We start from the raw sequence: 57,671 nt of genomic DNA on the forward strand, positions 1-57,671 counted from the left end.
TTCAATCTGAGCCATGATCAAACTCTTCAATTAAAAGTTTTTTCTGTTCTCATCCAATAAAGAATGAAGAACCTGCTCAATGAATTCTGAATTTATTTAATATCTTTCGATATTGAATTGACTGTGCCGAATAATTATTAAAAATAACTATTCTGTTGGTCACTCAGTTTCTCTTTCGAGAAATCACATTGAGACTCTAAATTTTTTGCCTTGCTTAGTAAACTAAGTTCGGCTGTTAGAACTCAATCTGTACGAGTGCCCACACAGATGATTGCTTTATATTGTTAAAGAACGTTGCGATTAAAGTTAAACTTTATCTCGCTAGGGCTGCGCATATTACGCTTTCCACTTTTTTTTGTCAACACTTAAATTTTAGTTTCTTTAAAAGAATTTCAAAGTTAAGTTTTACTCGACCTATCTAACCGTTTGTTCAGCGCTTTTCATTGCTGCCTACCGGGTCAGTGGATGCGCATTATAGGGATTATTTAGAGGCGGTCAATGCTTTATTTCAGTTTTATTAAATCAACTTCACTTTTGTACAAAAAACACACAGGCAAGTGCTTGCGGGGCTTTTTTGGTATATTAATCAAGCAAACATGAGATAAAAAAGGCTACCGAGGTAGCCTTTTAAATAATACTATTTTTTAGTTGGTCTTTTCCAGCCATCGAGATTGCGTTGTTTACCTCGAGCAACGGCCAATTGTTCATCAGCGACAGTATTAGTAATCACGGAGCCAGCTCCAATGGTTGCCGTCGAACCAATATTTACTGGTGCCACAAGTGATGAATTAGAACCAATGAACGCATTATCGCCAATTATAGTTTTTGCTTTATTCACACCATCGTAGTTACAGGTAATAGTACCAGCACCAATATTAACTTTTTCGCCAATTTCAGCATCACCTAAATAAGAAAGGTGATTTGCTTTAGAACCTTTTCCTAGGCGCGTTTTTTTCATCTCAACAAAGTTACCAATGTGAGAGTCCTCTTCCATGATTGCACCTGGGCGTAAACGTGCAAATGGACCAAGTGTGCATTTAGCTGCAACACTTGCCTCTTCAATTAAGGTATTAGCTTTAATAATGACATTATCGCCAATGGTACAATTTTTAAGTACGCAGTTAGGACCAATTTCAACATTATTACCGATTGTCACTTTACCTTCAAAGATAACGTTTACATCAATTAGTACATCTTCACCGGTGGTGACTTCACCACGAACATCAATGCGGGCAGGATCGGCAAGTGTTGCACCATTTAGCATTAGCTCTTCGGCTTGCCATGCTTGATAAGCACGCTCAAGGCCAGCTAGTTGCACACGATTGTTCGCGCCTTCAACTTCCATTGGATGATCAGGCTGTGCTGAACTTATTTCAACACCTTCGCTGTGCGCCATAGCGACAATGTCGGTTAAGTAATATTCACCTTGAGCGTTATTGTTTGAAAGATTGCCTAACCAACTTTTTAGTAATCCACCATTAACAGCCATAATACCGGTATTAACTTCTGTAATAAGCAACTGTTCAGGTGTTGAATCTTTTTGTTCAACAATACCTACTAGCTTGCCATTAACTCGAAGCATACGACCGTAGCCATTTGGGTTAACCAAATCCACTGTTAATACAGCTAAGCCATTTTTAGGAGTAGCGGCAAGTAAACGTTCAAGCGTTGATTGTTTTGTTAACGGCACATCACCATATAAAACTAAAACAGTATCGTTATCATTAATATGTTGGTTTGCTTGGGCAACAGCATGACCGGTGCCAAGTTGCTCTTCTTGCAGTACCCAGTTTACGTCGTTATCGGCAAGTTGTTGTTGTAATAATTCGCCGCCATGACCATAAACTAAATTCGTTGAAGTCGCTCCTAATGCATTGGCGTTATCAATGACATGTTGCACCATTGGTTTACCAGCCACTTTATGAAGAACCTTAGGTAGAGCTGAACGCATACGAGTACCTTTACCCGCAGCAAGAATTACTGTAGTCAGAGACATTAAAACAATATCCTTCTTTCTTTGTTTTATTGGAATGAGTAACCATGTGTAAATTCAAAAAGATTACGTAAGTCACATCATGTGCACATACTCAATGGCAATCTAGCAGTAGCCACTGAATCTAAGCTGAAATTACAAATCGCTTTATTATTGTCATATTGTAACGGGGATTGATGAAGGATATAAGTAAAAACATAGGTTATTAACTGTTAATGCAAGTTAAATTAATTTACATCGCCTGTTTCATGTGATGACAACGCAGTCATATATTTAGTTTTTCATTGTATTAAAAATAATAACAGGCACAAAAAAGCCCACATAAAGTGGGCTTTTAAAAAACCAGATTGGCTTACTTTTTACGTAATTGCTGAATAACACGTAGCTGAGCGATTGCTTCAGCTAGCTGTACAGCTGCTTGGCTATAATCTAGCTCCGCAGATGTACCACCTTGTGCCATTTGTTTCTCAGCGTCACGTTTAGCTTGCTCTGCAGCTTGTTCGTCTAGGTCTTCACCACGAACGGCTGTATCTGCAAGTACAGATACAATGTTCGGTTGAACTTCTAGCGTACCACCTGCAATGTAGATGAATTCTTCTTCACCAAATTGCTTAACTAAACGTACCATACCAGGTTTTAGGGCAGTGAGTAGTGGAGCGTGGCCGGCGTTAACACCTAGCTCACCTTCACTACCACTTACTTGAATAGATTCAACAAGACCAGAGAATATTTTACCCTCTGCGCTTACTACATCAAGATGTACAGTCATAGCTGCCATACTACCCTCCTAGTTACATGCTTTTGGCTTTTTCTTGAGCTTCTTCAATAGAGCCAACCATGTAGAACGCTTGCTCTGGCATGTGGTCGAATTCACCACTTAAAATACCTTTAAAGCCAGCAATTGTATCTTTTAGTGATACGTATTTACCAGATGCACCTGTAAACACCTCTGCCACGAAGAATGGCTGAGATAGGAAGCGCTGGATTTTACGTGCACGAGATACTAGTTGCTTATCTTCATCAGAAAGCTCGTCCATACCTAGGATTGCAATGATGTCTTTAAGTTCTTTATAACGCTGAAGAACTGTTTGAACGCCACGTGCTGTATCGTAGTGCTCTTGACCAATTACTAATGGATCAAGTTGACGTGAAGATGAATCAAGTGGATCTACCGCAGGGTAAATACCAAGTGATGCGATATCACGCGAAAGTACTACAGTTGCATCTAAGTGAGCAAAGGTAGTTGCTGGAGATGGATCCGTTAAATCATCCGCAGGTACGTATACCGCTTGAATTGAAGTAATTGAACCAGTCTTAGTAGAAGCGATACGCTCTTGCAGTACACCCATTTCTTCAGCAAGTGTAGGCTGGTAACCTACCGCTGATGGCATACGACCAAGTAGTGCAGATACTTCTGTACCAGCAAGTGTATAACGGTAGATGTTATCTACGAAGAAAAGTACATCGCGACCTTCGTCACGGAACTTTTCAGCCATAGTAAGACCTGTTAACGCTACGCGTAAACGGTTACCTGGAGGCTCGTTCATCTGACCGTATACAAGCGATACTTTATCAAGTACGTTTGAATCGTTCATCTCATGGTAGAAATCGTTACCCTCACGTGTACGCTCACCAACACCTGCGAATACTGAGTAGCCGCTGTGCTCGATTGCGATGTTACGGATAAGTTCCATCATGTTTACGGTTTTACCAACACCGGCACCACCGAATAAACCAACTTTACCACCTTTAGCGAACGGACATACAAGGTCGATTACCTTGATACCAGTTTCTAAAAGCTCAACTGAACTTGATTGCTCTTCGTATGAAGGCGCTGCACGGTGAATAGACATACGGTCTTCTTCGCCGATTGGACCAGCTTCATCGATTGGCTCACCAAGTACGTTCATGATACGACCAAGTGTTGCTTTACCAACTGGAACTTGAATCGCTTCACCTGTGTTTGATACAGCAGCACCACGACGTAAACCGTCTGTAGTACCTAGTGCGATAGTACGTACCACACCGCCACCTAGCTGTTGTTGGACTTCTAGAGTCAAACCAGCTAAATCGCCATCTGATACTTTTAGCGCGTCATATACGGCTGGCACGTTGTCTTGTGAAAATTCAATATCCACAACGGCACCGATAATTTGGACGACCTTACCTAAACTCATGTCTATTCCTCTCTTTAATCTTTGCCTGAAGCATTAAACTGCAGCTGAACCAGAACAAATCTCACTAATTTCTTGTGTGATTGCTGCTTGGCGAGCTTTGTTATAAATAAGCTGTAAATCATCCATAAGGTCACCAGCGTTATCAGTTGCAGCTTTCATTGCAACCATACGGGCAGCCTGTTCAGAAGCAGCGTTTTCAACCACACCTTGGTATACTTGAGATTCAATAAAGCGTACTAACAGCGCTTCTAAAATCGCGTCTGGGTTTGGCTCATACAAGTAATCCCACGAGTGGGCAGATACTTCTTTTTCAGCTTTTGGCAAAGGGAGTAACTGATCTATAATTGGCTCTTGCTTCATGGTATTAACGAAGTTGTTATATACCAAGAATAAACGGTCAATCTTCCCTTCAGAAAATGCATCTAGCATGATCTTTACAGGACCAATAATATCCTGAATAGAAGGTTTATCTCCTAAGCCCGCTTTTTTAGCGAGTAGTTGACCACCAAAACGTTGGAAGAAACCAGCAGCTTTACTGCCTAAAGTTGCAAACTCTGCGTCTACACCTTTTTCTTTCCACGCTTTAACATCTAGTGCAACTTGCTTAAACTCATTTGAGTTAAGACCGCCACACAGACCACGGTCTGTAGAGATAACAATATAACCAACTCGTTTTACTTCACGCTCTTCTAAAAAAGGGTGAGTAAAATCAAGATTTGCTTGAGCAACACGACCAATCACTTTACGTAATTTTTCAGCGTATGGACGGCTTGAAGCCACACGTTCTTGCGCCTTTTTCATTTTAGACGCAGCAACCATTTCCATTGCGCTAGTGATCTTTTGAGTATTTTTAATACTACCGATCTTGCTTTTAATCTCTTTTCCGCTGGCCATGACTCTCTCTCCGAATCAAGGTGTGCTTTAGTTACCTAAAGCGCACCATTAATAACTAAATTACCAAGTTTGCGTAGACTTGAACTTCGTTAGAAGGTCTTTAAGCTGCGCTTCGATCTCGGCGTTGTAGTTACCAGTTTCATTGATTTGAGCCATAAGCTCTGCGTATGTGCTATTTGCATAAGAAAGTAAAGCCGCTTCAAAATCCATGATCTTAACGATCTCGATATCTTGAAGGAAACCTTTCTCAGCTGCAAATAACGACAAAGACATTTCAGCAACAGACATTGGTGCGTACTGTTTCTGCTTCATTAACTCTGTTACACGCTCACCATGCTCAAGTTGAGCACGTGTTGCATCATCAAGGTCAGACGCGAACTGCGAGAACGCAGCTAATTCACGGTACTGAGCTAGGGCTAGACGAATACCGCCACCTAGTTTCTTAACGATTTTAGTTTGTGCAGCACCACCAACACGCGATACCGAGATACCAGCATTTACTGCCGGACGGATACCTGAGTTGAATAAGTCAGTTTCTAAGAAGATCTGACCATCGGTGATAGAGATAACGTTAGTCGGTACGAACGCAGAAACGTCGCCGCCTTGAGTTTCAATGATTGGCAATGCCGTCAATGAACCAGTTTGACCTTTCACTTCACCATTGGTGAACTTTTCAACGTAATCAGCGTTTACACGCGATGCACGCTCAAGAAGACGAGAGTGAAGATAAAATACGTCACCTGGGTATGCTTCACGACCTGGTGGACGCTTAAGTAGCAATGAAATTTGACGGTAAGCAACTGCTTGCTTAGACAAATCATCATATACGATTAATGCGTTTTCACCACGGTCACGGAAGTATTCACCCATAGTACAGCCCGCGAACGGTGCTAAGTACTGAAGTGCCGCTGATTCAGAGGCAGATGCAACAACTACGATAGTATTTGCTAGTGCACCGTGCTCTTCTAATTTACGTACTACGTTAGCAATAGTAGATGCTTTTTGACCAATCGCTACATACACACACTTAACGCCTGTGTCTTTTTGATTGATGATTGCATCGATTGCTAGTGCAGTTTTACCTGTTTGGCGGTCACCGATCACAAGTTCACGTTGACCACGACCAACTGGAATCATCGCATCAATAGATTTATAACCAGTTTGCACTGGCTCATCTACAGATTTACGCTCGATTACACCTGGTGCAATTTTTTCTACAGGTTCAAACCCGTCGTTATCTAAAGCGCCTTTACCATCGATAGGTGCACCTAGTGTGTTTACAACACGACCAAGTAAACCAGCACCAACAGGAACTTCTAGGATACGACCAGTTGTGTATACTTTTACGCCTTCAGTAAGATCCGCGTACGGACCCATTACTACTGCACCAATTGAGTCGCGCTCAAGGTTTAGTGCGATAGCATAACGGTTGCCTGGAAGCTCAATCATCTCACCTTGCATACAGTCAGCTAGACCGTGGATGCGGATGATACCGTCAGTAACAGATACGATAGTACCTTCGTTACGAGCTTCACTTACAACTTCGAACTTCTCAATACGTTGTTTGATCAGATCTGAAATTTCAGTGGAATTAAGTTGCATGCTCTTTTTCCCAATTACGATTGTAGTGTTGTGGCTAAGCGGTTTAATTTACCGCGAACTGAGCCGTCGATTACAGTGTCACCAGCCTTAATGATAAGACCACCAACCACTGCAGCGTCTTCACTACAATTCAGCTTAACTTTGCGTGCGAAACGTTTTTCAAGTGCCGCTACCAATGTCTCTTGCTGCGCTGCAACAAGAGGGGTTGCCGAAATCACATCTACTTCGATTTCTTTTTCGTACTCTGCTTTAAAATTAGCAAATAACTTAGCAACCGCTGGTAAAGCGACTAAACGTCCATTTTCAGCCATCACCTTCACTAGGTTCTGACCTTGTTCGTTGAGCTGCTCTGCACAAATTTTAATAAATAACTCAGCTTGTGCAGTAGCATTAGGCAACCCAGCTAAAATAGCAGATGCTTGTTCATCACTGGCAACGTGGCCAGCAAAAAACAGCATCTCATTCCAACTGTCAATAGTGCCTTTTTCAACGGCAAGTTCAAAAGCCGCTTTAGCGTATGGGCGAGCGATAGTAGTCAATTCAGACATGCTCATACCCTCCTAGTTACAGCTCAGCGACAAGTTTTTCAACGATGTCACTATGTGTGGCTTGATTGATTTCGCGCTCTAAAATTCGTTCTGCGCCAACCACTGCAAGAGTAGCTACTTGCTTACGTAGCTCTTCTGTTACACGGTTACGCTCAGATTCAATTTCAGAATGCCCTTGAGCAATAATTTTTTCACGCTCTTGCTGACCACGAACTGTTTCTTCGTCAACAATTAGCACTGCACGCTTTTTAGCTTGTTCAATGATATCTGCCGCTTGAACTTTTGCATCTTTAAGCTGTTCTGCAGCTTTCTTTTGCGCTAGTTCTAAGTCTTTTTCGGCTCTATCAGAGGCAGCTAAACCATCTTCGATTTTTTTCTGGCGAGCTTCAATTGCACCGTTTAGTGGTGGCCATACGTATTTCATACAAAATAATACGAACACCGTAAATGCAATTAATTCACCGATAAGAGTGGCGTTTAAGTTCACAACCGCTCCTCCTTAAATAGTAAGCTGTTCAAAAAATAAAATTAAAGTACGAACAACAATACCATCGCGATACCAACACCAATCATAGCTACAGCATCGATTAGACCAGCTAGGATGAACATCTTAACTTGTAGTGAAGGTGCAAGCTCAGGTTGACGCGCACATGCTTCAAGGAATTTACCACCCATGTTACCGAAGCCGATAGCTGTACCGATAGCACCAAAACCAATTAGTAGAGCAACAGCGATAAACTTAATTGCTTCAGGCATTGATAATACTTGTTCCATTTTTTTCTCCAAAGTTTCAATTGTAAATTAAAGTTAAAAGTAAAATTGTAAATATAAAAATTAATGATTATCCGAGCTTGCCATGCTTAGGTATACAACTGTCAGCATCATAAATACGAATGCTTGTAGTACGATTACCAAGATATGGAATACAGCCCAAATAAAGTGCAGTGGTAACTGCATTAAACCTACCGCGCCGATCAAGATGAAAATCAACTCACCAGCGTATAAATTACCGAACAAACGTAGCGCTAACGAGAAAGGCTTAGCAACTAACGCGATTAATTCTAGTAATAAGTTACAAGGGATTAGAAACACCATTGCTAGCTTATTATTAGAACTAAATGGGTGAAGCGTCAGCTCTTTAACAAAGCCAAGCACACCTTTAATTTTGATTGAGTAACCGATCATCAAAATAAACACACCCAACGCAAGCGCAGCGGTTAAGTTGATATCAGTAGTAGGTACAATTTTCATGTACACGTCGTGTGAATCCATACCGAAGGCAGTTTCACCAACTAAACCAGCAAATGCAGGTAAGAAATCAACCGGTATTAAATCCATTAAGTTCATCAAGAACACCCAAACAAAAATTGTTAGGGCTAGAGGTGCTATTAGTTTGCTTTTACCATGGAAGGTATCGCGTACATTATCACCAACGAACTCAACGATCATTTCAATAAAGCACTGAAATTTACCAGGTACACCCAGTGTTGATTTTTTAGCGGCACTACGGAAGATCCATAAAAATAAAAGACCTAAACCGATAGACCATGCGAGGGTATCCACATGCCATGTCCAGAATCCACTGTCCGCACATGCTTTATTGAAGGCAAGACCGGTATCGGTCGAGCACATCTTCGCATTGGTCAAGTGGTGCTGAATATGGCTAGATAGAGTAACTTCTTCTGCAGCCATGTTATATCCCAAAAGTTAATGTTTAAAAAAAACGGGTGCAAACAATCCAGTAAATAACGCCAGTACATAACTACTAAAGAAAGGTAACAAAATTACCGGGAAATGCTTTAGCACTAGCGCAAACAATATGATTGTAAGCATAAATTTTAATCCGTTACCGCGCTTTAACGAGGTATACGCTTGATTTGCTCGGCTTGCACCCATATAACGAAATGCATAAACGGCAAATACACAGTGAGGAAGTACGGCTACAACGCCTCCAGCTAATGCTGAGAGACCGGCACTTACTCCCCAACCTAAAAAAACAATTATGGCAGCTACTAAGGCTACACTACCTTGCAAACAGATTAATTTAAATGCAGCCAATTGATAAGGTGCTGCTAACTTATTATTCACGTTTAGTTAACCTTACTGGCATTCTATTTGTCATGGCATGAAAACTGGCGAAATTATACTTAATCCTGCCAGTTTTGCAACTTGAGTCGGTGCTTTGTGGTGCAAAATCGCTATAAATGTCTCGTTTTAGACATGATATTAATTAATGCTGGGAATAGTCTTGGTTTATACGGTTTAAAATCCCGTCCAATTCATCTAAGTTAGTGTAGGAAATAACCAAATTTCCTTTACCTTTTTTGTTGTAATTAATTTCGACTTTCGCGCCTAAATTATCAGCCAATTGTTGCTCTAACTGCTTGACATCAGGATCTTTTTCTGCAGTCTCTTTTTTTGGTACAGGCTCTAGAATCGACCGTACTAACTTTTCAGTTTCTCGTACGGTTAATGCCTTTGCGACAGCAAGACGTGCAGCATCTGATTGCGCCTCGCCTTCAAGAGCTAATAAACAACGTGCATGGCCCATTTCAATATCGCCATGTTCTAACAAAATTTTAACATCGTCATTTAAATTATTCAGACGCAATAAATTTGTTACAGTAGTGCGTGATTTACCCACCGCATCCGCGACTTGTTGATGTGTTAATTCAAATTCAGTTAATAAACGATTTAACGCAACCGCTTCTTCCATCGCATTTAAATCTTCACGTTGTATATTTTCAATCAACGCAATCGCAACAGCAGCTTCATCAGCAACATTTTTTATGATACATGGAACAGTATCAAGCTTAGCTAGTTGAGCTGCTCGCCAACGACGTTCACCTGCGATAATTTCATAACTTTTTTCACCTATAGGGCGAACAACAATTGGTTGAATAATGCCTTGTGAACGAATAGAACTGGCAAGTTCTTCAAGGGCTTCTTCAGACATGTCTTTACGTGGCTGATATTTACCCGATTGAAGAAATTCAATCGGTAACTTTTGTAGTTCACTTGTATTATCTAATTGCGTTTCTTCTACCTGCAAAATATGTGTGCTATCCGCTTGCACTTGCATTGCACTAGGTGCTGGTTTTGATGAGCTTAATAATGCATCAAGCCCTCGGCCTAAACCGCGTTTTTTTGCAGACATGTTATTTTTACCTCAAATTTAGGCGACGATTGGGGATGTTTTTTCTTTTCTGCGCAACATTTCACCAGCAAGTGCTAAATACGCTTTTGCGCCACTTGATGTCCGGTCATAGTACATTGCTGGCGCACCAAAACTAGGTGCCTCAGCTAGACGAACATTTCGGGGGATCACAGTGCGGTACACTTTATCACCAAAATGTTGCTTTAGTTGTTCTGATACATCATTAGCCAAACGATTACGCGGATCGTACATAGTACGTAAAATCCCTTCAATTTGTAATTTAGGGTTAACCAGTTTAGCGAGTTGGGTAATTGTGTCCATCAATGCAGTTAAGCCTTCAAGCGCATAATACTCACATTGCATAGGCACTAAAATTGAGTCTGCGGCCGCCATTGCATTAACAGTCAACATATTCAGTGATGGTGGACAATCAATAAAAATAAATTCATATTGATCTGATATTTTTTCAAGCGCATTACGAAGTCGAACTTCGCGAGCAAAAAGCTCCATTAATTTAACTTCGGCGGCGGTAACATCACCATTGGCGGCAATTAAATGATATTCACCTGATGTTTCTTTAGTAACCACTTCTTCAATCGGTTTATCTTCGATTAAAAGATCATAAATTGTTGCTACATCGCTGTATTTATCTACACCGCTGCCCATTGTCGCATTGCCTTGCGGATCCAGATCAATAAGCAGCACTTTACGTTTTGTTGCTGCCATTGATGCTGCGAGATTTACCGCTGTGGTGGTTTTACCCACACCACCTTTTTGGTTTGCTATTGCAATGACTTTTGCCACAGTGTTTCTGATCCCTAGTCTTTAGATAGAATAATTAAATGCCTTTGAGCATCTAACTTTGGTACTTCCAAGGCTATTTTTTCTTCGAACTTAATACCTTTAGGTAAAGATTCTAGCTCGTCACTTGGAAATACGCCTTTTAAGGCTATAAATTTACCTGAATGATCAATTAAGTGCGAACACCAGTCAACCATATCTTGTAAAGATGCAAAAGCTCGGCTTAATACACCATCTAATTTAACACTTGGTTGATAATCTTCAACTCTAGACTGCACAGGGGTCACATTATCAAGTCCAAGCTCATGCTTTACCTGCATTAAAAAACGCACTCGCTTGCCTAAACTATCCAATAAAGTAAATTGAGTATTAGGTAATGCAATAGCCAATACGATACCCGGAAGGCCAGGACCCGTACCCACATCAATATAATGATGACCGGGTAGGTGAGGTGCAACAACTAAACTATCCATAATATGCTTAATCATCATATCCTCAGGTAAACGCACTGAGGTTAAATTATAAGCTTTGTTCCATTTATTGAGTAACTCAACATACTGAACCAATTGTTGCTGTTGTTTTTCGGTTAGCGCAATATCAGTTTGCGCTAACAAAGTAGTTAATTGTTGCTGTAACACAGTATTCCTTAATAGCTACGCAATTTTACGTAGTAGGCCTTGCTTCTTCAGATAAACTAATAATAGCGAAATCGCTGCTGGCGTGATACCTGAAATACGCGATGCTTGACCGATTGTATCTGGACGCGCCTCGGTTAATTTAGCAACCACTTCATTTGATAAACCCGAAACTGTCGAGTAATCATAATCTTTAGGCAAAATAGTTAACTCATGACGAAGTTGCTTATTGATCTCATCTTGTTGACGAGCAATATACCCTGCGTACTTAGTATGGATCTCAACTTGCTCTAATGCAGTTGCGTGATCAAATTCAGATCCCAACCCTTCGATCGCCATTAGATCGTTATAGCGGATCTCAGGTCGGCGTAACAATTCTTCTAAACTTGCTTCTCGAGTTAATGGTGTTTTTAGTAACCCATTAACTTGATCAATAGCTACGTGATCTTTATGGATCCACGTTTCTTTGATCCGTTGAGATTCTTTTGCAATGATATCCATTTTTTCATTAAATGCTTGCCAACGATCATCGTTAACTAAACCAAGTTCACGACCTTTTGCAGTTAAGCGAATATCCGCATTATCTTCACGTAATAATAAACGGTATTCAGCACGACTCGTAAACATACGGTACGGCTCTTTAGTACCTAACGTGGTTAAATCGTCGATTAATACACCTACATAGGCTTCATCACGGCGCGGTGTCCAAGGTTCTTTTCCTTGTACTTGTAATGCAGCATTCATACCTGCAATTAAGCCTTGAGCGCCAGCTTCTTCATAACCTGTTGTACCATTGATTTGTCCAGCAAAGAACAAACCATCAATAAATTTAGTTTCTAATGATTTCTTTAAATCACGTGGATCAAAGTAATCATATTCTATAGCGTAGCCAGGACGACAAATATGGGCATTTTCAAAACCAGTGATTGATTGCACAATTTCTAACTGCACATCAAAAGGTAGACTTGTTGAAATACCATTAGGGTAAAGCTCATAAGAGGTTAGGCCTTCAGGTTCTACAAATATTTGGTGCTTGTCTTTGTCAGCAAAACGTACAATTTTATCTTCAATAGAAGGGCAATAACGTGGGCCTATCCCTTCAATAACACCAGAGTACATTGGAGAGCGGTGTAGGTTATTACGGATCACTTCATGGGTTTTTTCATTTGTATATGTAATATAACACGCTATTTGTTGTGGATGATCTGACTCATTACCCATAAATGAAAATACAGGCGTAGCAGTATCTCCCGGCTGCGCTTCCATTTTACTAAAATCAACAGTCCGGGCATCAATACGTGGAGGTGTACCTGTTTTTAAACGATCAACACGAAATGGTAATTCACGTAAACGATTTGCTAATGCAATAGAAGGTGGATCACCAGCACGGCCACCTTTAAAGTTTTCTAAGCCAATATGGATTTGGCCACCCAAAAAAGTACCAACGGTTAATACAACTGAAGGTGCACTGAAGCGTAAACCCATTTGGGTAACAACACCGATTACTTGATTATTTTCAACCACAAGATCATCACATGATTGTTGGAAGATTTTTAAGTTATCTTGTTTTTGTAAAATGTCTTGAATTGCTGCTTTGTAAAGTGCGCGATCTGCTTGTGCACGAGTTGCACGAACTGCTGGGCCTTTTGAAGAATTTAGAGTACGAAACTGGATCCCGCCTTTATCGATGGCTTGTGCCATTGCACCACCTAGCGCGTCTATTTCTTTTACTAAGTGGCCTTTGCCAATACCGCCAATTGCTGGGTTGCATGACATTTGACCAAGGGTATCCATGTTGTGAGTCAGCAGTAGGGTATTCATACCCATTCGAGCAGCAGCTAATGCGGCTTCAGTACCTGCATGGCCACCACCAACAACGATAACATCAAAACTTTCGTGAAAAATCATTTAGGGATCCTACTTAAATCAACCAGCAAACTTCCAAGGGGAGCGTATTCTACCTATAAATTTACAGAAGATAAATGATTAAACTGTGCTCAAGATCTAAGTAAGTGATCTCTAATAATATAAAGGATCTTTTAAAGAGATCTTTTATTACTATTACTACTACTGATCGCTATTTCTGTTGATAAGGTCTAGTTTATAATTAAAAACATAAAGTTAGATCGGATCTAAAGGTGTTTATATGATCGGATCAAGCTCCGTATAAGCTCTGATCAAAAAGGCACTTTATGCACAGGGGGTGATCGAATAGATCTTATCCCATGGATAACATACCTTTAAAACGCAGTTAGATCATAGCTTATCCACAATCCGATCTAAATTCTCAGTAAATTGTGGGTAACTTTATATTTATGATCATTATTAAGATCGGCTATTTAGCAATACCGCATTTATCGATCCAGCTTGGTAACCAAGTCAAAGCAGTATCTTCTGGTAATTCTTCATCAAGGATATTGAGCTCTAGGCGTTCTGCAACACAGTTAGCACCTTTACTGAGTAAAAGCTGCTCTAAATTACGTCCCGCAAGGTTGTAAGTGTCATAACTTGTATCGCCTAAACCAATAACACTAAACTTTAAGCCTTTTAAATCAGCTGCTTGATTTACATTATCAATGAAAGCTAGCAGGTTTTCAGGGTAGTCACCTGCGCCATAAGTTGAAGTGCAAAGTAACCAGATCGTGTTTTCTTTATTTATACTAGAAAAGTTAGGTTGATCATGAACTTCAGTATCGATCCCTTGGCTTATTAATTGCTCTGCAAGTTGTTCGCCCACGTACTCTGCAGATCCCATCTGACTGCCAATAATGATATTAACTGAATCCATAACTTTTGATGATCGCCTACTTATTAAGATACCGTTTATGATAACTGAGTTTACTCATCAGTAAAGTACAGAATGGATCTTTGTATAAGTATTTTTGCTACTTTTTTATTCCAATATCATTTTATTAACTTAAGTTTTTGTTTTTAATGAATATAATAACTTATTCCAAATTGTAATCATCTGATCAAGTTGTTGATAAATAGTGGGAAAGCTATGGTTGAATGCATAGGTTAATTCATCGTTTGTAGCTAAGTTATTGATCATAAAATTTTATACAGTGTGTTCTGCGATTATAAAAATGATTTAACACCGGAGATCTGATTGTGGATAGATCTTCTGTTGATAACGATCGTTTAGGGTTAATAAATATTTATAATTTTTCGATCTTTATCGGTTAGGTAGATTTATTTTTATAAAAAGCAGTAAAAAAGGGTTGGAAATTAGATGATCCTGCAAATTTTTTCCAAGGGATCGTTATATTTCTAGCGATTAATTTGGAGAAATGTCCAAAAAAATCGTAATTGTGGATAACTTATAAATTTAAAATCTAAATTTTGAATAATTGAGAAGTGATATTGATGACAGTTTTTGAATATTTGCCTATTACTACAGTAAATCTTCACGGGTAACCGTTAGGTTTATGAGTGAGGGAAGGGGATTTTTAAATCGATTACTGTGGTTAAGTAGGATTTAATAGATAAAAGTAGGCTTAATTAAAGTGCTTTTTTTGACATAAATTTGTGATCAATACCTGTTTTATTGATAAGGAATAGTTATTTTTCCAAGCCAGCCACCAGCATTTATTGATTAATATAAGGAGGTTTTAACAATACTAAAGGGCTTTTGTCATTACGCAATGATCATATGCTGAGCTAAATATATAGATTACAGTGACTGCAATGTTTAATTTATGGCTTGCCTGCATCAATCCATTGGTCTATTAGCACATCACCAAAAGGCTATTACAGAATGCCATGCTCGAGAAATGATTGACTCTAATAAAGGAGGTAGAGCAATTGCCGAGAGCAACTACATGTCAAAGTTTCTGCCTGTTATCACTGCATTTATCTTTCGCTATAAATGGTCATTAACTTAACACGATTGGTATAGTGACGTGATATTGATTTTTTACCGCATTAATAGGAAAGTTAATTGGTTTATAGACGAAGAAAAGTAACATTGTTTGGTATTGTATTATCCGCGAACCTCAGCTGAAATAAGTAATAAAATGGCGTTGGTTAGTATAATAGTGATGCCTAAATCGCTTTTAATTCCAACGACGCTCGCATCTTGAGGTGGCTTGGGTATATGACTGATGGAATCAAAAACTGAACGTAAATAGAGTGAAAATACACTCCATTTACGTTTATTAGGCTTTTACTTACCGATACAAAATGAGCTAAATATCTTTCCAAGTAAGTCGTCAGAGGTAAACTCTCCGGTGATCTCGTTTAAATAATTTTGTGTTAAACGTAGTTCTTCAGCGAGTATTTCTCCGGCTATGTGCATTTCTAATTGATCTTTACCTACGTGCAAATGATGTGCCGCGCTTTCTAAAGCATCTAAATGACGACGGCGTGCCATAAAACCACCTTCTGTTGCGCCTTGAAAGCCTATACATGCCTTTAAGTGAGTACGAACTAACTCTATACCATCAGCATTTTTAGCGCTTAAGCTGATCACTGGATATTGTTGTTCTTCTGCCATACCAACCGTATCGCCAGATAAATCGGCTTTATTTCTGATCACTGTAACGCCCATGCCCTCAGGAAGCTTAGCCATAAATTCAGGCCAAATAGTATGCGGGTCGGTGTCTTTCGTATCAGTGCCATCAAGCATAAACAACACGCGATCGGCTTGTTTTATTTCATCCCATGCGCGCTCAATACCTATTTGCTCAACTTTATCAGGGCTTTCGCGCAGGCCTGCTGTATCAATAATATGCAGCGGCATGCCATCAATATGGATATGTTCACGTAGTACATCACGGGTGGTGCCTGCTATCTCAGTTACGATGGCGGCTTCACGTCCAGCAAGGGCATTGAGCAAGCTAGATTTCCCCGCATTAGGGCGACCAGCAATAACGACACGCATACCTTCTCGCATGATACTGCCCTGCTTGGCTTGATTAGTGACGTTATTTAACTGTTCAATAATGCCGTTTAAATCACCAGAGACTTTACCATCAGATAAAAAATCGATTTCTTCATCTGGAAAGTCAATGGCAGCTTCTACGTACATACGCAAATGAATGACTTTTTCTACCAAAGTGTCGATACGCTTAGAAAACTCACCTTGTAGCGAGTGCAGGGCGCTTTTAGCGGCTTGTTCGCTGGTGGCATTGATTAAGTCGGCGATGGCTTCTGCTTGAGTTAAATCCATTTTATCGTTCATAAATGCACGTTCAGAAAACTCACCAGGCTTGGCTAATCGCACACCTTCTATTTGGCTTATCTCTTTTAGTAGCATATCAAGCACTACAGGGCCGCCGTGGCCTTGTAGTTCAAGTACGTCTTCGCCTGTGAATGAGTTAGGGCCCGCAAAGTAAATTGCAATTCCCTGATCAAGTTGTTCGCCAGCAAGGTTTTTAAAGGGTACATAATCGGCATAACGTACTTTAGGACAACGACCAATGATTTTTTCAGCAACGGTTTTTACTAAACTGCCAGAAACGCGAATAATACCTACGCCACCTCTTCCGGGAGCGGTCGCCTGTGCTGCAATAGTGTCTTGATTGATCATGCTAATAATTTGCCAATTTTATGAATAACGATATGTGCGTATTGTAACCTATGGCTTTATAGCATGCGAATAGCAGGGCAATAAAAAGCCAATTAAAGAATCGGTTAAAACTTCTTGGTGGTAGAAACTTAAACGCTGTGTAAGGTTTATATTTATTTAAATTTAAGACATAGCAACCTCATTGCAAATGATAATCGCATTTATTATCATGTATTAATTATCATTTCATCATTATTATTATTATTTTATGCGTTTATCACCTTTAGTACTGGCTATAATTACAGGTTTTTCAGCTTCATCTATTGCTTCAGAACAAACAACAACAGAACAAGAAAAAATAACAGATATTGAAAAAATCTCTGTTATCGGGCGAGCATTTTCTTTATATCGGCCTATGGATTCAAGTTTTGGCACTCGAACAAACACAGAGATTGAAAAGATCCCACAATCTATTCAAATACTTCCGCAAGAGTTAATAAATGATCAGGCAGCCCGTCAAATTACCGATTTATATAGCAATATAGCCGGTGTAAATGCATTTAGTTACTCAGGCGTGACGTTTCGTGGTTTTCGCCAAGATGAAATTTTATATGATGGTGTAAAAGGTGATCCATTTAATGGTTTTGCTGTTCCTCAGTTATTTAATATTGAACAAATCGCGGTATTAAAAGGCCCTGCAGGGGCCGTTTATGGTAGTGGTAATCCAGGTGGAATCATCAATTATGCAACTAAAAAACCAAAATTTACCGATAAGCATAGTATTGAGTTTGAAGTTGGCAATGATGACTTTTTTAGTGGCGCATTAGAAAGCACAGGCACGCTTAACGATAATTTAGATAATCATGCTTATCGTGTCGGCCTTTATCGTGACTCAGAAAAGCCGTTTCGCAATAATACAAGTAGTGACAATACCATTGTTGATCTTGGTTATACCTGGTTAATTAGTGGTGCTACAGAGTTGACGGCGCAGTACACTTACATAGAACAAGAATTAGGTGGGGCCCGTTTACGTGGTGTACCTGCGGATGATGAAGGTAATTTTCTTGCCGATATAAGTTGGAATCATAATGAAGCAACCGATTTTCAAAATGTAGAAGCTCATGTTTACCAAGCAACACTTAAACATGAAATTAATGATATTTGGCGTACCGATATAACTGCACGTTATTTTGATAATGAAGAAGTGCAAAACTACCATGAGCCTAGGGGCTTAGTAGATACTGACGAAGATGGTGTTGTTGATTGGACTCACCGTGAGTTTCGAGATCAAGTTAGGGAAAATAAGGGTTTTAGCTTAACAGCCAATGCTGTTGTTGAATTTGAACTTGCTGATATGCAGCATCAAATGTTATTTGGCAGTGATTTTTATGAGCATGATTTTAATAGTACCTATCGCACTGCAACGCAACAAAGTCGAGGCGGCCCAGTTACTGGTTTAAGCTTACTTAATTCTGAGTACGGTTTAACCTCAGGGGCTGATTATGCACTCGATACCATTACTCCCAGACTTGGCCGCACAAATAGCTCTCGTTTAGGCTTTTATACCCAAGATCAATTAGATGTAACGGATAACTGGAGTATTACTGCGGGCTTAAGATACGATCGCTTTGAAGATAAGGATGAGCTTAATCAAACTGAGTTTTCAGACAGTGACGTAACTTACCGCATTGGTACTAGCTACAATATTAACGATGTCTTTTTTCCATATGCATTGCATGGAACTGGGTTTGTCCCTCAAAGTGCCAGTAATCAAGATACCGCTAAAGGCGGCCCTTTTTCACCGGAAGAAAGTCGCATTAACGAGCTAGGCCTACGCACTAAATTGCTGAATGATAGCCTTGCCGTAAATATGGCTGTTTACGATATTGTTCGTGAGAATATTCTTCAACCAAGCTTATTAGGTGACGTAGCTAAAGATGGCGTTGACGATTTAGTCGCTATTGGTGAAGTGCAAAGTAAAGGTTTTGAAGTTGAAGTGGTGGGTGATATTACAGAATATTGGGTTGTAACTGCCAATTATGCTTATAATGATACCCGTATTACCGAAGCAAGCGATAGTATTCGTAATCAAATACCTAACAGTGACAAGTTTGCTAACGCACCACAAAATACGACAGGTATCTGGACTCGTTATGAGCTACCGACCTTATATTCTTCTATTTCTGCTGGTTTAAACTATGTAGATGAACAATTAAGTTTAGGCGGGCAAGCGGTTAAATCATACACTGTTTATAATATGGCATGGCAAACCACCATAGATAATTGGCAATGGCAATTATCAGTTAAAAACCTGTTTGATAAAGAATATGCGTCAAGTGGGTTTATTGAACGTACAGGGCATTTTCCTGGTGAGCCACGTCGTATTTATTTGAGCGCTAAATACAACTTTTAATCGTGCTGTGTGAAAGCAAAAAGTTGGTTTAATTTACACTCCTGGGCAGGACTCTTTGTAGGGGTTCTGCTTTTTGTTATTTGTTTTTCAGGAACATTAGCAACGTTAAGTCATGAGATAGAGTACTTAAGTGATAAAAAATTTCGGGCAATTAGCAATTCGGGTGAAACCAATTATATAGCTATTGAGCACACATTAAATAAGACATACCCCAGTGCGCAAATTCTCTATATTCACAGACATAAGCAAGATTATTTAGCTATTGAAGTTGCTTTAAAATATCATGATGAATTTTTATTTGTTTACCTTGATGGTGCGACAGGTGCGTGGTTAGGAGAGGGGAAATGGGCACGTGTATCGCGTTTTTTGCGCAATTGGCACATGAACCTTTCATTAGGCTGGATCGGTAAGTTAATTGTCACCTCTTTAAGTTTGCTATTGTTGGTTTTATTTATATCTAGCTTTTATGTTTACCGTCAGTGGTGGCTTGGGTTCTTTAAAAAGCCAAGTCAGCTATTAAAAACCAAGCGCAGCAGTTGGGCTGATTGGCATAAGTTACTCGGGCTATGGAGTTTGTGGTTTATCGCTGTAATGTCGATAACAGGCACATGGTACTTGATTGAACATGGCTTGCAAACGGCTAGAATTGATCATTATGTAGCCGAACCCAGCGCATTGCGTGATTTGCGAAAAGTGCCTGTTCAAGAGTCAAGTGCCCCATTACACGTAGCTACCTTAACGCACTAAGCGCTGCAAGCTTTTTCAAGTTTGGATATTCGTTATATTCGCTACGGGAAAAAGGCAAATCAAGCTGTAGAAGTTAGAGGGTATAACAATGATATATTACTTAGGCTCCGTGCTAATCGAGTTTATTTACATCCAACAACAGGAGTTGTACTCGGGATTCAAAAAGGAGAAAACCTACCAATCATTGCGCGTATTAAAGATACGGCCGATCCTCTTCACTTTGGTAATTTTGCAGGAATTGGCACAAAATTAATTTGGACTATTTTTGGTTTGGCTATGAGCTTTATTAGTGCCACTGGCATGTATATGAGCTGGCTTAGAGTTAAGCGCAAAGTTACATTGACTAAATGATTAGGCGTTGCCGGTGGTGCTGCTACAGTATTGGTTGTAGCTTCTGTGATTGTGACCAGTGTCAGTTTTAGTGTTCGCACAGTACCTGATTTACTTTTTGCTCCTGCTTTAGCACGCCCTAAATGAATGTTTTCTAGCGCTGTTTGCACCTTTTTTAACTCGCTAGAATAGTTAAAGAGATAAGCAGGCAATAAAAAAGGCGACCTAAGTCGCCTTTATCTAAGTAAACGAGCAATTAGCCCCTTACTTTTATTCCTTGTTTTTCCATACCGCGATAAATATAGAGCATTTGTGCGATAGAGATAAGGTTTGATACTAACCAGTAAAGTACTAGACCTGATGGGAACCAAAGGAAGAACACTGAGAAGATAACCGGCATAAAGGTCATCATCTTTTGTTGCATTGGATCGGTAACCGTCATTGGTTGTAGCTTCTGCGTTATAAACATACTCGCACCAAACAAGATTGGTAATACGTAGTATGGGTCTTTCGCTGATAAGTCAGTTAACCATAAGAAAAACTCAGCATGGCGAAGTTCTGTAGATTCTAAAAATACATAAAACAACGCTAAGAAGATTGGCATTTGTAGCAAAATAGGGAAGCAGCCACCCATTGGGTTTACTTTCTCTTTTTTGTACATTTCCATGGTCGCTTGGCCGAACTTTTGACGGTCGTCACCATATTTTTCTTTTAATGCAGCCATTTTAGGTTGTAGAGCACGCATCTTCGCCATTGACGTGTATTGCGCTTTAGTTAGTGGGTACATTAATGATTTAACAATAATAGTAATGGCGATAATAGCCAGTCCCCAGTTACCTAAACCACCAATGCTGATATCAAATAATCCAAAAAACGAACCTTCACCCGAGTATAAAAATTTAAGTAGTTCGAATAAAGGCTGTGAGATAAAAAATAACCAACCGTAATCGACTGTTAAATCTAAATTTGGGTGAAGCGCTTCTAATTTATCAGACTCTTTCGGGCCCATATAATAAGTAGCACTAATTTTAGCTTGCGTACCAGCTTGAATATTAACAGGTTCTGCTTTAGTACCAATAATGGCTGCGGTGCCATTTTTTATTACGCTGTAAAGGGTATTTTGTTGGTCTTGTGCAGGCACCCAGGCACTTACAAAGTAATGCTGAATAAAGGCAATGTAACCACCAGTCGTATTAATGCTGAGGTTTTTATCTGCCATATCTGAAAAGCTGTATTTTTCATATGGTTCATCGGCACTACCGTAAGCGGCACCAAGGTAGTTTTGATCAACTAAGCTGCCTTTTTCTTGTATTGTACGTTCTACTTGTGTGTAAAGTTGTACTTGAATAGGTGAGTTAGTTACGTTGTTAACAGTGTACTCAAGGGCAACATCATATTGGCCTTTTTTGAATACATAGGTTTTAGTAAACGTCACACCGTTGCTATCAGTAAATGTTAAAGGAACGCGAAGTTCATCACCCTTTAAGGTAAAGCTTTTTTGTTCGGTGCTATAAACAGGGCGACCTTCTGTTGAAGCATCTGGGCCATTTAAACCTGCTAAACCACTTTGCGAGAAGTATTGGTTGCCATCAAACTCACCTAAAAGCATAAATGGTGTTTCTTCACCTTTTACTTCTTCATATTGGAGTAGGTCTGATTCAACAATATCACCACCGCGGGTATCAATTTTTACAGTGAATACGTCAGTTGTAACTTCGATTACAGAGCGTTTTGCACTGGTTGCTGCAGTTGGTAACTCACCATCTGCTGATGATGGAATATAATCATCAGAATTAAGCGAATTAGATTTTAGTGTTTGTGTGTTGGCACTAGGATCGACTTTTGGTGCATTGTAATCACTATTCCATTCTTGGAATAATAAAAATGATACAAGCATCAAGCCGATGAATAAAAACGTGCGTTGCGATTCCATAACAGCTCTTATTTCTCGTGTTGGTGGTTAATATGGGTTATTTTTTCAGGCACGGGATCATCCCCGCCTGAATGTAAAGGATGGCATTTTAATATGCGTTTAATCGCTAACCAACCCCCTTTTATTAATCCATGCAAATTAATTGCTTGAATAGCATAAGTGGAGCAGGTTGGATTAAAGCGACAATGCGGACCTAATAGCGGACTAATCCACTTTTGATAACCCCGAATTAATAACACTAAACAGCGCTTTGGAAAAGCAACAAGTGGTTTGATTAACCTCATGATGTTCATGCCTCTGCGTAATATTTAGTGGGTGGATACCATGAATTTAAACACCCTAAATGGAATTTTAAATGCATGATTAAAAGGTGAGCTAAAGATACCTTAATTAACCCTATAATTCTATTGCTATTGGCTTTGTTTATTGGATTTAGCCGATTTGTTAGGGCGTTTTTTAAAGGGTGGTGGTTTAGGCGCATCAGGTTTACAGCGTTCATTAATTTTACGCCATAACTTACCGAGTTGTTTAGTTAGCTCTTCATTTGACTGTTCATCAATACCACTTTTAACCATCAAAACAATATCGATATTATCAATAGTGTGTTGGTTTAAACGAAAACTTTCGCGAGCAAGACGTTTAATACGGTTTCGTTGGCAAGCTTTTTTAACCCGTTTTTTAGCGACAGTGAGTCCTAAGCGAGGTTTTGCTTGGTCATTGGGTTTTGCTAATAAGGTAAAAAAAGGAGTTGCTGCCCGAGCGGGTTCATTAAAGATGCGAGAGTAATGCGAGGGAGTTAACAGACGTAACTCCCTGCCAAAGTTAAAGTCTTCCACTTATATATTAAGCAGAAAGAACTTTACGGCCTTTAGCGCGGCGACGAGCTAATACTTTACGGCCATTTACAGTTGCCATGCGAGCACGGAAACCGTGTGCACGTTTGCGTTTTAAAACGCTAGGTTGAAAAGTTCTCTTCATAACAATTCCATCCGATCGGTTAAAGGTTAAAACATCCTATGCAGGTCGCGATCCTGGCACAGGTGCCATTGCGAGCGCGAGATATTATAGATGAAGGCCCATAAAGTCAATCATAATTACATTAATAGTATAAAGGTATAATAGATCTAAGCTGGGGATCTATTAGGATCCTTATAATAAAGAAGTTTTCCACAGCCACTGTATAAAAAGTGCATAAAAGCTTGGGGTAACTAAAATAGATCGTAGGTTTTAATCGCGATCTAACGTGTTTTTTGTTATGATCATCCTTTGGTTGGGAAAATAATATTCATTTAAAATCAGTGTTTTAAATGTTTTTTGTGCAGAGATCATCTTTTTAAAAGAAATCAATCTTGTACTTGTGGATAAAGTCCCTTCATAATACTCGGTCTTGGGTGAAATAAATACCTAATTTGTAGTCGTAAATGTTTAATTTTCCATCATTATTGATGACCGGGAATGAAACTGAATCTTTGGGAGTTTAACTGTGTATCTGTCGGTTTGGCAAAGTTGTTTATATGTATTGCAAGATGAACTGCCTTCGCAGCAGTTCAGTATGTGGGTAAGACCACTTCAAGCAGAAAGTACCGAAGATACCCTGACGATTTATGCGCCTAATCGTTTTGTTCTTGATTGGGTGAGAGAAAAATATTTAAACCGGATTAATGAACTACTTGTAGAAATCTGTAAAGACGAAGCACCAGAGTTACGTTTTGATGTAGGCAGTAAACCAATTTTGAATACTCAGGCAGCGACTGCACCTGTAGTTGATAATTCATCGGTTACTTTTTCGCAACCAGCAAGTCGTCAGCAACCTAAAGAAGCTAAAGCTGTTGTAGAGCCTGCGCCTAAATCTGCTTATAAATCGAATATTAAAGAAAACTATACTTTTGACAGCTTTGTAGAAGGTAAATCTAATCAGTTAGCTAAAGCTGCGGCAACGCAAGTAGCCGATAATCCAGGCGCTGCTTTTAACCCTGTATTTATATACGGTGGCACTGGCTTAGGTAAAACGCATTTATTACATGCGGTTGGTAATGGTATTTTGGCAAATAAGCCAGATGCAAAAATTGTTTACATGCACTCAGAACGTTTTGTGCAAGATATGGTTAAAGCACTGCAAAATAACGCTATCGAAGAATTTAAACGTTATTATCGTAGCGTTGATGCTTTAATGATCGATGATATTCAGTTTTTTGCTAATAAAGAGCGTTCACAGGAAGAATTTTTCCATACTTTCAATGCGTTACTTGAAGGTAATCAACAAATTATTTTAACCTCTGATCGTTATCCAAAAGAGATTGAAGGGGTTGAAGATCGCCTTAAATCGCGTTTTGGTTGGGGTTTAACTATCGCAATAGAGCCGCCAGAGCTTGAGACGCGAGTTGCAATTTTGATGAAAAAAGCGCAGCAGAGTAAAATTAATTTACCGCATGAAGTTGCCTTTTTTATCGCAAAAAAATTACGTTCAAATGTACGTGAATTAGAAGGGGCACTTAACCGTGTTATTGCCAATGCAAACTTTACTGGTCGTCCAATTTCTATCGATTTTGTAAAAGAAGCATTACGTGATTTACTCGCCTTGCAGGACAAGCTAGTAACAATAGATAATATTCAACGCACAGTTGCTGAGTATTACCGTATTCGAATTTCCGATCTTCTGTCAAAGCGCCGTAGTCGTTCTATAGCGAGGCCTCGCCAAGTAGCAATGGCATTGTCTAAAGAGTTGACTAATCATAGCTTACCGGAGATTGGCGATGCATTTGGCGGGCGTGATCACACGACTGTGTTACATGCATGTCGTAAAATTAAATCACTACGTGACGAAAGCCACGAAGTGAAAGAAGATTATCAAAACCTAATAAGAACATTGTCATCTTAAGGCTGACTTTATTATGCAAATAACCATATCAAGAGATCAATTCTTAAAACCTTTAGTGCAAGTATCGGGTGCAATCGAGCGCAAACATACTTTGCCGATTCTATCTAACGTTTTGTTAGAGGTTGAAGATGGTCTGCTTTCAATGACAGGTACAGACCTAGAAATTGAGCTCGTCGCAAACGTGTTTGTTGGCGACGATGTTGATGATACAAAATTGACTTTGCCAGCTAAAAAATTACTCGATATTTGTAAAAGCTTGCCTGACGGTTCAGAGCTGACATTAGCAAGTCAAGATCATCAGTTACTACTGACCAGTGGTAAAAGTCGTTTTTCATTAACAACGCTTGCTGCTGAAGACTTCCCTAATTTAGAGCAGTGGGACGGCGAGGTTGAGTTTCAGCTAACCCGACTTGAGCTGCGAAAATTACTTGAAAGCACCCATTTCTCAATGGCAAACCAAGATGTACGTTATTACTTAAATGGCATGTCGTTTGAAGTAGATAATGCAGACATTAAAACAGTCGCAACAGATGGTCACCGTTTAGCAATCGCACAAAAGCAGTTGCCGCAGTCATTAAATACTCAGCGCCAGTTAATTATTCCGCGTAAAGGCGTGCAAGAAATTATGCGATTGATGGTTGCTGATGATGAGTTAGTAACAATTCAGTTTGGTGCTAACCACATTCGTATTATTGACACTGAATTTACTTTTACCAGTAAATTAGTTGATGGACGCTTTCCTGATTACCGTCGTGTTTTACCTCGTGGCGGAGATAAAGTGATTACTGCAAACCGCGAGTGGTTACGCAGTGCGTTTCAACGAGTATCAATATTGTCGAACGAAAAGTTTAGAGGCGTACGTTTAAACTTATCGAATGGGCTATTAAAAATTACAGCCAATAACCCAGAGCAAGAGCAAGCAGAAGAAATTGTTGAAGTTGGGTATCAAGGTGATGATTTAGAAATAGGCTTTAACGTTTCCTATGTACTTGATGTATTGAATACACTTAAAACAGAAGATGTATTATTTACGCTTGCCGATTCGAATAGCAGTGCATTGATCGAAGGTGCGGGTGATGAAGAAGCCATGTACGTTGTTATGCCTATGCGCTTATAGTCACTTATGAGTTTAAGTCATTTGAGCCTCAGTCATTTTCGTAATATTGAGGCTCTCACATTAGAGCCAATTGATGGAATAAATGTAATATATGGTGAAAACGGTAGTGGTAAAACGAGCCTTTTAGAGGCGATATATTTCCTTTCTCATGGCAAATCATTTCGCACGCCTAAACACCGAAGTATCATTACTCACCATCAAGAAAAATTTACCATTCATGGCCGTAAGTCTCTTTACAATTTATCGATACCAATTGGTATTAGTAAAACACTCAGTGGTGAAACAGAATTAAAAATACAGGGTAAATCTAGCCGTCGAGTGTCTGAACTTGCTCAGTTAATGCCTGTGCAGGTAATTACTCCTGAAAGCTATTCACTGTTTTTTGGCGGACCTAAAGAACGGAGAAAGTTTTTAGATTTAGGATTGTTCCACGTGGAACAAGACTTTTTTTATCTCTGGCAATCGTTCAATAAAGTATTGAAACAACGTAATGCACTACTGAAAAGTAAGCCTAAGAATTATTTTGACCAAATCAAGTTTTGGGATAAAGAATTTGTTAGACTGGCAGAACAAATAAATAATTTACGAATTGCGTATATAAGTAGGTTTAAGCAGCAGTTTTTTGGTAAAATGTGTGCAGAATTAACGCTTATACGCGATTTAGAAATAAGCTTTTATGCTGGATGGAAAGAGAGTGAATCTCTAGCCGATGCTCTTGAGCAAAGTTTTGAGCGCGATAGTCGCCAAGGCTTTACAAATAAAGGGCCACATAAAGCTGATTTTAGTTTTAGTGTCGCTGGCAACAGTGTTGAGAATACATTCTCACGCGGTCAACTCAAACTATTGCTTTATGCGTTAAAAGTAACGCAAAATAGTTTGATTGAGTCAGAGACAGAAAAGCAATCAATATTGCTAATAGATGATTTACCTTCGGAGTTAGGGGAAGATACGAAAGAGAAGGTCGGCCAATTACTGTCGCACTGTCGCTCTCAAATATTTATCTCTGCTATTGAATCCGAAAGTATTTCTGCTGTGGTGGAACCCATGCAACGAGAACTACAAATGTTCCACGTGAAACATGGCAACCTAATAACAAGATAAGTGGGATTAACCATGTCTGAGAATTACGATTCGTCGAGTATTAAAGTACTAAAAGGATTAGACGCAGTAAGAAAGCGTCCTGGAATGTATATAGGGGACACCGATGATGGCACAGGCTTACACCACATGGTGTTTGAGGTCGTTGATAACTCTATCGATGAAGCCTTAGCAGGTCATTGTGATGACATCTATGTGACAATTCATTTAGATGGTTCAGTCTCTGTTCGAGATAACGGCCGTGGTATTCCAACGTCTATTCATGAAGAAGAAGGTGTATCAGCTGCTGAAGTAATTATGACAGTACTGCATGCTGGTGGTAAGTTTGATGATAACTCATATAAAGTATCAGGTGGCTTGCACGGTGTTGGTGTTTCAGTAGTTAATGCGCTTTCAGAAAAATTAAAGTTAACAGTTCGCCGTGAAGGCAAATTGCATGAGCAGTTTTATACAATGGGTGTTCCTGACGCGCCATTAGCTGTAATTGGCGATTCAGAAACAACAGGTACTGAACTGCGTTTTTGGCCAAGTGCTGAAACATTTACTAACTTAGATTTTCATTACGATATTCTAGCTAAGCGTTTACGCGAATTATCATTCCTGAATTCAGGTGTGAGTATTATTTTAAATGATGAACGCGAAGAGAATAAAAGTGACCACTTCAAATATGAAGGGGGTATTCAAGCGTTTGTAGAATACTTAAATCGTAACAAAACACCTATCCATAAAGGTGTATTCCACTTTACCCACGAACGTGAAGAAGATGGAATTAGCGTTGAAGTGTCAATGCAGTGGAATGATGCTTACCAAGAAAACATTTACTGTTTTACAAATAACATTCCACAACGTGATGGTGGTACTCATTTAGCCGGTTTCAGATCTGCGCTAACACGTACACTTAACAACTATATGGAAAAAGAAGGCTTTAACAAAAAAGCTAAAACAACCAGTAATGCCACCGGTGATGATGCCCGTGAAGGCTTGACTGCAGTTGTAAGCGTTAAAGTTCCTGATCCTAAGTTCTCATCACAAACGAAAGATAAGCTAGTTTCGAGCGAAGTTAAATCCGCGGTAGAACAAGCAATGGCTGAAAAATTCACTGAATTCTTACTAGAGAATCCAGTGGATGCGAAGATAGTTGTTGGTAAGATCATTGATGCTTCGCGTGCCCGTGAAGCCGCGCGTAAAGCCCGTGAAATGACTCGTCGCAAAGGCGCTATGGATTTAGCTGGTTTACCAGGTAAGTTAGCAGATTGCCAAGAAAAAGATCCAGCACAGTCTGAACTATATATAGTGGAAGGGGACTCTGCTGGCGGATCAGCCAAGCAGGGTCGTAACCGTAAGAATCAAGCGATTCTTCCGCTTAAAGGTAAAATACTAAACGTAGAAAAAGCGCGTTTTGATAAGATGCTTTCTTCACAAGAAGTAGCAACCCTTATCACTGCACTTGGTTGTGGTATTGGCCGTGATGAGTATAACCCTGAAAAGTTACGCTATCATCGTATTATTATCATGACCGATGCTGACGTCGATGGTTCGCACATTCGTACACTACTATTGACCTTTTTCTATCGTCAAATGCCAGAAATCGTAGAACGCGGCTATATTTATATTGCACAACCACCACTTTATAAAGTGAAAAAAGGTAAGCAAGAGCGTTATATTAAAGATGATCCAGCACTTGTCGACTACCTAACTTCATTAGCATTAAATGGTGCTGCATTGTATACCAGCGCAGATGCATCGGCACTTGAAGGTGAAGCTTTAGAATCGATTGTTCATGATTACCAAAATACTGTAAAAGTTATTGAGCGCTTAAAGCGTAAATACCCGAACACCGTGATGGAACGTTTAATTTATCAAACAGAACTAAACGAAGCTGATTTGTCTGACGAAGCCAAAGTCATTGCATGGACTAATACCCTTGTTGCCGATTTAGTTGAGCGTGATGAAGATGCGACAATCTTTGCTGCTGCAACTGAGCACGATACTGAGCGTAACTTGTATTACCCAGTGATCAATATTCGCCAACATGGTGTTGATAAAGCACATGTACTAAGCCATGACTTTATCTCTTCACGTGACTATAAGCGCATCGCAGTGACGGGCACTAACATTGCCAATATCCTAAGTGAAGGTGCTTATATTCAACGTGGTGAGAAGACCCTAGCCGTAGATAACTTTGTAGATGCATTAGAGTGGTTAATCACTGAGTCTAAGCGTGGTTTATACATCCAACGCTATAAAGGACTGGGTGAAATGAATCCAAGTCAGCTATGGGAAACTACTATGGATCCTTCAGCTCGTCGTATGCTGCAAGTAACCATTGAAGATGCCGTTGGTGCAGACCAATTATTCGCTACGTTAATGGGTGACCAAGTTGAACCGCGTCGTGAGTTTATCGAAACGAACGCATTACGCGTAGTTAACCTCGATGTTTAATTCTCTTTGAGAATCAAAAAAGGAGCCCAAGGGCTCCTTTTTTATTGACCGCAATTGCACAAACTGCTTAAAACCTGACTTCGCACAAGGTATACTGAGTGTAATTTTCACGCTACATCACAGCAGATACTAAAAGCCAAATATGCAAAAATATGACGTTAAAACCTTTCAAGGTTTGATCCTGGCTTTACAGGATTACTGGGCACAGCAAGGCTGTGTCATTATTCAGCCACTCGATATGGAAGTAGGCGCAGGGACATTTCACCCGCAAACATTCTTAAAATCTATTGGTCCAGAGCCAATGTCGAGCGCGTATGTACAACCATGTCGCCGTCCTACCGATGGCCGTTATGGTGAAAATCCAAATCGCTTACAGCATTACTATCAATTCCAAGTGGTATTAAAACCATCACCAGAGAATATTCAAGAGCTTTATTTAGGCTCTTTAGCTGCTGTAGGCATTGATACACTTACTGACGAAGTACGCTTTGTAGAAGACAACTGGGAGTCACCTACATTAGGTGCATGGGGTCTTGGTTGGGAGATTTGGTTAAACGGCATGGAAGTAACACAGTTTACTTACTTTCAACAAGTGGGTGGCTTAGAGTGCTCTCCTGTAACGGGTGAAATCACCTACGGACTTGAGCGCCTAGCAATGTACATTCAAGGCGTTGACAGTATTTACGATCTTGTTTGGGCTGATGGTCCAATGGGTCGTGTTACCTATGGCGATGTTTTTCACCAAAACGAAGTTGAGCAATCAAAGTATAATTTTGAACATGCTAACGTTGAAGATCAGTTTGCACAGTTTGATAAATGTGAAGCGCAAAGCCAAAAGCTAATTGAAGCTGGCTTACCATTACCAGCGTATGAGCAGGTAATGAAAGCATCGCATGCATTTAACTTGCTTGATGCACGTCATGCAATTTCAGTGACAGAGCGCCAACGTTATATTTTACGCGTTCGAGCGTTATCTAAAGCATGTGCACAAAGTTATTATGATGCACGCGAAGCGCTTGGTTTCCCGCTGTGTAAGGATAAGTAGCATGTCAGCACAAAATTTATTAGTCGAAATTGGCACTGAAGAGTTGCCACCAAAATCACTGCGTAAACTTGCAGAAGCATTTGCTGTAAACTTAACCGCTGAACTTGCGAGCTTAGAGCTTACTCACCAAGGTGTTAGTTGGTATGCATCGCCTCGTCGTTTAGGTTTACAAGTAACAGCATTAGAAGCTAAGCAACAAGACAAAGAAGTTGAAAAACGCGGCCCTGCAACTAAAGCTGCATTTGATGCAGAAGGTAACCCAACTAAAGCGGCAATGGGTTGGGCGCGTGGTTGTGGTATCGAAGTAAGTGAAGCACAAACACTTGAAACCGATAAAGGCGCATGGTTACTACATATTGCCAAAGTTGCAGGTAAAGACACTACTGCGTTAATGAATGATGTAGTAAATAAAGCATTGGCTAAATTACCTATACCGAAACCAATGCGCTGGGGCTCGAATAAAACTCAATTTATTCGTCCGGTTCATACTGCAACTATTTTGTTTGGTGATCAATTAATCGAAGGCGAAGTGCTTGGTAAAGTAATTAGCAACCAACTACAAGGCCATCGTTTTCATCACCCAGAAAAAATTAGCATTAACCATGCTGATGATGTTTTTGAGGTGCTTAAGTCTGCACATGTTGTTGCTGATTACGAGGAGCGCAAAGCGCAAATACGTAGCCAAATTGAAGCGGCAGCAACAGCAGTTAATGCCGTTGTTGCAATGGATGAAGATTTACTTGAAGAAGTAACTTCACTTGTTGAATGGCCAGTTACCTTGACCGCAACATTTGAAGAAGCATTTTTAGATGTACCAGCCGAAGCGCTGATCTACACCATGAAAGACGATCAAAAATATTTCCCGTTACTAGATCAAGATGGCAAATTACTTAACAAGTTTTTGTTTGTGTCAAACATTGAAAGTAAAAACCCAGCCGTTGTAATTTCTGGTAATGAAAAAGTAGTGCGCCCACGTTTGGCTGATGCGCAGTTCTTTTTTGAAACAGATAAAAAGAAAACACTTGAAAGCCGCCTAGAATCACTTGATAGCGTATTGTTCCAAAAGCAATTGGGCACGCTTAAAGACAAGTCTGAGCGTATTGCACAACTTGCCGGTTATATTGCTGAACAACTTGGTGCAGATAAAGCCCTTGCAGAGCGCGCTGGTTTGTTAAGTAAAACTGACCTAATGACTGAAATGGTCATGGAGTTTACTGACGTTCAAGGTGTTATGGGGATGCACTATGCACGTCATGACGGTGAAGCTGAAGATGTAGCCATGGCACAAAACGAGCAGTACATGCCACGCTTTGCCGGCGATAGCTTACCAACAAACTTGATCAGTTGCGCTGTTGCGATTGCAGATAAGTTTGACACGCTGGTGGGTATATTTGGTATTGGCCAAGCGCCAAAAGGCGATAAAGACCCATTTGCTCTTCGTCGTGCTGCTATTGGTGCACTGCGTATTATGGTTGAGAAAGAGTTGTCATTAGACATTCTTGATCTGGTTGCTAAGTCGCAAAGTTTGTTTGGCGAAAAGCTAACAAACGCAAATGTATCAAACGATGTATTTGAATTTATGCTAGGGCGCTTCCGCGCTTGGTATCAAGACGAAGGCATTGAAGTTGATGTTATTCAAGCTGTGTTAGTACGCCGTCCAACTAAACCAGTTGATTTTGACCGTCGTGTTAAAGCCGTAAGCCACTTCCGTACGTTAGACGCGGCAGAAGCGCTTGCAGCAGCAAATAAACGTGTCAGTAATATTCTTGCTAAGAATAACATTACAGCACAAGGCACTGTTGATGAGAGTTTATTAAGCGACGACGCTGAAAAAGCGCTTGCAGCACAAGTCGCAAAATTTGCCACTGACCTTGCTCCGCTTTATGCTGCGGGCGATTATCAAGAAGCATTAGCACAACTTGCGGGTATCCGTGAAAGTGTTGATAACTTCTTTGATAACGTAATGGTAATGGCAGACGATGAAGCCGTTAAGCAAAATCGTTTAGCATTACTAAGTCAACTTAGCGGTCTATTTTTAGATATTGCTGATATTTCTGTCCTGCAGAAGTAAATTAAGCGTAGATTAAAAAGCCAGCAGCTATGCTGGCTTTTTTGTATAAGAGGTTAACTAATGAAACGAATTATTACGCTTGCGCTCGCAAGCTTATTAACCGCATGCTCAAGCCAAATACAAATGCCTGATATTAGCGATGTACTACCAAGTAAAGAGCTTGACCGTACTATGTACTTACGGGGTGACTTCAATTTATGGGACGCAGAAACGCAATATGCATTTACTCAAGTCGCGCCTGCGCTTTATCAAGCGAACGTGAAATTCTCAACGCCAGGTAAAGTGTACGAATTTAAAATTGCCGATATGGATTGGAGCGCAGGTTATAATTGCGGATTCAGTGAACAAGATCCAACCGGTCAATCTCTGACGTTAGGGCAAAGCGTTTTAGCCGATTGCGATACTACCTATAACTACTTAAGCTTCACCCCAGCAATAAAGGGCAGCTACATCGTCAGCATTGATTATAGTAACTATGATCAACCGAAAGTGACGATAACTAAGAAGTAAGAGCTGTCAGAAGTAGGTTGGGTAGAGTGAAACGAAACCCAACATGGCATAAGCTTATCCACATTATAAGGCTTATATAACTATTAATAGAAATAAGTTTAAGGAAGACCATGAAGTTATACCGCGGGGTTAATATAGGATTAGACAAAATAAATAAAGGAAATATTATACCTAAGAGTAATAAAATTGATGTAGTACTGAGTGCAGGAGAGCTAGCTGGACAGTCTGGAGCCGGTTTTGAGTCTGGATTTAGTGATAATAACTCATGTATTTATCATCAGTATGATTCAGCCATATATGAGTTTTCTTGGGTTTCGACCACTACAAGCTTTGAAATAGCTAAGAAATTCGCAAAATTTAATAATTGTGAAGGGGATGTGTATGTTTTGGATTCCGAGCTATTTGAAAAATACAACATAATAATGAAAAAGCTAGAGAATGAGTTTTATCCAGACGAAAAGGAAGTATCAATAAGAGAAATTAATGGGGGATCAATTCCTAGCGAGGTAATTGTAGAAAAGATTCTTGTATGAACCGTTGGGAGAATTTGTATATTGTTGGGTTTCGCAAGACTCAACCCAACCTACATGTACCTAATATACTTTGTGTTCTATAGTTAAAAAATTAAAATTGTTCATGGATGAATATAGATGCAATATAGGCGGGTTTTAGACTCTGGGGCTTGTTATTTTTTCACATTGACTCTAGAAAACAGAAATAAAGAATACCTAACACAAAATATTGACTCATTGCGTAGTGCTTATTCAAAAGTTATTAAAAGGTATCCAGTAAAAACAATTGCAATTGTTATCATGCCCGATCACCTACATGCACTATGGCAACTTCCTGTAAATGATAGAGACTATGCTTTGCGGTGGCGATTAATTAAAAGCTATTTTTCAAGGTCGCTGCCGATAGATGAGTTTCGCAGCACAAGCCGAATTGCTAAATCTGAGCGTGGCATATGGCAACGTCGTTACTGGGAGCATAAAATTAGAGACGATAATGATCTGCAAAACCATATTAACTACATTCATTATAATCCTGTGAAACATAAATATGTAACCAGAGCTGTTGATTGGCCATACTCTAGCTTTCATAAATATGTAAATTCAGGGGCATTAGCTGTTGATTGGGGAATTGATGCTGTAAATATCAGTATAGACGCAGAATAATTTTTTGTTGGGTTTCGTTTCACTCAACCCAACCTACAACCCTTTCTTTACCAAATACCGATACGGCACGGCATCGACTTCTTTGGCTATTAGGGTGTGATCCATAAACATGCAGAAGCTGGGGATGTCGCGGGTAGTGGAGGGGTCGTCGGCGGTGATTAATAAGGTTTCGCCATTTTCCATTTTGCGTACCGCGCTTCTGATCATCATGACAGGCTCTGGGCAGCGTAGGCCGATGGCGTCTAATTGGTGATCGGGGTTATCAAAACTCATGGTTGATTTACCTTAGCGTATGCGGTCGCATTTAATGGTTAATTTAAGGCTGCTAGTTTAACGACCTGAGCGCGATAAATAAAGCCACTTCAATGATACATATCAAGGCCAACCTGGGAAACGAATCATAAAAAAGCCGCACTGAATTAATCAGTACGGCTTTTAATCACCAAGAGATGGTTTACGTGTTCAAACTAATTAGTCTTGAACACGTTCAAATATAGTCGCGATGCCTTGGCCTAAACCAATACACATGGTCGCTAAACCGTATCTTGCGTTTTTATCTTCCATTAAGTGAATAAGCGATGTGCTAATACGCGAGCCTGAACAACCCAGAGGGTGACCAAGAGCGATAGCACCGCCGTTTAGGTTCACTTTTTCATCAACTACATCAGCAAGACCTAAGTCTTTTAATACCGGTAGTGATTGCGCGGCAAATGCTTCGTTAAGTTCAGCTACGTCGATATCATCAATAGTGATACCAGCTTGTGCAAGTGCTTTTTTACTCGCTGGTACTGGGCCGTAACCCATAATTGATGGATCGCAACCAGCAACCGCCATCGCTTTTACGCGGGCACGAATTGGCAAGCCTAATGCTTTAGCTTTTTCTTCACTCATTACTAACATTGCTGATGCGCCGTCAGAAAGTGCAGAAGATGTTCCTGCTGTTACTGAGCCCGATGCAGGATTAAACACAGGGCGAAGCTGTGATAAGCCTTCTACTGTTGTTTCTGGGCGAATTACTTCGTCATCTTCAACTAAAATCAGTGAGCCATTATCATCATGACCTTCCATTGCGAGGATTTCGCGACGGAAACGACCTTCAACTGTTGCTGCATGAGCACGCTGATGCGAACGATATGCAAATTGGTCTTGCTGCTCACGGCTAATGCCGTGAATTGTTGCTAGGTATTCTGCTGTTAAACCCATTGAACCAGATGCTTGCGCGATTGAAGTTGCAAGACCTGGATGGAAATCATTACCGTGAGTCATTGGTACGTGACCCATGTGCTCAACACCACCAATTAGGTAGGTGTCACCCGCGCCAGTCATAATTGCGCGAGCAGCGTCATGTAATGCCTGCATTGATGAACCACATAAACGATTCACCGTTGTTGCAGGAACTGAATGCGGAATGCCTGCAAGCAATGATGCATTACGTGCAACGTTAAAACCTTGCTCTAAAGTTTGTTGTACGCAACCCCAATAGATATCGTCAATCGATGCTGGATCAACGGCTGGGTTGCGATCAAGTAAACCCTTCATTAGGTGAGCACTTAAATCTTCGGCACGCTTGTGTTTAAATACACCGTTTTTAGAACGGCCCATTGGCGTGCGAATACAATCTACAATTACTGGAGTATTCATGGTCTTATCCTTCCACCTTATAGAAAATACGGCCTTCTTCAGCCCATTTGCGAGTTTGCTCAGATACTTGGTAAATCGCACCTAGGTGAGCGTATTTGTCTGCGGTTGCAACAAAGTTAGCTAGCCCAGTTTGATCTAAGTAACGGAACGCACCGCCTCTAAATGGAGGGAAACCGATGCCGTAAATAAGTGCCATGTCAGCTTCTTGTGGAGAAGCAACAATGTTTTCTTGTAAACAAAGTAGCACTTCGTTGATCATTGGCACCATACAGCGATCGATAATTTCTTGTTTATCAAACTCTTTTGGTGCATCAGTGATTGAACTCAGTAGCTCAACTGATTGTGGATCTTGGGCTTTTTTCAAGCGGCCACGACGATCTGGCGCATATTGGTAGAAACCCGCTTTGTTCTTTTGACCAAAACGTTTTTCGTTAGCGAATACTGAAACTGGATCTTTTTCTGCTCGTGACATGCGCTCAGGGAAACCATCAGCCATAACACCTGTACAATGATATGCAGTATCAATACCTACAACATCAAGTAAGTATGCCGGGCCCATTGGCCAACCAAACACGTTTTCCATTACTTTATCTACTTTGGCAAAGTTAGCGCCTTCGACAACTAATTTACTAAAGCCTGCAAAGTATGGGAATAAAACGCGGTTTACAAAGAAACCTGGGCAGTCATTTACAACAATTGGAGATTTACCTAGTTTTAAGGCGTAATCAACGACGGCATTAATGGTTTTTTCCGAGGTTTTCTCGCCGCGGATAATCTCAACTAATGGCATTTTAGGCACAGGGTTAAAGAAGTGCATACCACAGAAGTTTTCAGGCTTTTCAAGGGCAGTCGCTAACTCATCAATACGAATTGTTGATGTGTTTGAGGTTAGAATCGTACCTGCTGGCATATCTTTTTCAAGACCTGCAAGCACCGCTTGTTTAACTTTAGGGTTTTCAACAACGGCTTCAACTACGATATTAGCGCTTTGTAAATCGCTATCGTTAAGAGTTGGTTTGATTTTACCTAACGTCGCAACCATTTTGTCCATCGTCATATGACCACGTTGAACTTTTTGGCCTAAAAACTTAGATGCTTCGGTCATACCTAAATCAAGCGCATCCTGCTGGATGTCTTTCATTATGATTGGCGTGCCTTTATAAGCCGATTGGTAAGCAATACCACCGCCCATAATACCAGCACCAAGTACAGCTGCTTGTTTAATGGCTACATCACTGGCTTTAGCTTGTTTGCGCGCTTTACCTTTGATGTATTGATCAGCTAAGAATATACCTGTTTGCGCCGCAGCTTCTGGTGTACGAGCTAATTTAGCAAAGTTGGCATTTTCAATTGCCATTGCTTCGGCGCGTTCACAGTTAGCAGCTGCTTTAATAGTACGAACCGCCATGATAGGAGCAGGATAGTGGCCTTTGGTTTTACCCATTACCATACCTTCTGCCATTGCAAAGCTCATGCCTTGCTCAACGCGGTTTAATTTAAGCGGTTGGAGTTTTACATTACGTTTTGCTTGCCAATCTAGCTTGCCAGCAATCGCTAATTCAAGTGTTGATATACTTGACTCTAAAAGTTTGTCAGCACTAACTACCGCGTCAACAGCGCCTACTTTGAGGGCATCAGCTGCACGATTTTCAGAACCGGCAGTGATCCAAAGCATGGCGTTATCGGCGCCAACAATGCGCGGTAAGCGCACTGTGCCACCAAATCCTGGCATTATGCCAAGTTTAACTTCTGGTAGGCCAATTTTTGCGGTTGTACTAGCAACACGATAATCGGTAGCGAGTACCCACTCACAACCACCGCCAAGTGCTAAGCCGTTTATGGCGCTTAGAGTTGGGAATGGTAAATCTTCTACCGCATCAAAAACATCAGTGGCATCTTTAATCCAGGTAACTAATTCAGCTTCTGGCTTAGTGAATGTCGGTAAAAATTCGAAAATATCGGCACCAATAATAAAGTGGTCTTTATCACTGGTAAAAATCATGCCTTTGATGTCGCTGTTGGCGGCTAATTCTTTTAATGCGTAAGCGCAATCTTTCAAGGTTTGCTGAGACAAGGTGTTTACAGAACCTGCAACACAAAATTTGAACTCGGCGATATTATCCTTGATGAAAGCAACTTCAAAGGAATCGCTTTTATATAACATTATTATTCTCCCTAGTTAGTGAACTAAGACTGGTACGATGAGTTTGCATTTCAATCAGTGTGCTTGCTTTAAATTAAAAATGCAACGAAAAATTTACTAAGCGGACTTTCTACTGGTTAAAATATAGCTTGTTTGATGCTAAGGTGTAGGTGAAGTGTTTGTCTTTTATTTACCTTTGAATATTTAAGGTCATCATGAAAAAACAATTGTTAGGTTTTACGGCAGCTGCATTACTCTTTCCTTTTTTTTCTGCCCAAGCCGATTCTGCCCATAAGGCATTTTTAAGCGCTGAAAAAATAGCTAAAAATGGAAGTTATCAAGAGTTTAAGGAAGCAGCAATACAGCTCGATCATCCACTTAAGCCGTACGTTGAAAAAATGTATTGGCAACGAAACCCAAGTATTGAGCGTCAATCTGAGATAGAAAATTATTTATCAATTTACGAACACACACCATTGGAGTGGCCAGTACGTAAAGCATGGTTACAGCATTTACAAAAGCATAATCGTAAAGCTGCATATATACAAAATTACCGTACCACTAGAAATAATGAGCTGACTTGTACTTATCTAAAATACCAGCTGGATTTGGGGGCCCCAAAAAAAGCAATTTTTAATCAGGTCACCGATTTATGGGTGGTAGGTAAGTCACAGCCCAAAGAGTGTGATTCATTATTTAGCCTATGGCGCAAGCAAGGTTATATGAGTGAAGAGTTAGTGTGGCAACGTATAACTTTGTCTGCTCAAGGAGGTACGCGTAGCTTATTACCTTATTTAAAGACGTTGTTGCCTCGTAAAGAACAATATTTGGCCGATCTGTACAGTAAAGTACGCAGTGATCCAAGTTCTGCGGCGGGTTTATATCGTTATAAGCACAAATCAGTTAAAGAAGGTGAAATAGCCCATTATGGTATTAAGCGACTAATTTGGCGTGATAAGGCTTTAGCACTTAAAGCGTGGGAAAAACTAGACGCGATGTTTGATTACACTGATGAGCAAAAAGCTGATGTTTATTATACATTTGCGTTAGCGCTTGCTTCAAGTGGCCATGAAGAAGCACGTTTTTGGTTAAGTAAAGTACCTAAAGAGCGCCAAGACCGTAAATTGATGCAATGGCAATTGGGTAATATGCTCAAAACTCAAGATTGGTCGGGCATTGTGGCGTTTTTTACTGGTAAAGAAAATCTCAGCCTCGGTCAGCAATATTGGTTGGCCTATAGTTTAGAACAACGTGGTGATAAGGAAAGAGCAAATACAATTTGGCAGGGGGTTGCGCAAGAGCGAGATTATTATGGCTTTTTAGCAGCTGCGCGCTTGGGATTACCCGTGCAGTTGAATAATCAACCTTTACTAGTGAGTGACAAGTTGATGCTTAATGTTGCTAATGCACCAGGTTTTAAACGGGCAAAAGCGTTGTATGAGTTAAAACGCTTTACTTCAGCACGACGAGAGTGGAATTATTTAACGAATACATCAAGTGAAGAAGAGAAATTGGCAGCGTCAAAATTGGCTGCCGAACTTGATTGGTACGACAGTACTATTTACACCTTAGCGCAAATTAAAGCGTGGGATTATGTGGAGCTGCGTTTTCCATTTGCCTTTCAAGATTTATTTGAGCGCTACAGTAAACGTAACCACATTGATGTGACCTGGAGTATTGCGATTTCTCGTCGAGAAAGTTCCTTTGCGCCCGACGCACGTTCGCATGCCAATGCACGAGGGTTAATGCAATTATTGCCTAGTACCGCTAAATATGTAAATAAGAGTAGAGTGTCAGGAAGTCGTTTAAATCAACCCAAAACCAATATTCGCTTAGGTACTGAGTATTTAGAGTATCTAAAAAAGAAAAATAAAGGTAACGAGGTGCTTGCAACAGCGTCATATAATGCAGGGTATCATCGCATAAAGCGTTGGTTGCCAAAAGAGGCGATGCCTGCGGAGTTATGGGTAGAGCTTATTCCGTATCGAGAAACACGCGACTATGTTAAGAATGTATTCGCTTATAGACAGGTTTACCACACGCGTTTGGGGCGTGAGGGGAATATATTAGCGCCTATTTTAGAAATGAAAATGGGTGGGTAAAGATCCCCTCAGATGCTTTAGCGCATCTGCTGGTGGTTTGGGGATATATGAGTCTATGATAGACTCAGTGCAAGTTAAATTTAACAGATGGGTTTACTATGGATAAATTAGCCGTTTTATACGCCGAACATATTGCAACACTGCAGCAGCGTACTCAAACTATTGTTGAGCGTGAAGGATTAGAAGGTTTAGTGATCCACTCAGGACAAGCTAAGCGCCAATTTTTAGATGACATGTATTATCCGTTTAAAGTTAACCCGCATTTTAAAGCTTGGTTACCTGTAATCGATAACCCACATTGTTGGATAGTTATAAATGGGACTGATAAGCCAAAGTTAATATTTTATCGCCCTGTTGATTTCTGGCATAAAGTACCTGATGAGCCGCGTGATTTTTGGGCTGACTACTTTGATATTGAGCTGTTACTTAAGCCTGATCAAGTTGAAAAGCTATTACCGTACGATAAAGCAAATTATGCTTATATTGGTGAGTACTTAGAAGTTGCACAAGCGCTCGGTTTTAATATTATGAACCCTGAGCCAGTACTTAATTACTTTAACTATCATCGTGCGTATAAAACTCAATATGAGCTTGAATGTTTACGCCAAGCAAACCGTATTGCAGTTGATGGTCATAAAGCAGCGCGCGACACTTTCTTTAATGGTGGCTCAGAGTTTGATATTCAACAAGCTTACTTAATCGCTACACGTCAAAGTGAAAATGAAATGCCGTACGGCAATATTGTGGCACTTAACGAAAACTGCGCTATTTTGCATTACACGCATTTTGATCCTAAAGCGCCACACGCACATCATTCATTCTTAATTGATGCTGGTGCTAATTTTAACGGTTATGCCGCTGATATTACCCGTACCTACGATTTTAAAAAATCAGGTGAATTTGCTGATTTAATCAATGTAATGACTGATCATCAAGTTGCATTAGGGAAAGCGTTAAAGCCGGGTATGCTATATGGCGAGCTTCACTTAGATTGCCACCAGCGTGTAGCGCAAGTGCTGAGTGACTTTAATATTGTTAAACTACCCGCAGCTGAAATTGTTGAGCGCGGCATTACATCTACTTTCTTCCCGCATGGACTTGGCCATCATCTTGGTTTGCAAGTACATGACATGGGCGGCTTTATGGCTGATGAAAGTGGTGCGCATCAAGCGCCGCCAGAAGGGCATCCTTTCTTACGTTGTACTCGTTTGATTGAGAAAAACCAAGTGTTCACCATTGAGCCTGGTTTATATTTCATAGATTCACTATTAGGTGATTTAGCGCAAACCGACAACAAACAGTTTATTAACTGGGAAAAAGTTGAAGCGTTTAAACCATTTGGTGGTATTCGTATCGAAGATAACATTATCGTACACGAAGACAGCTTAGAAAATATGACGCGTGATCTAAACTTAGCTTAATTCTCTAAGTTTGAATGATTGGGGCCATATGGCCCCATTTTTTTGGTTGAATATTGGTTAACTAAAGTATGTCAGAATATAAATACCCCGCAGCGGATGTGTTTCATCAAGAAGAAATTAAAAAAAGCACCTTTATTGTGCACATTGCACATACGCCCGATTTAGCCTGTGCAAAAGCATTCATTAAAAGTATTGAAGAAAAGTACAGTGATGCGCGTCATAACTGTTGGGCACATGTAGCAGGTAACCCGGGCGGTAGTCATGTGTATGGATTTTCTGATGATGGCGAGCCTAACGGCACTGCGGGTAAGCCAATGCTAAATGTGCTGGTAGGATCTGGTTTAGGGGAGATCACAGCTGTGGTTACGCGCTACTTTGGTGGTATAAAGTTAGGAACCGGTGGTTTAGTGCGAGCCTATGGTGGATCACTCAATAATGCGTTGGCGCATTTAACAACAACCTTAAAAGTCCCCAGTGTGGAGCTGATTGGTTATAGTGATTACAGTGCGCAAGGAGCGATAGAGCAGTTGCTGAAAACACAGTACCAAGTACTTAATATCGAAAAACAATTTACTGCTAATATTGAATGGGTTATTACTATTGATAGCCGCCAAGCTAAGCAAGCCATAAAAGATATTTATGATTTGAGCCATGGTGCGGTTGAGTTAAGTATTAAAGAGTAAGACAATAACCATTACTCACTAACCATTACCCTATAAAAAGCGATCGCTCAATGCAATTTCGTACCATCATTAAAATTCTCGGCCAACTCGTTGTACTGTTTAGTATCACCATGGTGCCGCCGGCAATTGTATCGCTTATTTATAAAGATGGTGGCGGTGTGCCATTTGTTCTCGCTTTTATATTTAGTGTTGTTATTGGCTTACTTGCGTACTACCCAAACAGACATGAGCAAGGGGATTTAAAAGCCCGCGAAGGCTTTTTAATCGTGGTGCTATTTTGGTTGGTACTAGGTGCGTTTGCATCCTTGCCGCTAATTTTTTTACAAGAGCCAAATTTATCTTTAGCAGATGCTGTGTTTGAAGCATTCTCAGGTCTAACGACAACTGGGGCAACTGTGCTTACTGGTATTGAGTACCTTCCTAAATCAGTTTTGTTTTATCGCCAACAGCTGCAGTGGTTGGGCGGTATGGGGATAATCGTACTTGCAGTGGCTGTTTTACCTATGCTTGGCGTTGGTGGTATGCAGCTGTATCGCGCTGAAACACCTGGGCCTGTTAAAGATTCAAAAATGACGCCGCGAATAGCCGATACAGCCAAGCATCTTTGGTATATTTATGTCGCGTTAACAGTTGCCTGTACGCTTGCTTATTGGGCCGCTGGCATGGAATGGTTTGATGCGATTTGTCATGCTTTCTCTACAATTGCGATAGGTGGATTTTCTACTTATGACGCGTCTATGGGGCACTTTGATAGCCCATTAATTAACTTTATCTGCGTGGTGTTTTTAATTATCGCAGCTGTTAACTTTACGTTGCACTACGCTGCGGTATCGAGTCGTAATCTCAACGTATATTTACGTGATCCTGAGTTTAAAGTGTTTTTATTTATACAGTTAGCGCTGGTGGTTGTGTGTTTTACGGTACTGTCTTCAAATAATGTTTATGCTAACGGTGATGAAACACTCGATCAGGCACTTTTTCAAGCAGTGTCGATTAGTACTACCGCGGGGTTTGCCACGGACAATTTCTCTGCGTGGCCATTATTTTTGCCAATATTGTTGGTTTTTTCGAGTTTTATTGGTGGCTGTGCAGGCTCGACCGGTGGCGGTATGAAAGTTGTGAGAGTCTTTTTACTCTATCTGCAAGGCGTGCGAGAGTTAAACCGTTTGGTTCATCCTCGGGCTATTTATTCTATCAAGCTGGGTCGTAAAGCTTTGCCTGATAAGGTTGTTGAGGCCGTATGGGGGTTTTTCTCTGCGTATGCGCTAGTGTTCGTAATAATCATGTTAGCCTTAATGGGCACTGGTATGGATAACATTACGGCGTTTTCAGCTACAGCTGCATGTTTAAATAATTTAGGCCCAGGTTTGGGGGATGTTGCTGCCCATTATGGCGCGATCAGTGATGGTGCCAAGTGGTTATTAACGATTGCGATGGTGTTTGGGCGCTTAGAGATATTCACCTTGTTAGTATTATTTACCCCGACCTTTTGGCGCGGTTAATCAGTTATGACTTGAAAAGTATTCAGGCCATTTGTTGCATTAGAACATTGATATGTAGTTGGAAAGGATATGCCAAAAACAAAACAACAATTAAATTTAGAGAATTTAGCGCACATAACGGTTGGCAGTATTGTCGATGTAGAGGTTTTAACACCCACCACAAGTAAGCGTATTAAAACGGAGTTTGTCGGTTTTTTAAATGATAGGTTCGTTATATTAAATTATCCCTCGCCCAAGCGTTTAAGTAATGCTGGTGAATACTTAAAAGACGGCGTTGTTGTCATTGTTAGGGCTGTGCTCGAAAGCGGTGGTGGGCAGGTTATTGCTTTTCGTCAACAGATACTGTCGGTATCATCGCACCCAGCACGACTTATTTATTTAAACTTCCCAACCCAAGTTCAGCTATTTAGGTTACGCTCACAAACGCGTATTCCGACATTACTACCTGCAACAATAAAGCTCAGCGATGAGCGAGAATTACATGGGGTGATTAAGGATATCTCAGTGACGGGTGTGATGTTTGATGTAAAAGGCAAAGATGACCTGACAAAATTAAAGAACACACAATGCAATATAGTATTAGATAAAAATAACAAAGGCGTCACAGAGTTTAGTGGACAAATATGCAGTATCAAAACCCATGCTACAGGCTCACAGTTTGGTATTCAGTTAACGGCGAGTGAGGAGGAAATGAAATCCTTCATGAAAGATCACTTTATTGACCTCTCAGTGCTAGAGCCGCTTGTTTAAATTTGATGATTTTCGCTATTTTGCAACAAAATAGCGAAAATCATGTAACCCTTCTTAAGGTCGGTTAAATTATTTTAATAATCCTTATTTATCAGATGTTTATTTATTAAATTAAATTTCACTTCAAACTATCCGTATATACATTAAGCTTTTTCGCGCTGAAAATGACGCTCATCGGTAATGATTTTTCGTTCTGATGTTGTTTTGTGTCTTTTTCATTCTTCGTAAGCTATTGATAAATTAAGCTTTAATTAAAACCGCCTTTATTGTGTCGCTATTTAGCAACAAAAAACATAATAAATACCTCTAAATTCCTCACTGTAAATCATAAACCAATGATTTTGTTGGCTTTATAAATATTGGCACCGAAGTTGTAATAGTCTAGTTGTACTGAACGAAAACATGATTACTACTTCGTTCTAAACCATAAACATTGAAGGAATATTTATTATGAACACATTAAATAAAACATTAGCAATTATCGCATTAGCATCTTCTTCAGCAGCATTTGCAGCAACTGACTTTGACACGCTAGATGTTGATGGCAATGGCGCAATCAGCCAAAGCGAAGCGTCAGTTGATGCAGAGCTTATGGCAAAGTTTGCTGAACTAGATACAGACGGTAACGGTGAGTTGTCTAAAGAAGAGTTCTCAAAATCGTAATATAGGCATTCTTTTACTAAAGGGATCTCTGAAAAGGACTTCCATTCTTAATTTATTTACAAGGAATATTTATTATGAACACACTGAATAAAACATTAGCACTTATCGCATTAGCATCGTCTTCAGCAGCATTTGCAGCAACCGATTTTGATACGCTAGATGTTGATGGCAATGGCGCGATTAGCCAGCAAGAAGCATCAATTGATGCCACCATTTCTGCCAAATTTGCAGAGCTTGATACTGACCAAAACGGTGAGTTATCAAAAGAAGAGTTTTCACAAGCTTAATACCTGAATGCTGAGTTTATCCTGAGTTGCCAAAGACAACCTAAATGGGAAAGGAACCTATGATAAAGGATAACAAGGACGGCTTTAACCAGTATTGAAACCAATTTTTTGATAGTACATTGAAGGAATATTAATTATGAACACATTAAATAAAACATTAGCACTTATCGCATTAGCATCGTCTTCAGTAGCATTTGCAGCAACCGACTTTGACACGCTAGATGTTGATGGTAATGGCGTGATTAGCCAGCAAGAAGCATCAGTTGATGCGACTATTTCTGCAAAGTTTGCAGAACTTGATACTGACCAAAACGGTGAGTTATCAAAAGAAGAGTTTTCACAAGCTTAATACCTGAATGCTGAGTTTATCCTGAGTTGCCAAAGACAACCTAAATGGGAAAGGAACCTATGATAAAGGATAGCAAGGACGGCTTTAACCAGTATTGAAACCAATTTTTTGATAGTACATTGAAGGAATATTAATTATGAACACATTAAATAAAGCATTAGCACTTATCGCACTAGCATCGTCTTCAGTAGCATTCGCTGCAACCGACTTTGACACGCTAGATGTTGATGGCAATGGCGCAATAAGCCAAAGCGAAGCATCAGTTGATGCCGAACTTATGGGGAAATTTACAGAGCTTGATATTGACCAAAACGGTGAGTTATCAAAAGAAGAGTTCTCTAAAGCATAATATGATTTTTTAAAATTGATTCTTCCCTGATCATTTTACTCTAAAGCAGCCACCCTCCTGGCTGCTTTTTTGTTTGTTTATCGAACGTTTATACCCAAACCACCTCAAGATGCAGAATTCAGCGTTCCACAGGGGCTTAATATCAAGGCGTTACTTTGCAATAATGGTCGTCCCTTTTAAGAAGTAACGACGTAGAGAGTAAGCGCCTATGAAACGCCCAGAGGGTTGGTTTAAAAGCGACGCTCGCATATTGAGGTGGTTTGGGTATACAGGTTTGGAAAATAAGTTTATTATCAAGGCGTTAATTCATACATGGAGGTGAGTAATGTTATCGCTAATTTCTTCGTACGCCGCAATTATAGCCAGTATATGGATTGTGGTAGGTGTTTATGTGGCTGGTCGGTTTTACCCAAATTACAGTCATAGAAAACAATTTTGCAGTGAGCTTGGTGCCACTGGTAGCCCCACAGAAAAATTATCTCCCCTTATAAATAATTACCCACTAGGCATACTTTTTTGCCTATTTGGCTGGCATGTTCTTGCATTTGATGATGCATCTATTCTCATTAATCTAGTTGCTTGGCTAGTCATTGTTCATGGTATAGGAACTTGGGTGGCTGGTTATTTCCCTATGGATGCAGATCCTTATATAAAAACGCCAACTGTGAGTTGTAATATCCACTCTTGGGCTGGTTTTATTATGTTACTTTCATTGCTAATTGCGCCGTTGCTGGTGGTTTTTAGTGAGAGTGTGTCGGTTATTTTTCGGTGGTTTTCAGCGGTGTCGACCGGATTTACAATTTACTTTTTAGTGTTGTTGGCTAAAGCGTTTAAGGCAAGAAAGCACGCAGGGGTTTATCAGCGTGTATCTTATGGTATTCAGCTATTGTGGCTAAGTGCATTTTCGTGGGTGATCTAAATAAGAGGAATTGAAATGTCAGAGTATCTAGTGAAAATTGACTGGACGCGTAAAGCAGATGAATTGTTTATAGATAACAAATACAGTCGATCTCATCAGTGGGAGTTTGATGGTGGTCTAAGCGTGGCGGCATCATCTTCTCCGCATATAGTGCCACTACCGTATTCGGTTGCTGAAAATGTCGATCCAGAGGAGGCATTTATCGCTTCGTTGTCGAGCTGCCATATGTTGTTCTTTTTATCTATTGCTGCAAAACATAAAATTAAAATTGATAGTTATATTGATAATGCTGTCGGCGTGATGGAAAAAGACGATGCGGGTAAAGTCGCTATGACACTGGTTACATTAAAGCCGAAGGTAACACCGTCAGAGGGGCAAGCGTTGAGCTTTGAGCAACTGGAATCTTTTCATCACCAAGCGCATGAATTGTGTTTTATTGCCAACTCAGTAAAAACTAAAATAGTCACTGACATTGTTTATTTTAGAGACACTCGGTTATAAGCAAAATTTAACCGCTTTGCCATTGTGATTTCGCACAATGGCAACAAACCACACTTTTAAGCAAAAACCAGCTCCGTTATTTTCTTTTCTGTTAAAATATATTTTTAAATCAATTAAAATCAAAGGCTTAAGCTTGTTGTTTTACAGGTTTATTTTTTAAACTATGGCTATTCAGTTGCAATACGATTTTAGACACTCTAAAAGTGAGCTAAAAAAGCGTATGAAAGATAAAACTGTGTCATTTATTAAAAACCTAAATCATTGATTATTATTGATTTAATTTTTATGTAAAGTGACTTGTTGCTAATTGGCCACAAAAAAGAGTGGTCAAACCTTTTTACCCTTCCTAATTAGATGTTAACATCATGATTTTAAACAACTATTTATAGTTGGCATCGAAGTTGTAATAGTTAGCTTGTATTGAACGAAATGAGATTACCCTCGGTAGTTTATATAGCGTTCGTAAACATAAATATTGAAGGAATATAACGATGAATACATTAAATAAAACATTAGCACTTATCGCATTAGCATCATCTTCAGCAGCATTCGCTGCAACCGACTTTGACACGTTAGATGCTGATGGCAGTGGCGCAATCAGCCAAAGCGAAGCATCAGTGGATGCAGAGCTAATGAGCTTATTCTCTGAACTAGATACCGATGGGAATGGTGAGCTTTCTGTAGAAGAGTTTGCAAAAGCTTAATTTTTATAAAGTGATTTCTTAAAGAGATTTTCGATACCAATATAATGAAAAGTAAAAATACTACTTTTTATTTATGAGGAATAAAACGATGAAACATATTAATACAACATTTGCTATTTTGGCCCTTGCAGCTTCATCAGCAGCATTTGCTGCGGTTACCTTTGAATCATTTGATACCGATGGTAATGGTGCTATTTCCAAAGAAGAGGCATCGGTAAATACACGCCTTGTAGAGATATTTGCAGACTTAGATACTGATCAAAACGGTGAGTTATCAAAAGAAGAATTCGCCAAGGCACAATAAGCTTTCCTTAGCGGAAAATAAAATGAACACTTCATATACGTAAAAGCAGCTTAACTTAAGCTGCTTTTTTAATTGAACCGGTATATAAGCATATTTTCTTATAAGAAAATAGCACTTACTTGGAATAGTTTTTCAACGACGTTGATATGCTTTTTATCAATTAAAAACATGATAACGTGATCACCAGAGTGAATAACCGTGTCGTCGTGCGCAATTAATACATCATCGTTACGAACGATTGCACCAATAGTAGTCCCTGCAGGAAGCTTGATATCAGCAATTGCACGCCCTACAACCTTTGATGTGTTTTCGTCGCCATGGGCAACAGCCTCAATCGCTTCTGCCGCACCTTTACGTAAAGAATACACATTTACAATGTCACCACGGCGAACATGAGTAAGCAGCGCTGAAATAGTTGCTTGCTGCGGTGAAATAGCAATATCAATTTCACCACCTTGCACTAAATCAACATACGCACCGCGCTGAATAAGCACCATGGTTTTTTGTGCACCCATGCGTTTGGCAAGCATGGCCGACATGATGTTTGCTTCATCGTCATTAGTCACCGCAATAAACACATCAACTTGTTCTATGTGCTCTTCCGATAGCAGCTCTTGATCGGATGCATCCCCACAAAACACCACGGTGTTATCGAGCATTTCAGACAGCTGCTCGGCACGCTCTTTACTGCGTTCGAGTAATTTCACACTGTGATTTTTTTCAAGTGAACGGGCAAGCCCTGCACCGATATTACCGCCACCTGCGATCATAATTTTTTTGTATGAACGCTCGAGCTTCTGTAGCTCATTCATTACTGCTCGAATGTGCTTAGTTGCAGCGAGGAAGAATACTTCATCATCTGCTTCAATAACGGTGGTGCCGAGTGGCTTTATTGCTTTACCTTGGCGATAAATGGCAGCAACACGCGTTTCAACGTTAGGAATATGCTCTTTTAAGGCTGATAGCGCATAACCAACCAATAAGCCACCATAGTATGCTTTAACAGCCACTAACGAGAGCATGCCATCACCAAACTGCAAAACCTGTAAAGCCCCTGGGTAGTCAATCAAGCGACGAATATACTTGGTGACCAATTGCTCGGGTGCAATGTAGTGATCAACCGGTAAATCATCATTTTGAAATAACTTTTCACGGTACTTTAGGTATTGCTCTGAGCGAATACGTGCAATTTTAGTGGGCGTTTTAAATATACTGTAAGCAACTTGGCAAGCGACCATGTTCACTTCATCTGAACTGGTCACTGCTATTATCATATCGGCGTCTTCCGCACCGGCGCGGCGTAGTACGTCTGGGTGTGCACTGTGTCCTGTCACACCTTGCAGGTCGTACTTATCTTGCAACTCACGTAAACGGTTGCCATCAATATCAACAACCGTGATTTCGTTTTGTTCACCTACGAGGTTTTCAGCGAGCGTTCCGCCTACTTGTCCAGCACCGAGTATGATTATTTTCATGGTTTACTTGAGCTTCTTATGAGTGTTTTTTTACAAGTTTGGCATAATAGAAACCGTCGCTTTCACCGGGCAGTAATTGCAGACCTGGGTTTGCTGGCGTGTCGTTATCATGTAGCGGAATATGCTCAACGTCATTGTTGTTTGCTAAAAACTTAGCAACTTGTAATTGGTTTTCTTGTGGTAATACCGAGCACGTTGCATAAATTAAGGTACCACCGGGCTTAAGTAACGGCCAAATGTTATTTAGAATATCACCTTGTAATGTTGCAAGATCATTGATATCAGAGGCACGGCGCAACCATTTTATGTCAGGGTGGCGGCGGATCACGCCTGTTGCGGAGCAAGGGACATCTAATAAAATGCGGTCAAACTGTTGTTCGTCCCACCATTTGTGTGGTTGAGAAGCATCAGCACATTGTAAATCAGCACCTAGACCAATACGGACAAGGTTTTGTTTTACGCGCTCAAGGCGTGTTTCGTCGCAATCAAGAGCAAGTACGTCGGCATCAGCAAGCTCTAAAATATGACATGTTTTACCACCAGGAGCAGCACACGCATCTAAAATGTGCTCTTCAGCTTTTGGATCTAAAAAGCGTGCCGCTAATTGTGCTGCAGCATCTTGTACTGAACATGCGCCGGTGTCGAATTCGGGTAATGAGAAAACATCTCGTGGTTTATCTAGCTTAATGCCATCAGGAAAGTCAGCATTTAATGTGTGTGCGATATCATTGGCTGTAAGCATCTCGCTATATTCAGCTGTGTTATATTGCGCTTGATTAACACGTAACCACATTGGTGCTTGCTGTTGGTTGGCTTCTAACAGTGCTTGCCAAGAGTCAGGGTACGCTTCGGTAACTTGTTTGATAAACCAGTTTGGGTGGTTGTATAAACAGACCGGAATTTGTTTGGCTTTTTCTTCTAGCTCTTCTTGCTGGCGCTGAAAGCTGCGTAATATAGCGTTGATCAAACCTTTTAGACCCAGAGCTCTTAGCTGCTCTAAAGCATTTACTGTTTCACTGATAGCTGCATGAGGTGGAACACGCATATGTTGTAGTTGGTAAATGCCAACATACAGCAAAAACTGGAATATACGGCGCTTTCCCTTGAGAGGTTGTTCAACTAAATGCTGGCAATAATTCTCTAAACTTGGCAAATAACGCAGTACACCGTAACAAATTTGCTGTAATAAGGCTTTATCTTTAGGGGGTAAACCTTGGCTTGCAAAAGGCAGCTCTTGATTTAGAGATGCGCCTTTATCTACGACGTTATATAAAGTTTCGGCGGCAAGCGCGCGTATGTTGGGAGCTTTACTCATTGTTTTCGCCTAATATTGTACCAGGAGTTACCCAGTCTGCTCGGCCGTTTAAAAAGTCAGTAATGGCCATTGGCTTTTTGCCTTGTGGTTGTACTTGCGTGATATTAAGTGCGTTAGTGCCACAGGCAATCACAATGCCGTGTTTATCGCTTTGTAAAACAGTGCCTGTAGGGCCTGTTTGTTCAACAACATTGGCTTGGTATACTTTTACAGTGTTTTCGCCCATTTGGGTAAAACACACTGGCCACGGATTGAATGAACGAATGTTACGTTCAATCTGTGCAGCGTCCATTGTCCAATCAATGTTTGCCTCTTCTTTAGAGAGCTTTTTAGCATAGTTAGCCAGTTCATCATCTTGTACTTGTGGTGTAATTTCACCATTAGCCAATTGAGTGATGGTGTTGATGAGTGCGCTTGGGCCTAAATCAGCAAGCTTATTGTATAGGCTGGCACTGGTCTCAGTAGCATCAATAGGGCAACGGCTAATATGCAGCATGTCGCCGGTATCTAGGCCTTCATCCATTTGCATAATAGTGACGCCAGTCTCAGTATCCCCGGCCCAAATAGCACGCTGTATTGGTGCAGCACCGCGCCAGCGTGGCAAAATTGAACCATGTACGTTTAAGCAGCCTAAGCGAGGTGCATCTAAAATAGCTTTAGGTAACAGCAGTCCATATGCAACAACAATCATAATGTCGGCATTAAGGTTGTTTAGCTCAGTGAGTGCGTCGTCACTTTTTAATGAGGACGGTTGAAAAACAGGTAATTCATGCGCCAGCGCAAGTTCTTTTACTTCACTGGCTTTGAGTTTTTTTCCGCGACCAGCAGGGCGATCAGGTTGGCTGTATACGCCAACAATTTGATGCTCTGAATCGATAAGAGCTTGTAAATGGCGCGCAGCAAAATCGGGCGTACCGGCAAAAATAATGCGTAATGGTTGTGTCACTGAACTTCCTAATTAATTCTAAGGTACTTATTGCGCTGCAAGCTTGGCTTCTTTTTCAAGTTTTTTACGAATACGTTGACGCTTTAACGGGGATAAGTAATCAATGAATAACTTACCAATTAAGTGATCAAGCTCGTGTTGGATGCAAATAGCTAAAAGTTCATCAGCATCTAAAGTGAACTCTTCACCTTTCTCATTAAGGGCTTTTACAGATACTGTTTCTGCGCGATCAACTTTTGCGTAAGAATACGGTACAGATAAACAACCTTCTTCACTGACTGTTTCACCCGCTTGGGTTATAATCGTTGGGTTGATCAACACCAAGGGTTCATTGCGTTCTTCTGATACATCAATGACGACAATGCGTTGATGAATGTCAACTTGGGTTGCGGCTAATCCAATGCCGTTCTCGTCGTACATAGTCTCTAGCATGTCTTTTACAATTTGACGAATTTGGTCGTCAACATGCGTTACTTCTTTTGCAATTGTACGTAAACGTTCATCTGGAAATCTTAAAACTTCTAACCTAGCCATAGTAACCTTTTTCACTTGTGCTTAATTTAGGGTATTGTATGCTCTTATTTTAGCCATTCGCGTTCACCTTTAACAGGTTTTGGTTGATAATAATGAAAAAACACCACAAGGAAGCTCAATGAAATACCCATTATTCGCAGCAGTGTTGGCACTAAGTACTGCATTTCCATCGGTAGCCGATGTATTAAATATAAAAAAAGATGCGCCAAAACAGTATGTTGTAAAAAAAGGTGATACGCTTTGGGATATTTCAGCTATCTATCTAAATAAGCCGTGGTTGTGGCCTGAGCTTTGGCAAATGAATCCGCAAATTGATAACCCACACCTTATTTATCCCGGCGATGCCCTTTCTTTGATTTATGATGAGCACGGAAATCCACGCTTAGTGATTAATTCAGGTTATAAAAAATTGTCCCCACATGGACGAATTACACCAAAAGGTCGTAATGCAATCCCAACTTTGCCACTTGAGCTATTACGCCCTTATTTGACTTATGAGCAAGCGCTAAGTAGAAAAGAGATAGCGGAAAAACCTTATATTTTAGGTGCTAATGTAAACACTAAAATGAACACCGAAGGTCATATTGTGTATGTTAAAGGCGAGCTTAAATTGCATGAAGCTTATGCGATTTATCGTAAAGGCAAAGCGTATATTGATCCTGAGACGAATAAAGCACTGGCATATAAATCACAATTAGTGGGTATAGGGCGCGTATTCAGAGAAGGTGATTTATCACAAGGAGTGCCTTCCTCTGTTAAAGTGACTGAGGCTAAACAGGAGATCAGAGCCACTGATTTCTTAATGCCAGCAATGCAAGGACAAGCCTTACCTGCCTATTTTAAAATGCAGCGCCCAGATGAGCCGATTACAGGTAACATTATTGCAGCAACAAGTAGATTAAGAGAATTCAGCACAATGGATATTGTAGTGCTAAACTTAGGTTTAGAGCAGAATATTAAAGCAGGCCATATTTTAGATATTGAACGTCAATCACCTACAGTGTTTGATGGACGTAATGGCCCTCGCTATGAAGAAGATTCTAATAGCCTTGAAAAATTCATGAAAAAGAGCGATGAATTTTTTGGGGTTGAGCCAGATAAAAACTCTACAGTGTGGCATATGCCAAAAGAAAAAGTTGGCGAGCTAATGGTATTTAAAGTACATGAAAAAGTTAGCTACGCTTTAATCGTAAAAAACCAGCACCCAATCCGCATCGGTGATTTTGCAGTTATAAATTAAATCAGGTTTGAGTGCTCTAAGGAGAGAGCATGGAAAATTCTTCAGGCAAGCTTGCACACTGGCTTGCCTTTTATTTATGTAAAGGCTTGGGTGTTAAAACTTTACTGGCTCTAGCGCAAAACCAGCCATTAGAGTGTTTATTTGAACTTAACCACGAGCAGTTAGTAGAGTGCGGCCTTAGTTCACAAATCGCTAGCAACTTACTTGCTACTGATTGGCGGCAAGTCGATTACTATCAGACATTAATTGCTCAGTCAGATATAACTGCAATTAATTATTTTGATTCCCCCTTATATCCCCCGTTATTAAAAGAAGTGGCTAGTGCACCCTTGTTATTATTTTGCCGCGGTAATTTAGAACTACTGAATAGTCCACAAATAGCGATTGTTGGCAGTCGTCATGCTACACCATCAGGGCTAGAAATAGCGGCTGAGTTTGCGCATCAGCTTACTCTTGCAGGGTTAACTGTTACCTCAGGAATGGCACTTGGCATTGATGGTGCAGCCCACAAAGGAGCGCTTGCGGGCAACGGTAAAACGATTGCAGTACTTGGCACAGGAGTTGATGTGTATTATCCCAAACGGCATAAGCTGCTTACAGATAAAGTATGTGAACATGGCTTATTAGTGAGTGAGTTTTTACCTGGCACAGCCGCTAATGGTAATAATTTTCCGCGCCGAAATCGCATAATATCGGGTTTATCACTCGGTGTATTAATTGTCGAGGCGCAAATTAAAAGCGGCTCACTCATTACAGTACGCTATGCACTGGAACAAAATAAAGAAGTGTTTGCTGTGCCAGGTTCAATTAAAAACCCGCTATCAGAAGCAAGTCACTTTTTAATAAAGCAAGGGGCAAAATTAGTCGAAAATGTCAGTGATATTTTAGATGAAGTAAGCTTTTCCTGTCAAAACAGTCTATATAATATAGAGAAAGCGCCGACTAACGAACCCACATGCGAAGTACTTTGTAGTGTAGGTTTTGAAGTGACTGCAGTCGATGTAATTGTTCAGCGTAGCCAATGGCCGATAGATAAAGTACAAGCACGTTTACTTGATCTTGAGCTTGAAGACCGGGTCGAGCGGGTATTAGATGGCTATATCCGAGTTCGCTAGATTATAGATACTTATATAAGGGAAGTAACATGTTCGATATCCTCATGTACCTCTTTGAAAATTATATTCATAGTGAAGCTGAAATTTATGCTGAGCATAATGAACTCACAGATGAGTTATTACGTGCGGGCTTCAATAAGCCCGAAATATACAAAGCATTGAATTGGCTAGAGCAATTAGCTGAACTACAGCACAGTGATGAAATTCCTTATCTCAATGCTTATCCACAACATGCGGTACGTATTTTTACAGAGAGTGAATGTGAGATGCTTTGTGTTGAGTGCCGTGGTTTTTTAATGTTTATAGAGCAGATTGGGGTTATAAATAGTGCGGTTCGTGAAATGGTCGTGGATCGCTTACGTGCTTTAGATAAACCTTTTATAACGATTGATGATTTAAAATGGGTAATACTAATGGTGCTATTTAATGTGCCTGGTTCCGAGTTTGCTTATTCTCAAATGGAAAAAATTATTTTTAATGAGCCCGCTGAGATTTTACATTAAACATCGACTTTTTCAATACGTGTGCTTTTAGAGGATTTAGGTGGGTATGCTTGTATCTTAAATTAGTTTGGGTATATTAGGCGAAAATTAACCAACCGCTTTGGAAACACATGAGCAAAATTGATCATTCACTTTTCTCTGCAAACCAACACGCCTTAGAAAAAGAGTACGAAGTGTGCCCTCAATGTGGTTCTGAGTTAGTTATTCGTAATAGCAAGTCAGGTCCTTTTCTTGGCTGTGCAAGTTACCCTAAATGTGACTTTATTCGCTCTTTAGTACAGCATGATACTCAGCAAATCAAGGTTCTAGAAGATAGCCCTTGCCCTGAATGTGCAAACCCGCTGGTGGTTAAAAATGGTCGCTATGGCATGTTTATTGGTTGTACAGGCTACCCTGAATGTCATTATATTGCCCATGACGAGCCTAAAGAAAATGAAGACGTATTACCTGCATGTCCTAAATGTACTAAAGGGCAGCTAGTTGCACGTAGTAATAAATTTGGAAAAATCTTTTACTCATGTAACAGCTACCCAAGTTGTAAGTACACTTTAAATCACAAACCTATTGAACACACTTGCCCACAATGCCAGTGGCCAGTGATGACACAAAAGAAGATGGCGAACAGTGATGTGCTACAATGCCCCCAGAAAAATTGCTCGCATAAATTGACGGTGAGCGACTAATTAGCAGCTTTAACTTTTTGTATGTGGAGAATTCCTGTGGCCGATTCAACCTCTGTGCCTAAAACCGCCCTTACTGCTTTGCAGCAAGGGGGTGTTATTGTTTATCCAACTGAAGCAGTATATGGGTTAGGTTGCGACCCAGACGACCAACACGCCGTTGAAAAATTATTAGCGATCAAGCAACGCCCAGTCGAAAAGGGCTTAATTTTAATTGCTGATAATTATGGTCAGTTACTAAAATATGTTGATGACGCAAAAATTCCCATGGATAAACGCGCTGATATTTTTTCTAGTTGGCCTGGGGCGATTACGTGGGTAATGCCTGCAGCTAAAAATACACCAAAATGGTTAACAGGGCAGTTTGATACCATTGCGGTACGTGTAACAAACCACCCAACGGTTAAGCGTTTATGCCAAGAACTTGGTAAGCCTTTAGTGTCGACAAGTGCTAATTTGTCAGGGCAAGA

Annotated in this window: 57 protein-coding genes (1 of these 57 running past the window's edge); 30 read left to right on the top strand and 27 right to left on the bottom strand. The window is 40.3% G+C overall.

The features are described from left to right. Nucleotides 1-637 precede the first annotated feature (637 nt). The 16 genes from glmU to mnmE all read right to left on the bottom strand — a co-directional run bounded on the left by glmU (nt 638) and on the right by mnmE (nt 17,337). Nucleotides 638-1,996 (bottom strand): bifunctional UDP-N-acetylglucosamine diphosphorylase/glucosamine-1-phosphate N-acetyltransferase GlmU, encoded by a 1,359-nt coding sequence (gene glmU / locus A7967_RS19170; protein WP_054206611.1) that lies wholly within the window; start codon nt 1,994-1,996, stop codon nt 638-640. Nucleotides 1,997-2,345: 349 nt separating this feature from the next. Then, complete coding sequence (locus A7967_RS19175; RefSeq protein ID WP_054206610.1) at nt 2,346-2,771, bottom strand: F0F1 ATP synthase subunit epsilon; 426 nt, start codon at nt 2,769-2,771, stop codon at nt 2,346-2,348. 13 nt (nt 2,772-2,784) lie between these two features. Next, a complete protein-coding gene (gene atpD, locus A7967_RS19180; RefSeq protein ID WP_054206609.1) occupies nt 2,785-4,170 on the bottom strand; it encodes a F0F1 ATP synthase subunit beta in 1,386 nt (461 codons plus the stop codon). Between the two features lie 33 nt (nt 4,171-4,203). Continuing rightward, nucleotides 4,204-5,064 (bottom strand): F0F1 ATP synthase subunit gamma, encoded by an 861-nt coding sequence (gene atpG, locus A7967_RS19185; protein ID WP_054206608.1) that lies wholly within the window; start codon nt 5,062-5,064, stop codon nt 4,204-4,206. Nucleotides 5,065-5,124: 60 nt separating this feature from the next. Then, nucleotides 5,125-6,666, bottom strand: a complete 1,542-nt coding sequence (gene atpA, locus A7967_RS19190; RefSeq protein ID WP_054206607.1) for a F0F1 ATP synthase subunit alpha — start codon at nt 6,664-6,666, stop codon at nt 5,125-5,127. 14 nt (nt 6,667-6,680) lie between these two features. Further along, nucleotides 6,681-7,214, bottom strand: coding sequence for a F0F1 ATP synthase subunit delta (gene atpH / locus A7967_RS19195; protein ID WP_054206606.1), 534 nt, complete (start codon nt 7,212-7,214; stop codon nt 6,681-6,683). 16 nt (nt 7,215-7,230) lie between these two features. Continuing rightward, nucleotides 7,231-7,701 carry a F0F1 ATP synthase subunit B gene (gene atpF / locus A7967_RS19200; RefSeq protein WP_054206605.1) on the bottom strand — a complete coding sequence of 157 codons (471 nt, stop codon included), beginning with the start codon at nt 7,699-7,701 and terminating at the stop codon, nt 7,231-7,233. Nucleotides 7,702-7,742: 41 nt separating this feature from the next. Beyond that, on the bottom strand, nt 7,743-7,988 hold the full coding sequence (gene atpE / locus A7967_RS19205; protein WP_054206604.1) for a F0F1 ATP synthase subunit C: 246 nt from the start codon (nt 7,986-7,988) through the stop codon (nt 7,743-7,745). Between the two features lie 60 nt (nt 7,989-8,048). After that, nucleotides 8,049-8,906, bottom strand: coding sequence for a F0F1 ATP synthase subunit A (atpB, locus tag A7967_RS19210; protein ID WP_054206603.1), 858 nt, complete (start codon nt 8,904-8,906; stop codon nt 8,049-8,051). Between the two features lie 15 nt (nt 8,907-8,921). Further along, entirely contained in the window at nt 8,922-9,302 is a 381-nt protein-coding gene (locus A7967_RS19215; protein ID WP_054206602.1) for an ATP synthase subunit I, read from the bottom strand. A 142-nt stretch (nt 9,303-9,444) separates the two neighbouring features. Continuing rightward, complete coding sequence (locus A7967_RS19220) at nt 9,445-10,371, bottom strand: ParB/RepB/Spo0J family partition protein (RefSeq protein WP_054206601.1); 927 nt, start codon at nt 10,369-10,371, stop codon at nt 9,445-9,447. 18 nt (nt 10,372-10,389) lie between these two features. Next, the gene (locus tag A7967_RS19225; protein WP_054206600.1) at nt 10,390-11,175 is read right to left on the bottom strand and encodes a ParA family protein; all 786 of its coding nucleotides are present in this window, start codon (nt 11,173-11,175) and stop codon (nt 10,390-10,392) included. 14 nt (nt 11,176-11,189) lie between these two features. Continuing rightward, on the bottom strand, nt 11,190-11,810 hold the full coding sequence (rsmG, locus tag A7967_RS19230; protein WP_054206599.1) for a 16S rRNA (guanine(527)-N(7))-methyltransferase RsmG: 621 nt from the start codon (nt 11,808-11,810) through the stop codon (nt 11,190-11,192). A gap of 15 nt (nt 11,811-11,825) precedes the next feature. After that, a complete protein-coding gene (gene mnmG, locus A7967_RS19235) occupies nt 11,826-13,715 on the bottom strand; it encodes a tRNA uridine-5-carboxymethylaminomethyl(34) synthesis enzyme MnmG (protein ID WP_054206598.1) in 1,890 nt (629 codons plus the stop codon). A 427-nt stretch (nt 13,716-14,142) separates the two neighbouring features. Further along, nucleotides 14,143-14,595, bottom strand: coding sequence for a flavodoxin domain-containing protein (locus tag A7967_RS19240; protein WP_054206597.1), 453 nt, complete (start codon nt 14,593-14,595; stop codon nt 14,143-14,145). A gap of 1,377 nt (nt 14,596-15,972) precedes the next feature. Further along, a complete protein-coding gene (gene mnmE, locus A7967_RS19245; RefSeq protein ID WP_054206596.1) occupies nt 15,973-17,337 on the bottom strand; it encodes a tRNA uridine-5-carboxymethylaminomethyl(34) synthesis GTPase MnmE in 1,365 nt (454 codons plus the stop codon). 247 nt (nt 17,338-17,584) lie between these two features. On the opposite strand from mnmE, the gene A7967_RS19250 reads away from it, so the two are divergent. The 3 genes from A7967_RS19250 to A7967_RS23475 are packed head-to-tail and all read left to right on the top strand — an operon-like array spanning nt 17,585 to nt 20,827. Then, a complete protein-coding gene (locus A7967_RS19250; RefSeq protein WP_054206595.1) occupies nt 17,585-19,729 on the top strand; it encodes a TonB-dependent siderophore receptor in 2,145 nt (714 codons plus the stop codon). A gap of 9 nt (nt 19,730-19,738) precedes the next feature. Next, nucleotides 19,739-20,476, top strand: coding sequence for a PepSY-associated TM helix domain-containing protein (locus tag A7967_RS23470; protein ID WP_231659109.1), 738 nt, complete (start codon nt 19,739-19,741; stop codon nt 20,474-20,476). A 21-nt stretch (nt 20,477-20,497) separates the two neighbouring features. Continuing rightward, nucleotides 20,498-20,827 (top strand): PepSY-associated TM helix domain-containing protein, encoded by a 330-nt coding sequence (locus tag A7967_RS23475; RefSeq protein ID WP_231659108.1) that lies wholly within the window; start codon nt 20,498-20,500, stop codon nt 20,825-20,827. A 235-nt stretch (nt 20,828-21,062) separates the two neighbouring features. On the opposite strand, the gene yidC is transcribed toward A7967_RS23475, so the two are convergent. The 4 genes from yidC to rpmH form a co-directional block, all read right to left on the bottom strand. Next, the gene (gene yidC / locus A7967_RS19260; RefSeq protein ID WP_054206594.1) at nt 21,063-22,739 is read right to left on the bottom strand and encodes a membrane protein insertase YidC; all 1,677 of its coding nucleotides are present in this window, start codon (nt 22,737-22,739) and stop codon (nt 21,063-21,065) included. Between the two features lie 8 nt (nt 22,740-22,747). Beyond that, a complete protein-coding gene (yidD, locus tag A7967_RS19265; RefSeq protein WP_054206593.1) occupies nt 22,748-23,023 on the bottom strand; it encodes a membrane protein insertion efficiency factor YidD in 276 nt (91 codons plus the stop codon). Nucleotides 23,024-23,149: 126 nt separating this feature from the next. Continuing rightward, complete coding sequence (gene rnpA, locus A7967_RS19270) at nt 23,150-23,575, bottom strand: ribonuclease P protein component (protein WP_054206592.1); 426 nt, start codon at nt 23,573-23,575, stop codon at nt 23,150-23,152. A 7-nt stretch (nt 23,576-23,582) separates the two neighbouring features. Then, a complete protein-coding gene (rpmH, locus tag A7967_RS19275) occupies nt 23,583-23,717 on the bottom strand; it encodes a 50S ribosomal protein L34 (protein ID WP_004335215.1) in 135 nt (44 codons plus the stop codon). A 505-nt stretch (nt 23,718-24,222) separates the two neighbouring features. On the opposite strand from rpmH, the gene dnaA reads away from it, so the two are divergent. From dnaA to A7967_RS19320, 9 genes are all read left to right on the top strand, one after another. Continuing rightward, nucleotides 24,223-25,617 carry a chromosomal replication initiator protein DnaA gene (gene dnaA / locus A7967_RS19280; RefSeq protein WP_054206591.1) on the top strand — a complete coding sequence of 465 codons (1,395 nt, stop codon included), beginning with the start codon at nt 24,223-24,225 and terminating at the stop codon, nt 25,615-25,617. Between the two features lie 13 nt (nt 25,618-25,630). Next, on the top strand, nt 25,631-26,734 hold the full coding sequence (gene dnaN, locus A7967_RS19285; RefSeq protein WP_054206590.1) for a DNA polymerase III subunit beta: 1,104 nt from the start codon (nt 25,631-25,633) through the stop codon (nt 26,732-26,734). A 6-nt stretch (nt 26,735-26,740) separates the two neighbouring features. Then, on the top strand, nt 26,741-27,835 hold the full coding sequence (recF, locus tag A7967_RS19290; protein WP_054206589.1) for a DNA replication/repair protein RecF: 1,095 nt from the start codon (nt 26,741-26,743) through the stop codon (nt 27,833-27,835). Between the two features lie 12 nt (nt 27,836-27,847). Continuing rightward, nucleotides 27,848-30,274 carry a DNA topoisomerase (ATP-hydrolyzing) subunit B gene (gene gyrB / locus A7967_RS19295; RefSeq protein ID WP_054206588.1) on the top strand — a complete coding sequence of 809 codons (2,427 nt, stop codon included), beginning with the start codon at nt 27,848-27,850 and terminating at the stop codon, nt 30,272-30,274. Nucleotides 30,275-30,416: 142 nt separating this feature from the next. After that, nucleotides 30,417-31,319: a glycine--tRNA ligase subunit alpha gene (gene glyQ / locus A7967_RS19300; RefSeq protein WP_054206587.1), complete on the top strand. Its 903-nt coding sequence runs from the start codon at nt 30,417-30,419 to the stop codon at nt 31,317-31,319. A 1-nt stretch (nt 31,320) separates the two neighbouring features. Next, nucleotides 31,321-33,390 carry a glycine--tRNA ligase subunit beta gene (glyS, locus tag A7967_RS19305; RefSeq protein ID WP_054206586.1) on the top strand — a complete coding sequence of 690 codons (2,070 nt, stop codon included), beginning with the start codon at nt 31,321-31,323 and terminating at the stop codon, nt 33,388-33,390. A gap of 60 nt (nt 33,391-33,450) precedes the next feature. After that, a complete protein-coding gene (locus tag A7967_RS19310) occupies nt 33,451-33,900 on the top strand; it encodes an early set domain-containing protein (protein WP_054206585.1) in 450 nt (149 codons plus the stop codon). Between the two features lie 110 nt (nt 33,901-34,010). Then, nucleotides 34,011-34,433: a hypothetical protein gene (locus A7967_RS22590; RefSeq protein WP_054206584.1), complete on the top strand. Its 423-nt coding sequence runs from the start codon at nt 34,011-34,013 to the stop codon at nt 34,431-34,433. A gap of 117 nt (nt 34,434-34,550) precedes the next feature. Beyond that, entirely contained in the window at nt 34,551-35,075 is a 525-nt protein-coding gene (locus A7967_RS19320; RefSeq protein WP_054206583.1) for an REP-associated tyrosine transposase, read from the top strand. A gap of 33 nt (nt 35,076-35,108) precedes the next feature. Here the strand turns inward: A7967_RS19320 and tusA are convergent, their stop codons facing one another. From tusA to fadB, 3 genes are all read right to left on the bottom strand, one after another. After that, on the bottom strand, nt 35,109-35,348 hold the full coding sequence (gene tusA, locus A7967_RS19325) for a sulfurtransferase TusA (protein WP_054206582.1): 240 nt from the start codon (nt 35,346-35,348) through the stop codon (nt 35,109-35,111). 198 nt (nt 35,349-35,546) lie between these two features. Next, nucleotides 35,547-36,716, bottom strand: a complete 1,170-nt coding sequence (gene fadA / locus A7967_RS19330; protein WP_054206581.1) for an acetyl-CoA C-acyltransferase FadA — start codon at nt 36,714-36,716, stop codon at nt 35,547-35,549. A 4-nt stretch (nt 36,717-36,720) separates the two neighbouring features. Next, entirely contained in the window at nt 36,721-38,880 is a 2,160-nt protein-coding gene (gene fadB, locus A7967_RS19335; RefSeq protein WP_054455837.1) for a fatty acid oxidation complex subunit alpha FadB, read from the bottom strand. Nucleotides 38,881-39,074: 194 nt separating this feature from the next. Between fadB and A7967_RS19340 the strand changes: the two genes are divergently transcribed. The 13 genes from A7967_RS19340 to A7967_RS19400 all read left to right on the top strand — a co-directional run bounded on the left by A7967_RS19340 (nt 39,075) and on the right by A7967_RS19400 (nt 49,393). Next, nucleotides 39,075-40,961: a transglycosylase SLT domain-containing protein gene (locus tag A7967_RS19340; RefSeq protein WP_064435983.1), complete on the top strand. Its 1,887-nt coding sequence runs from the start codon at nt 39,075-39,077 to the stop codon at nt 40,959-40,961. Nucleotides 40,962-41,059: 98 nt separating this feature from the next. Then, complete coding sequence (pepQ, locus tag A7967_RS19345; protein WP_054455833.1) at nt 41,060-42,382, top strand: Xaa-Pro dipeptidase; 1,323 nt, start codon at nt 41,060-41,062, stop codon at nt 42,380-42,382. Nucleotides 42,383-42,450: 68 nt separating this feature from the next. Beyond that, nucleotides 42,451-43,065, top strand: coding sequence for a YigZ family protein (locus A7967_RS19350; protein WP_054206577.1), 615 nt, complete (start codon nt 42,451-42,453; stop codon nt 43,063-43,065). A 50-nt stretch (nt 43,066-43,115) separates the two neighbouring features. Further along, nucleotides 43,116-44,567, top strand: a complete 1,452-nt coding sequence (locus A7967_RS19355) for a TrkH family potassium uptake protein (RefSeq protein WP_054206576.1) — start codon at nt 43,116-43,118, stop codon at nt 44,565-44,567. Between the two features lie 69 nt (nt 44,568-44,636). Further along, a complete protein-coding gene (locus tag A7967_RS19360; RefSeq protein WP_064435984.1) occupies nt 44,637-45,317 on the top strand; it encodes a flagellar brake domain-containing protein in 681 nt (226 codons plus the stop codon). Nucleotides 45,318-45,767: 450 nt separating this feature from the next. Next, nucleotides 45,768-45,980 (top strand): EF-hand domain-containing protein, encoded by a 213-nt coding sequence (locus A7967_RS19365; protein WP_064435985.1) that lies wholly within the window; start codon nt 45,768-45,770, stop codon nt 45,978-45,980. A 74-nt stretch (nt 45,981-46,054) separates the two neighbouring features. After that, nucleotides 46,055-46,267 (top strand): EF-hand domain-containing protein, encoded by a 213-nt coding sequence (locus A7967_RS19370; protein ID WP_064435986.1) that lies wholly within the window; start codon nt 46,055-46,057, stop codon nt 46,265-46,267. Between the two features lie 136 nt (nt 46,268-46,403). Further along, the gene (locus A7967_RS19375) at nt 46,404-46,616 is read left to right on the top strand and encodes an EF-hand domain-containing protein (protein WP_064435987.1); all 213 of its coding nucleotides are present in this window, start codon (nt 46,404-46,406) and stop codon (nt 46,614-46,616) included. Nucleotides 46,617-46,752: 136 nt separating this feature from the next. After that, on the top strand, nt 46,753-46,965 hold the full coding sequence (locus tag A7967_RS19380) for an EF-hand domain-containing protein (protein ID WP_054206572.1): 213 nt from the start codon (nt 46,753-46,755) through the stop codon (nt 46,963-46,965). A gap of 325 nt (nt 46,966-47,290) precedes the next feature. Beyond that, nucleotides 47,291-47,884 carry a DUF998 domain-containing protein gene (locus tag A7967_RS19385; protein ID WP_064435988.1) on the top strand — a complete coding sequence of 198 codons (594 nt, stop codon included), beginning with the start codon at nt 47,291-47,293 and terminating at the stop codon, nt 47,882-47,884. 15 nt (nt 47,885-47,899) lie between these two features. After that, a complete protein-coding gene (locus tag A7967_RS19390; RefSeq protein WP_064435989.1) occupies nt 47,900-48,385 on the top strand; it encodes an OsmC family protein in 486 nt (161 codons plus the stop codon). A gap of 491 nt (nt 48,386-48,876) precedes the next feature. Beyond that, a complete protein-coding gene (locus tag A7967_RS19395) occupies nt 48,877-49,089 on the top strand; it encodes an EF-hand domain-containing protein (RefSeq protein ID WP_064435990.1) in 213 nt (70 codons plus the stop codon). A gap of 88 nt (nt 49,090-49,177) precedes the next feature. After that, a complete protein-coding gene (locus tag A7967_RS19400; protein WP_054206567.1) occupies nt 49,178-49,393 on the top strand; it encodes an EF-hand domain-containing protein in 216 nt (71 codons plus the stop codon). Nucleotides 49,394-49,491: 98 nt separating this feature from the next. Here A7967_RS19400 and trkA read toward each other — a convergent pair whose 3' ends face one another. The 4 genes from trkA to def are packed head-to-tail and all read right to left on the bottom strand — an operon-like array spanning nt 49,492 to nt 53,663. Then, nucleotides 49,492-50,868 carry a Trk system potassium transporter TrkA gene (trkA, locus tag A7967_RS19405; protein WP_054206566.1) on the bottom strand — a complete coding sequence of 459 codons (1,377 nt, stop codon included), beginning with the start codon at nt 50,866-50,868 and terminating at the stop codon, nt 49,492-49,494. 16 nt (nt 50,869-50,884) lie between these two features. Beyond that, nucleotides 50,885-52,183, bottom strand: coding sequence for a 16S rRNA (cytosine(967)-C(5))-methyltransferase RsmB (rsmB, locus tag A7967_RS19410; RefSeq protein WP_064435991.1), 1,299 nt, complete (start codon nt 52,181-52,183; stop codon nt 50,885-50,887). Continuing rightward, entirely contained in the window at nt 52,176-53,129 is a 954-nt protein-coding gene (fmt, locus tag A7967_RS19415; RefSeq protein ID WP_054206564.1) for a methionyl-tRNA formyltransferase, read from the bottom strand. Before fmt ends, rsmB begins: the two co-directional genes overlap by 8 nt. A 27-nt stretch (nt 53,130-53,156) precedes the next feature. Continuing rightward, nucleotides 53,157-53,663, bottom strand: a complete 507-nt coding sequence (gene def / locus A7967_RS19420; RefSeq protein ID WP_054455816.1) for a peptide deformylase — start codon at nt 53,661-53,663, stop codon at nt 53,157-53,159. Nucleotides 53,664-53,781: 118 nt separating this feature from the next. Here def and A7967_RS19425 point away from each other — a divergent pair, with 118 nt between their 5' ends. The 5 genes from A7967_RS19425 to tsaC form a co-directional block, all read left to right on the top strand. After that, nucleotides 53,782-54,903 (top strand): LysM peptidoglycan-binding domain-containing protein, encoded by a 1,122-nt coding sequence (locus tag A7967_RS19425; protein ID WP_064435992.1) that lies wholly within the window; start codon nt 53,782-53,784, stop codon nt 54,901-54,903. Nucleotides 54,904-54,932: 29 nt separating this feature from the next. Further along, nucleotides 54,933-56,018, top strand: coding sequence for a DNA-processing protein DprA (dprA, locus tag A7967_RS19430; protein ID WP_054206561.1), 1,086 nt, complete (start codon nt 54,933-54,935; stop codon nt 56,016-56,018). A gap of 29 nt (nt 56,019-56,047) precedes the next feature. Then, nucleotides 56,048-56,521: a DUF494 family protein gene (locus A7967_RS19435; protein ID WP_064435993.1), complete on the top strand. Its 474-nt coding sequence runs from the start codon at nt 56,048-56,050 to the stop codon at nt 56,519-56,521. Between the two features lie 110 nt (nt 56,522-56,631). After that, a complete protein-coding gene (locus A7967_RS19440; RefSeq protein ID WP_054206559.1) occupies nt 56,632-57,204 on the top strand; it encodes a DNA topoisomerase family protein in 573 nt (190 codons plus the stop codon). A 21-nt stretch (nt 57,205-57,225) separates the two neighbouring features. Beyond that, nucleotides 57,226-57,671, top strand: partial view of an L-threonylcarbamoyladenylate synthase type 1 TsaC gene (gene tsaC / locus A7967_RS19445; protein ID WP_054206558.1) — the 5' portion only. 136 nt of this gene lie beyond the right edge of the window; 446 of the gene's 582 nt are visible here — the first part of the coding sequence; the start codon lies at nt 57,226-57,228; the stop codon falls past the right edge of the window.

Origin of the sequence: Pseudoalteromonas neustonica (genome assembly GCF_001653135.1) — a bacterium.
In the GTDB taxonomy this organism is placed as follows: domain Bacteria; phylum Pseudomonadota; class Gammaproteobacteria; order Enterobacterales; family Alteromonadaceae; genus Pseudoalteromonas; species Pseudoalteromonas neustonica.

Excerpts from the sequence above, each read along its gene's own strand:
- atpE (WP_054206604.1), bottom strand. The coding sequence starts at position 7,988 with ATGGAACAAGTATTATCAATGCCTGAAGCAATTAAGTTTATCGCTGTT.
- fadB (WP_054455837.1), bottom strand. The coding sequence starts at position 38,880 with ATGTTATATAAAAGCGATTCCTTTGAAGTTGCTTTCATCAAGGATAAT.
- atpA (WP_054206607.1), bottom strand. The coding sequence starts at position 6,666 with ATGCAACTTAATTCCACTGAAATTTCAGATCTGATCAAACAACGTATT.
- pepQ (WP_054455833.1), top strand. The coding sequence starts at position 41,060 with ATGGATAAATTAGCCGTTTTATACGCCGAACATATTGCAACACTGCAG.
- A7967_RS19390 (WP_064435989.1), top strand. The coding sequence starts at position 47,900 with ATGTCAGAGTATCTAGTGAAAATTGACTGGACGCGTAAAGCAGATGAA.
- atpH (WP_054206606.1), bottom strand. The coding sequence starts at position 7,214 with ATGTCTGAATTGACTACTATCGCTCGCCCATACGCTAAAGCGGCTTTT.
- mnmG (WP_054206598.1), bottom strand. The coding sequence starts at position 13,715 with ATGATTTTTCACGAAAGTTTTGATGTTATCGTTGTTGGTGGTGGCCAT.
- A7967_RS19240 (WP_054206597.1), bottom strand. The coding sequence starts at position 14,595 with ATGGATTCAGTTAATATCATTATTGGCAGTCAGATGGGATCTGCAGAG.
- A7967_RS19425 (WP_064435992.1), top strand. The coding sequence starts at position 53,782 with ATGAAATACCCATTATTCGCAGCAGTGTTGGCACTAAGTACTGCATTT.
- atpG (WP_054206608.1), bottom strand. The coding sequence starts at position 5,064 with ATGGCCAGCGGAAAAGAGATTAAAAGCAAGATCGGTAGTATTAAAAAT.
- mnmE (WP_054206596.1), bottom strand. The coding sequence starts at position 17,337 with ATGATCAATCAAGACACTATTGCAGCACAGGCGACCGCTCCCGGAAGA.
- dnaN (WP_054206590.1), top strand. The coding sequence starts at position 25,631 with ATGCAAATAACCATATCAAGAGATCAATTCTTAAAACCTTTAGTGCAA.
- A7967_RS19380 (WP_054206572.1), top strand. The coding sequence starts at position 46,753 with ATGAACACATTAAATAAAGCATTAGCACTTATCGCACTAGCATCGTCT.
- A7967_RS19395 (WP_064435990.1), top strand. The coding sequence starts at position 48,877 with ATGAATACATTAAATAAAACATTAGCACTTATCGCATTAGCATCATCT.
- yidD (WP_054206593.1), bottom strand. The coding sequence starts at position 23,023 with ATGAGGTTAATCAAACCACTTGTTGCTTTTCCAAAGCGCTGTTTAGTG.
- A7967_RS19370 (WP_064435986.1), top strand. The coding sequence starts at position 46,055 with ATGAACACACTGAATAAAACATTAGCACTTATCGCATTAGCATCGTCT.
- atpD (WP_054206609.1), bottom strand. The coding sequence starts at position 4,170 with ATGAGTTTAGGTAAGGTCGTCCAAATTATCGGTGCCGTTGTGGATATT.
- yidC (WP_054206594.1), bottom strand. The coding sequence starts at position 22,739 with ATGGAATCGCAACGCACGTTTTTATTCATCGGCTTGATGCTTGTATCA.
- A7967_RS19320 (WP_054206583.1), top strand. The coding sequence starts at position 34,551 with ATGCAATATAGGCGGGTTTTAGACTCTGGGGCTTGTTATTTTTTCACA.
- A7967_RS19440 (WP_054206559.1), top strand. The coding sequence starts at position 56,632 with ATGAGCAAAATTGATCATTCACTTTTCTCTGCAAACCAACACGCCTTA.
- rsmB (WP_064435991.1), bottom strand. The coding sequence starts at position 52,183 with ATGAGTAAAGCTCCCAACATACGCGCGCTTGCCGCCGAAACTTTATAT.
- A7967_RS19385 (WP_064435988.1), top strand. The coding sequence starts at position 47,291 with ATGTTATCGCTAATTTCTTCGTACGCCGCAATTATAGCCAGTATATGG.
- A7967_RS19340 (WP_064435983.1), top strand. The coding sequence starts at position 39,075 with ATGAAAAAACAATTGTTAGGTTTTACGGCAGCTGCATTACTCTTTCCT.
- A7967_RS19360 (WP_064435984.1), top strand. The coding sequence starts at position 44,637 with ATGCCAAAAACAAAACAACAATTAAATTTAGAGAATTTAGCGCACATA.
- recF (WP_054206589.1), top strand. The coding sequence starts at position 26,741 with ATGAGTTTAAGTCATTTGAGCCTCAGTCATTTTCGTAATATTGAGGCT.
- A7967_RS19435 (WP_064435993.1), top strand. The coding sequence starts at position 56,048 with ATGTTCGATATCCTCATGTACCTCTTTGAAAATTATATTCATAGTGAA.
- A7967_RS19375 (WP_064435987.1), top strand. The coding sequence starts at position 46,404 with ATGAACACATTAAATAAAACATTAGCACTTATCGCATTAGCATCGTCT.
- A7967_RS19175 (WP_054206610.1), bottom strand. The coding sequence starts at position 2,771 with ATGGCAGCTATGACTGTACATCTTGATGTAGTAAGCGCAGAGGGTAAA.
- A7967_RS19310 (WP_054206585.1), top strand. The coding sequence starts at position 33,451 with ATGAAACGAATTATTACGCTTGCGCTCGCAAGCTTATTAACCGCATGC.
- glmU (WP_054206611.1), bottom strand. The coding sequence starts at position 1,996 with ATGTCTCTGACTACAGTAATTCTTGCTGCGGGTAAAGGTACTCGTATG.
- trkA (WP_054206566.1), bottom strand. The coding sequence starts at position 50,868 with ATGAAAATAATCATACTCGGTGCTGGACAAGTAGGCGGAACGCTCGCT.
- gyrB (WP_054206588.1), top strand. The coding sequence starts at position 27,848 with ATGTCTGAGAATTACGATTCGTCGAGTATTAAAGTACTAAAAGGATTA.
- dprA (WP_054206561.1), top strand. The coding sequence starts at position 54,933 with ATGGAAAATTCTTCAGGCAAGCTTGCACACTGGCTTGCCTTTTATTTA.
- A7967_RS19350 (WP_054206577.1), top strand. The coding sequence starts at position 42,451 with ATGTCAGAATATAAATACCCCGCAGCGGATGTGTTTCATCAAGAAGAA.
- A7967_RS19355 (WP_054206576.1), top strand. The coding sequence starts at position 43,116 with ATGCAATTTCGTACCATCATTAAAATTCTCGGCCAACTCGTTGTACTG.
- A7967_RS19365 (WP_064435985.1), top strand. The coding sequence starts at position 45,768 with ATGAACACATTAAATAAAACATTAGCAATTATCGCATTAGCATCTTCT.
- atpB (WP_054206603.1), bottom strand. The coding sequence starts at position 8,906 with ATGGCTGCAGAAGAAGTTACTCTATCTAGCCATATTCAGCACCACTTG.
- glyQ (WP_054206587.1), top strand. The coding sequence starts at position 30,417 with ATGCAAAAATATGACGTTAAAACCTTTCAAGGTTTGATCCTGGCTTTA.
- A7967_RS22590 (WP_054206584.1), top strand. The coding sequence starts at position 34,011 with ATGAAGTTATACCGCGGGGTTAATATAGGATTAGACAAAATAAATAAA.
- def (WP_054455816.1), bottom strand. The coding sequence starts at position 53,663 with ATGGCTAGGTTAGAAGTTTTAAGATTTCCAGATGAACGTTTACGTACA.
- fadA (WP_054206581.1), bottom strand. The coding sequence starts at position 36,716 with ATGAATACTCCAGTAATTGTAGATTGTATTCGCACGCCAATGGGCCGT.
- A7967_RS19220 (WP_054206601.1), bottom strand. The coding sequence starts at position 10,371 with ATGTCTGCAAAAAAACGCGGTTTAGGCCGAGGGCTTGATGCATTATTA.
- glyS (WP_054206586.1), top strand. The coding sequence starts at position 31,321 with ATGTCAGCACAAAATTTATTAGTCGAAATTGGCACTGAAGAGTTGCCA.
- A7967_RS19250 (WP_054206595.1), top strand. The coding sequence starts at position 17,585 with ATGCGTTTATCACCTTTAGTACTGGCTATAATTACAGGTTTTTCAGCT.
- A7967_RS19400 (WP_054206567.1), top strand. The coding sequence starts at position 49,178 with ATGAAACATATTAATACAACATTTGCTATTTTGGCCCTTGCAGCTTCA.
- tusA (WP_054206582.1), bottom strand. The coding sequence starts at position 35,348 with ATGAGTTTTGATAACCCCGATCACCAATTAGACGCCATCGGCCTACGC.
- rpmH (WP_004335215.1), bottom strand. The coding sequence starts at position 23,717 with ATGAAGAGAACTTTTCAACCTAGCGTTTTAAAACGCAAACGTGCACAC.